The sequence below is a fragment of the Rhizobium sp. UFLA01-1127 genome, from assembly GCF_059803845.1.
The window spans coordinates 1-54,283 of record NZ_JAUQTZ010000017.1; the positions used below are offsets into that span (position 1 = coordinate 1).

Genomic DNA, 54,283 nt, shown 5'->3' on the forward strand with positions numbered 1-54,283 from the left:
TACCTATTCCGGCCATCCGGTCGCCTGTGCCGCCGGCCTTGCGACCATGGAAATCTACGAGGAAGAAGGCTTGCTGACACGCGCAAGCGAGCTTGCCGAGGACTGGCAGAGTGCGCTGCATTCGCTGAAGGGCCCGCCGCATGTGGTCGATATCCGCAATCTCGGCCTCGTCGGCGCGATCGAGCTTGCGCCGCGCGATGGTGCTCCCGGCACGCGCGCCTACGACGTCTTTGTCGATTGCTTCCAGAAGGGGCTGCTGATCCGCGTCACCGGCGATATTATCGCGCTCTCTCCGCCGCTCATTATCGAGCGTGCTGAGATCGAGACGATCGTCTCCATGCTTGGCGATGCGCTGAAGCGAGCCGCCTGATAGTCTTCGAGCCTAGCCGGTGCGGATGGCATCGGCCAGTTTCGCTCCTCCGCATCGGTGGCGGATCAATGTCTCGATTGATGCTGCCGCACAAGCGCGCCAGGCGCCGAGATGCACGATGTCGGCGACATCGTCAATGCCAGGATCCTGTCGCCGGAGGATGGGCACAAGGTCATGAGAGTTTCGATCAAAGTGCGGCAACGACATTCATGCTTGATCCGTACGGCGCGTTGCTGAAGCAGCATAAGGGAGCCGAAGCCTACTGGAGCATATGCCATATCGGGACGAATACAGACCGGCAGCGGGGGTTACATATCTCCGCTGCCGCTCCCGTTGCGACAAACAGACGGCAGTTTGCCGGACAACAATGTAACGGCAAGGACTCGTATGGCCGATCAATCTCCCATTGAGCATACGGTAGCAGCGGCCATATCAGGTGAGTATCCAGCACAGGTACCGGTCTGCCGAAATGTCAGGTCTTCATCCGAAACAGCAAATCCTTGTCGTTCCTGAAGCAATGCGGCCGCTTCTTCCGATCTGCAAAATCACTCATTTTTCGTTAGCTCAGCTTTGAGAAGCAGCAATCGTGCGGCTGTGAAGGCTAATTAGCGACAATAACAGCGGATGATGTTGCCATTATACATCTATCCTTTACATTTATGCGCGCATTCCTATGGAGGAGTTCCGTCGTCGCTTCTTAGGCAATGACGGCTTGGAAAGAAACGCTAACCTGAAAAGAAGAGAGCAATGGCAAACTTTCTTGATAAATGGTCTTCGAAGAAAGCCGATAAGCCGAAGGCTGGTGCGCGGAACGTTGTCGATACCTTTCGTGCAAGAGTAGCAGAGCAGAAGGCATATCTGGAGGAGTACGAGCGCGATACTGCCGGCTTCAAGAAGTGGCGCTCCACCTGGTTTCAGCGCGTCCCCGGCGGCTTTGGCGTGACTGTTGGCCGCGACTCCATCAATGCCGGCCATGGGTTGAGCTATGTTGTCGTTGAAGCCGTCCAGGACGTAGCGGAGTTTCTCGACGATCTCGCCCATCATGCAGAACACGATACCGGCTTCCAGCAGGCACTCGAGCAGAATCGTCGTCGTCGCGTTGCGCTTCTGAATGCCGCAAAGACAGGGGGAGTTACAGCCACCTCGAAGGGCAAGGCAAAAGCAAAGCCTGCAGCGGCAAAAACTGCTGCCGCCAAGCCGGCTGCCGCTAAAGCTGCTGCAAGCAAGTCTGCACCGAAGGCCACTCGGGCGAAGGCGGCCCCCGCCGCCGCTGCGGCGCCAGCCGCTGCAGAAGTGACAAAGGCGCGGCGCACGCGCAAGCCGAAAGCCGCAGGCGCTGCCGAATAAGACGATAAAGCCCGCTTCGAGCGGGCTTTATTTTCACAGCTGTTGATCGTTTATCGAATAAGAAGGCGATCGATGTTCAAATCATGAGTGGCGGTCATTCAAAAGCCACAAAACTGACGAGGCTTGGCAGAGCAAGATGGATCGGCATGATCCAGCAGCCGCTGCCTGATATGTCTGTGAGGCACTACCTATGCGTCACTGCATATCCTGATTGGCTTCATCCTTAAGGACCTGAATGAGAAGGTTCGCCGCGACCAAAGCAGATCTGCGAGGTTCAATGCGATGTATTCCATCCAAGACCATGTTCCCGTTTCCATCGTTATTGCGAACTATAACTACGCTCATTTTTTAAGGCGCAGCATCGATAGTGCGCTGGAACAGGATTATGATGCCGAAGTCATCGTTGTCGACGATGCATCGACGGATGCGACTGCCGATGTCGTTGCCTCTTATGGCTCTCGCATCAAGACATGCCTGCGAGAGGTGAACGGCGGACATGCCGCGGCCTTCAATACCGGTTTTGCATCCAGTCGCGGCGAGATCGTGCTGTTTCTCGATGCGGATGACTATCTCTATCCGAATGCGGTTTCGGAGGTTGTCGAAGCATGGGAAGAAAAGACTGCGCAGGTACAGTTCAGGCTGCATATTGTTGACGAACAGATGCATGTAAAGGATGTATTTCCACCTGTTGAATTGCCTTTCGATTCCGGTGATGTCACTCCCGAGTTGCTGCGAAAAGGCCGCTATCAGACGACGGTCACAAGTGGTCTGGCGTTCAAGCGCTCGGTGCTGGACAGGATCATGCCGGTTCCCGAACCGGAGTTTCGCCAGGGAGCCGACGGATATCTTGCGACGGTTGCACCTCTCCACGGCGAAGTGACATCGATCGAAGATTGCCTCGGTGCCTACCGCATTCATGGCGCCAACCATTCCGTGTTCGCCGAAAAGCTCGGCCAGCGGGCGCGCTGGCGCGTCGAACATGATTTTCGCCGGCTGGAAGCCTTGTCCAATCAGGCAACGGAGATCGGACTGGATGTACCTGACGATCCCGGTCTGCGCGACCCCGTCCATCTGGAAGAGCGTCTAGCCTCGCTTTGCATCGACAGGGATCGGCATCCTGTTGCGGAAGATTCCAGGCTCTCGCTCGCCGCTGCGGGCGCTGTCGCCAGCCTCAAGATGAATGCGTCCCGAAAACGCCGCCTGATGCTGGCCGGATGGTTTCTCTCCATCGGCATCCTGCCCCGGAAGATAGCAAAGACCATTCTATCCTGGAAGCTCGTCGCCTCATCCAGGCCTCGGTTCCTTTTGCGTCTTTCGAAGACTATCAGGCATGCGATGGGATAGGTGAACTCGGGGAGACATGGAGTGTCTCGCACCAATGGATCGACAGTGATCCTATTCGGCCGTGCCTGACTTACGCGATGGCCCCATCAAAGCGTCGACCACATCTTGATGGTGGATATTTCTGTCATAGCGGCTGTCTGTCGCAAGCTGCATCAGCCCGGCAAAGGCGCTTTTGGCGGAAGGCCTCTTGCCCTCGCCGCGAAGATAGGCGGTCAGGCGGCGGTAATCCGAGTTCGCCTTGATCTCCAGCGGGTTGCCGGCACCCATCTTCTTCAGCGGCCACCACGACCAGCCGATACCGTTCTTCTCCTGCAGGTCTACGGAACGCGCATACCAGTCATTGTTGTTCTCGCCGGATTCGCCGTTCCATAGCGGCATGTCATATTGTTCGCGCAGCTTCAGAAAGGGTTCGATCGATTCCTGCGTCGTCGGCGTCCAGTATTTGTGAAAGCTGAGCGCAGTATTGCGATCGTCGATCGGCAGCACGCCGGCATAGTTGTTGCCCCAGCAATTGCCTTCGATGATCAGCATGTGGTTGGCATCGATCGCGCGGATGGCACGGATGGTGCGCTGATAGATGTCGCGCAGCGGCCGGTTCTCGGTTTCGCGGCATCCGCCCTTGTCGTTCTCGTCCTGAAAACCCCAATTCGGCTCGTTGAGCAGATCGTAACCGGCAATCGTCGTCTCGTCCTTGTAGCGGCGCGCGATCTCGCTCCAGAGCGCAATCGTCATTTCCTGGTTATCGCTGCTATGCCAGAGCGGTGGCCTGTTCGGATTGCGGTCAGAAATGGCGATATCGTGACCCTGGCCACCGGGTGCCGCATGCAGATCGAGGATCAGATACATGTGGTTGGCTTTCAGCCAGCCGATCAGGGCATCGACCCGCCGGAAGCCTTCCTCGTTCCAGACCATGTTCCCGGAAGCGCCCTTGCCGCGCCGATCCTTGATGAACAGGTTCCAGTGCATCGGCAGGCGCACGCTGTTGAAACCCCATCCGGCCATCGCGTCGATATCGGCTTTTGTTACACCGTTATCGCGCCAGGACCGATAGAACTGCTCGGTCCTTTTCTCGCCGATGATTTCGGAAATGCGGTGGCGAATGATGTGCTGGGCCTTGAGATTGGCAAGGCCCATCATATAGCCTTCCTGCACCATCCATCCTCCGATGCCGAGACCGCGCAGGATGAGCGGATCGCCCTTGCCATCGACGATTTGCCTGTGATCGGTGCGGACGAAGCCCTCTGCATGCGCCGGCGGCGCAAATGGCCCCAGGCAGGCGACGGACAGGCTGGCGAGCAAGAGCAGAAAATGCCTCATGAAGATTCAACTGCCGTGAAACTTGGGCGCCATGTGGGCAAGGTATCGGGCGAAGGGCCAAAATCTCATGACAATATCCGGATCGGCCGATCCCTCGGCCTTTCAGTGTCATGCCGGCGCGGCGGATCGGGATTCTCTGGATGATGCGTACGACTGCGGGCATGTTGCCGGCCAAGACAGGCATTATTTCACTTCGGCAGGTTCCGGCCGGCGCCAAACCTGCTACAAGCTCTTCGCCCGGACTTCGGGTGATTTGCCAGACCCTCGACACGATGACCCGTCTCCTTCCCGACGTCTTTCGCGACCCGACCATCCGGGTAAGCATGCTCGCCATCTTCGCCTTCGGTTTCGCCGGCGCTGCGACATCGCCCTATCAGTCGGTCGTCGGTATCCGCGAACTCGGTCTCAGCAACGGGCTCTATTCGACGCTGATCTTCTGCGCGGCAGCGGTGAATGTCGTCGTCAGCATACTCCTTGGAAATCTGGCGGACCGGCTCGGCCAATATCGGGCGATGATGCTGACAGTCGCCATTTTCGGCGTGCTGGGTTATGGCGCAGTATATGCTCTGCCGGCACAGGCGACTTTCGTCCTCAGTGCCCTGCTTTTCCTGCCGGTCTACGGCTCGCTCAATTCGCTTCTCTTTGCCAATGTCCGCATTGCTACGAAGGGGATGGAACGCAACGACGTCGCCACGGTCAATTCCGGCGTGCGCGCGATGATCTCCCTTTCCTGGGTGCTGGTGCCCGGCATCACCGGCGCGCTGCTTGCAAATTCGGCAAGCATGCTGCCCGCCTATCTGTTCGCCGGTTTTGCCTGCGTCGTCTGCTTCGGGTTGATCGCCGTTTTCCTCCCCCGTCAGGATGGCACCGACAAGACGGCAGCGCGTCATCTTTCTTATCTGGCAGCCTTGGGCGAGGTCATTTCGCCACCCGTCTTCCTGCGCCTGACCGCCGTCGCGCTGATCAGCAGCATGCTGCATGTCAACGGTGCCATCCTGCCGCTCATCGTCACCGGTGCGGCGCACGGAACCGTGGCAGACATCGGCATCCTCGTCGGGATCGTCGCCCTTCTCGAAATCGTTTTCATCATCGCCTGGGGGCGCGCGCAACGGATCATGAGCCATGTCATGGCACTGGCGATCGGCACGGTGATCTATCTCGTCTACCTGGTCCTGCTCGGATTGGCGTCCGCGCCCTGGCATGTCTATGCGCTGACCCTCATCAGCGGGATCGGTGCGGCGGCGCTCATCAGTATTCCCATCACCTATCTGCAGGATCTGATTGCCGAGCGCCCGGGGTTGGGCAGCGCGCTGATCTCGGTCAATATCTTCCTGAGTGCCGGCTTGAGCGCTCTTCTCTTCGCGCTCGGCACGGCAATCAGCAATTATTCGGGAACGGCGTTGATCGGGGCTGCGGCCGGTCTGGTGGGGCTCTTTTTGCTGCTCTCCTTCGAAAGGGCGAGGCGGCATAGCTAGGCGATCATTCGTCTTGCTGAAAATATGATTGACGGACGATCTTTGATTGCCTAATTGATAAAATCATCTGATGACTTGACGAAATTCAACCATGCGCGCTCTGACAAAAACCACGCTCGCGGATACGGCCGTCGAGGCAATTCGCAGCGAAATTATAGGCAGACGCTGGCTCGTCGGCGAAAAGCTGCCCAATGAGGCCTCTCTTTCATCCATGCTGTCCGTCAGCCGCGGCACGATCCGCGAGGCGGTAAGGGTACTGGCGTCCCAAGGCTATCTCGAGACACGGCAGGGGTCCGGCACTTATGTCCGCTCGAATACGGATATCAGTCTCCCTTTGGATATGGCGCGCCGCGCCGGATTGAGGGACCAGTTCGAAGCCCGCCTTGCTTTGGAGGTCGAGGCCGCCCGGCTTGCCGCTCTTCGCCATTCCCCGGAAGTCGTTTCGCAATTGCGTATCTTGCTGGTTGCCCGCGGCAACTATGCCGGCGGCGACAAGGCCGCGTTCATCGAGCGTGATCTCGCCTTCCACAAGGCCGTCGTCGCGGCTTCGCGGAACAGGGCGATGATCGAAATCTACGAATTCTTTTCGCTCTCGATCGCCGAGACGATCGAAGCGACGCTCGGCGAGGATATTCCCGAACCGGATATGCAGGCGCATATCGCCATCGTTGATGCCATCGAAGCCGGCAATCCCGAAGCCGCGGATATTGCTGTACGCCGTTTCATGGCCCCCATCGTCGCTACTCTTGACCGGTTGCTCATGTCATGACCATACCCCTGCAGGATCCCGCCTCCGTCGAATTGATCGATGCCGAAGCCGATGAAGTTCCGGCACCGCTGCCGCATGGTGGAAAATCACCGATCGGCAGGTTTCTTCTGGGGGTGAGCCTTGTGCTCATCGCTTTCAATTTGAGGCCGGTCTTCTCGAGCGCATCGGCACTTCTGCCGGAAATTCGGACCGGACTTGGCCTTTCTGCCTTCGGCACCAGCATGCTTACGACCTTGCCCGTCGTCTGTATGGGGCTTTTTTCGCCGCTCGCGCCAAGGCTTGCGCAGCGCGTGGGAACGGAGCGTGTCCTGCTTGGCGTGATTTTCCTGCTTGGACTGGGCACGGCGCTGCGAGGCTTTTCCTCCATTCCCCTGCTGTTCCTGGGGACAGCATTGGCGGGTGCCACGATCGCCATCGGCAATGTGCTGCTGCCGGGAGTGGTCAAGCGCGATTTCCCTGAGAAAGCAGCGCTGATGACAGGTTGCTACACGATGGCGCTATGTGCCGGAGCGGCAAGCGCGGCCGGATCCACGCTTCCGATCGAGCATGCCCTGGGTGACTCGCTCGGCGGTGCGCTTGCTGCCTGGTCTCTGCCTGCCATGGTCGTAGGATGTCTTTGGCTGCCGCAGGTGATCGGCATGCATAGTCAGGCGCGCCGTAGCGGCTTTCGCGTCGCCGGCCTTTGGAGGGATCGCATTGCCTGGCAGGTAACGCTTTTCATGGGGCTGCAATCGGCGCTTGCCTATTGCGTCTTCGGCTGGCTCGTACCCATTCTGCGCGAGCGTGGCCTTGACGGTGTGACGGCAGGTGTCATCGTATCGGCCTCGGTTATGGTGCAGGCTGTTGCCTGCCTAGTGGCGCCTCATATTGCGGTCAAGGGCAAGGATCAGCGCGCCATCAATGTCATCTTGTGCCTGGTTGCCGTCGTCGCCTTGCTGGGCCTGCTTTTTGCGCCGCTCTGGACGGTTTGGTTCTGGGCCGTGCTGCAGGGCATCGGGCAGGGCGGATTGATCGCAGTGGCGCTGACCGTCATCGTATTGCGTTCGCCCGACGCGCATGTGGCTGCGCATCTTTCCGGGATGGCACAATTCGTCGGCTACCTGCTCGCAGCCATCGGCCCGCTTGTCGTCGGCATGATTCATGGCTGGACGGGCAGCTTTGCTTGGTGCGCCGTGTTGTTCGTGCTGCTCGGTCTTGGCGCCGCGATCAATGGCTGGTTTGCCGGCCGTGCCATCGCCGTTAGCGCCAGAACGATCGAAACTCCCTGACCGCTGCACCTCCGGCCGAATACCGGTCGGAGGCGGCGCATGACGTGCCGTCTATTCCATCTCGTGGTGGGTCGGCGATCCAGGTCTGGCGGTGATCGAGGCTCGGATCAGCTGGCCTTTCGCTGCCGCCGCGGCGGCTCATCGGCAGGCGTGATGTCCGTCGCATTTTTCGTGTGGCCGAGGAGCGCCTTCTTTGCCAGCGTCGATCTGGTGGCGGCATAGGTCGCCGAAACCATCGGATAGTCTGCGGGCAAACCCCACTTCTTCCGATAGTCCTCAGGCGAAAGGCCGTATTTGGTGTTCAGGTGCCGCTTCAGCGACTTATATTTCCCACCGTCTTCGAGGCAGATCAGATATTCGTCCGTCACGGATTTCCTGATCGGTACCGCCGGCTTCGGCAATTTTTCCGATGCCGATGACGCAGACTCCAGGGAGCCCGTCAATGCCGAATGCGTTTCCATAATGAGCCTGGGCAAATCTTCCGGTGCGGTCACGTTGCGCAGGACGTAGGCGGAGACGATCTTGCTCGTAAGCTCAATAAACTTTTTGTGGCTGGTAGTATTTTCCTTTTTCATCTCCGCCCTCATGTAGTGTTTCTTATTTATGTAGCTAATGTTATTTTCACTTTCAATGAAAATCGCAGCGACTTCAGTTATTCTATGTCACATAGCCATATTTAATAGTGATTATGTTGTGGTCGAAGTGAAAAATCGATTGATTTTCATTTCGCTGCTACATCAGAAAGCGTTTCTCAACCTCAGAATGCCGAGTCGAAAGCGAATATTCATCTACAGCGGGCGTGTGCTGAACTCCGATCAATTCTGTGGGTAATTCCACCTATTTTGCTTCCGTCCAGCATCGTATCGGGCACAAAACCTCATTCTTGGACGTGAACGTTCATTTGTTTGACGTCGCGGACCGGGCGTCCCTTTCAAATTGGGAGCTTTCCGTTGCTGATTTCGAAACTGACGGTATCTTGCATAAGCAGATAGCTTGTTATATTCATTCTATAAAGCAGAGGCGTTCATGACTGACTCGATCCAAGTTCAATTGCGCAAGGGCGTGCTCGATCTATGCGTCCTTGCCGTGCTGTCGCGCGGCGAAAGCTACGGTTACGAAATTGCGAGCACGCTGGTTGCTGCGGTCGGAATGGGGGAGGGAACGATCTATCCGCTGATGCGCAGGATGCAGAATGACGGTCTGGTCGCGACTCGTATCGTCGAGTCGAGTAACGGGCCGCCGCGCAAATATTACCGGCTCACGCCACTGGGCCGGTCGATTTTCGAAGCCCATCGCCGCGACTGGCGCTCGCTTGCAGGCGCTGTCGACAAGCTACTTGAGGATTTGCCGTGACCAGGGACGCCTTTTTGCGCATGCTGAGATTGGGGCTGGCGGGCCTGCCTCCGCACGAGGTCGATGATATCGTTGCCGATTACGCTGCACATTTTGCCGAGTCCGAGGCTTCAGGCCGAAGCGAGGAGGAGGTTTCTGCGGCATTAGGCGACCCTGCCAGGATCGCGAGGGAGCTGCGTGCGGATGTCGGGCTGCGCCGCTTCGAGGCGCATTGGAGCGTGTCGAATCTCATGGCCGCCATGGTGGCGCTGGCCGGCCTTGCCATCGTCGACGTCTTCTTTTTGCTGCCTCTGTTGTTCGCGGCGATGTTCGTCACGCTCGGGCTGGCGATCGCATTGGTGGCGATCGGTGTCGTCGGTCTCAAGATCGTCTTTACGACCGTGCTGTTCCATATCGGCCTGCCGTCCGTCGGCATGCTGGCCCGCCTGCTGATCGGCGCGGGATTGGTGAGCTGCTTTGTGGGCGGCGGCGCCTTGCTATTGATGGGGTTGAGTTTGGGCATCCGCATGCTCGGGCGATATGCCCGTCTGCATTTCCGCTTGGCGCAGCTAGACGAAGGTCGCGCTTGAGCGCCGGACTTCACATCGTTGGAGGAAATGGACGATGAACGGGAAATTGGCGACTGTCGCGACGACCGGACTGATTTGTGCATTCGTCTTTCTTGCGCTCGGCATCGGACTTTCCGGACCGGATTGGGCCAGTGCAGGGCATTGGTGGGATGGCATGCGATCCGGTTGCGGCTCTGCGGCATCCGGTAGGCAGCAGATCACCCTGCCTTTCAGCTCCAACGGCAGTCTGGCGATCGATATACCGGCTTTCGTTCAATATCAGCCGGGAGGAAAAGCCGAAGCCGTCATCAGCGGCGATCCTGCTCTTCTTGATCATGTGCGGCTGGAAGGCGGCAGACTGCGCCTGGATTGCAATCCCGGCTGGTCCAGCTCCAAATTCGAGGTCAGCCTGTCGGGGCCGCTCGTCACCGATTGGAAAGTGCACGGCAGCGGCGATCTTGCCTTGTCCGAGCTTGACCAGGCGGAGCTGCGCTTGAACATATCGGGAAGCGGCAGCGTCACCGCTACAGGTAGCGCGCGGACGGTCGATCTGGATGTTTCCGGTTCAGGCGCAGCCCGCCTCAAGGATCTGGCCGCTCAATCCGTAAAGATCAGAATTCGCGGCAGCGGCGACGCGCAAGTGGCCCCTGCCCAGGATGCGGACATCTCGATCAGCGGCAGCGGCAATATCGAGTTATATGGTCACCCGGTCCTGCGCCGTTCCGAGATCAGAGGCAGCGGCCGCCTCGTTCAGGTGCCGTAAATCCGTCGCGATAAGGCGCGCTGGGATATCGCGGCCCTTGCCATCGCGGTGGAAACAAAAAAGGAGAGAGACAAGGGCGTCGAATAGCGCGAAGCCGTCACGCCGATGCCACAGTCCAAGCCACCGCTTATTGGGGACCGCCTTTCTTTGGCGGTCGGGCTTCGGCACGGCCACGAAACGTTCACGAGGTATCGAAATCCCGCCCGAAATACCTGTCTTCAGGCCCTTTTGAACCGCGCGCGGAATTCGCGCGGCGTGCAGTTTTCACGCTCGTGGAACAGGCGTGAAAAATAGAAGGCATCTTCGAAGCCGATCTTCGACGCGATGATTTCGATCTTGTCTTCTGTTGTCGTCAGAAGCTCCTTGGCGTGGTCTATCCGCACACGAAGCTGGAAGCCTTTTGGTGGCAGGCCGACTTCCATCGCGACTTTTCGCCGGAGTGTCGCAGGTGACATTCCGTATTCGGCGGCAAAAGCCACTATATCGAGGGGTTGCGTCGCTCTGTGGCGGAGCGCTTCGACGATTTCCGTTACATTCGGTCCCGCCTGTCGCGAGGGCATGGCCTGGCTCGCCTGCTGCGCCGCCAGGATAACGATCCGGTGAAGCGAGGCGGCGGCCGAGGCCCTTGCAAGGTTCGTATCCTCGATAAGATCGGCGTGAATGCTGGCGAAAAGGCGCTGGGTGCCATCGAGGCTGCGCAGATTGATGACCGGATCCTGCTCGCTGATGAGACGCAGACGCAGAAAGTCTCGCACGAGCGAGCCCTCGAAAAGCGCCCACCTCTCGCTCCAGCCTTCGGCATCCGGACCGTACGAGTGCTGGCGGTTCGAAAAGAGCCAGAAAAGCGCCGGACCCTTCACGCTTTTGCGGCCACTGGCGTCCGTTTCGAGAAAGCCTTGGCCATTTTCGACGAGAACCACCGCATGGCTCGGCAGCTTCCGTGCTTTGACGGCATGCATGGCATGCTGCCTGCCGCTGCCGGTGACGGCCAGTCCGCCGGCGGCCGCAAGTGGTGATCGGTAGATGGCGTCCGCCGGTCTCGTCATGAGCGAAAAGTCCAGTATGATTTTCGTCCATGTAGTGAAACATCGCTGGCTGCTAGATTCAACGGGCAATCAACCCAAACTTCAGGTGAGTGAAATGGTGGTTCCCATGCAGGCTGTGCAATCCGATTGCAGCAAGCTCAACCTTGTCGCCAACGGAAAGGTCCTTTCCACCGCGCCCAATCGGCTCGGCTTCCTGATCCCGACCGATCCTGGCATCGGCGCCGGGGCGATCCGCCGCCTTTACGCGGAGAACGGCTATGTGTGGCTCAAGGGCTTCCTGCCGCGCAACGACGTCATCGACTTTCGTGGCTGGGTCTTCGGCCATATGGCGCGCACAGGGCTGATTGCGAAGGGAACGGATCCCAGGGACGGGATCGCGTCTTCCGCGGCGCCGGAAGGCAGGGACGTGGATCGTTGCCTGATGTCCCTCGTGCGGTCCGTTGCCTATGAGGGCTTCTGTGCGCAACCCCGCATGTCCAGCTTCATGGACGAATTCCTGTCGGGCATTTCCTATCTGCACAAGCGCAAGATCATGCGCCATGTGCGGCCGGGAACGACCACGGCAACGCCGGCGCATTACGATCTTGTCTATCTTCGCGGCGGCACCAGCCGCATCGTGACGGCATGGATACCGATCGGCGATATCCCCGTGGAGATGGGAGGGCTTACCTATTTGGAAGGATCGCATGCCATCGGCGCAAGAATGGAGCGCGAATTCAGCCAACGGAACAAGGATCTAAGTCCTGAGGAGCGTGTGAGCGCCTACAATCGCAACATGGCGGCAGGCGGCTGGGTTTCCAAGGATCTGCCCGACATGGCGGAGCGATTCGACACGCGATGGCTGATCGCCGACTACGAGGCAGGCGACGTCATGCTGCATTCGCCGTTCATGATTCACGCCTCGACCACCAACCAGGACAGGCAGCACCGCATGCGCCTGTCCACCGACATCCGGTATCAGAATGTCGAGGACGAGATCGATATCAGGTGGAACAACCACTGGGCGCTGGGCGACATGCTGTGATCATGCCGCCGGCGAGCCGCCGACTCCTGTCAAAGTCGAAGGTCACCTAAACCGGAGGACGCAGCAGACCTCAGCCGCGGCCGCTCAGGATGCGTTCGATTTCGTCGATGCGATCGCGGCGGCGTCTCAGGCGCTTGCCGATGCGGCCGAACCAGCGCTTGCGTTTGGTCGCCTCGCGGCTCGCCTGGAGCTGCTCGATGAAGACTTCGCGGACAGGCTCGTTCTCCATGCGATCGAAGATCCAGCAGAAGGATACCGGCAATTTGAGCACGCGGAACTGCGGATCGGCACTTTCCGCGTCTTCGGCAACGATATGTTCGAGAACGAGCTGATCCCACATATCCGGGTTGGCAATGCATCCTTCCCGCCAGCGTTCGATGAGCTGGGCTGCGCCTGGCGTATCGTTGATGAGAAGCGTTGCGCTGATGAGACGGCCATTCGCCTCATAGTAGGCGGCGATGTCGCAATCGAGCCTGCGAAGTTCCGGCCAGGGATTGCGATGGAAGACCGCGTCGACATCAACGTAAAGCATCGGTCCACGCAGCCTGGCTCTTTCTTTTTGCAGGAAGCCGGGTTTGAGCCCGGCATTCAGCACCCAGCTGCCGGCGCTGGGCAGAGCCGTCGCCTGAACACTCAATCCGATGCGTTCGGCCGAGTGGACCATGCGGTCCTTCTCCTGCTCATAAAAACTGCCTTGAGTGAAGAATGCGACGATCGGTCCGTCGTTGGTCGTGGCCTTGGATCTGCGCTCTGCCAGATCCTCTTCTGCCGGAAAGGGAACAATCAATGCGCGCCGCTGTGCAGTCCAGGGGCGAACTTTATTCATAATATTCAAGAATACACCTTCGGAGTTCGTGTCCCAATCGGATATTTGCCACCGCGGCCCCAATCCGTCGCGGGCGAGATTGAGAATTCGGATGGATTGAATACTTGGTCTGGCCAATTGCGGAAACGTCACTCCCCGACGACGATACCGGATTGGCAAACCGTTTGATCTTCGCTAATCGATTGTCATGTCTGATAATGTCATCAAGTTTGAACGTCGTCCCAAGCCCAAGCCGCCGAGGCAAACCCCTCCTTGGCTCAAGCGTCTCTTGGCGATCTTGGCCATCATTATATTTTTCCTAGCAACCTTTGCTTACTTCACGCTGAAAGGCGGCGCGGCCGGCCCGACATTCTGATCAGTCCAAGCGGCTCGCGACTATCGCGATCTTGAGCCGATGTTTCCTGCTGATCCCAGTTTCCGTGCTGTTCGGGTTTTGATTTCCCCGTTTTTGCGGCCGCATTATGGCGAACGGTCTGAACGCCTATCCTCAGTGTGCTGCCTCTTTACCATTGCTGTGAAAAGCCGTCGCCGCAGTGCAAAGGCAAGGCTACTATTCCGATCGCCGTGAACCAAATTCTCCGGAGCTGCGCGCCATGCGGTGGACCATGCAGCTTCGACGCCTTTTACGCGATATCGGTAGATTTTCCTTCTAGTCAGAATCCGAATTTATATTATTTGTTTCAATGGTTTAATTGATCATCGCGGCATATCCGCCGCACCGCCGCCGGTGGAAGTTCGTCGTCAATTTTCTATATTAGAGGGTGTTTATGGTCTGACCAGCAGCAAGAGGAGCAGGACATGACATTGACCTCGCAAGACGTCACCTCCGTACTCGGCCCTGTAGACGAAACATTGATTGCCGAGATCGTTGCGACAGGTGCAACGCCGACGGAACTATCCGAGGCCTGGGCCTGGGTAAATAGCGATGAGGCGCTGATCGGCGAAGGCCGCCACCTGCCTGCCGGGACTGTTGCCACGCTGGTAGATCTGCTCTCGGCCGACGATGAGGAGTGGGAAGAATAGTGGACAGGTCGGCTGCGATGCGGATTGTTTGACGCCGGCATCTTCGTCTTGAGACGCGCTCCGGTGCGGGGGACGAGCCTGCCCGTCGCGATCGTCTGGGTTTGCCGGGCAGCTCCGCAAAGATCGAGGCCGCCTTTCCGGTCCGCAGCCGCGGTCGTTTTTAAAGTCGCTTGGGAGCTGGACCCGCAAGATCTTGAACCTGAATTTCCGTCTTCTTACGTCAGTAGTAGCCGAGGCTTTATGAGCTCGGTTGCAATCACGTCTATCAGGAGTGAGTGATCAAAATGGAAGACAGAACCAAAATTGCAGAAGATCTCAGCGTGGAAGAACGCGAGGAAATCCTCATCGATATTGCAAGGACGCTGGAAGGGACCGCGCGCGAAGCCTTTGTCGAAGGCAATCAGCAGTTTGCCGCACTTTCCGCCAATATGGCGGAAGCGATCCGCATCAACGCCGACGAACTTGTCCGTGACGATCCCGAGCAGGCGGAGAAATTGCTGCAGCAGGCTGTCGCAATGATCTCGCAGTTCAATGCTACTCATCCTTACCGGTTGATCAGCACGGCTGTTCACTGATCGGCCCGACGCTCTACCTCTCGTCCCTGCAACACGATCCGGAGGATTCCGATGTCAGAACTTATTGTGCTTGGTTTCGATAATGCCGACAAAGCGGACGCTGTCCTTAATCGTCTCGTCCAGCTCGAGAAGGAATATCTGATCGACCTCGAAGATGCCGTCATCGCCGTTCGTGACGAGTCCGGCAAGGTCCGTCTCAAGCAGAGCGTCAATCTGACGGCTGCCGGTGCCGCAAGCGGCGGACTTTCGGGTGCATTGTGGGGCTCGCTCGTCGGCCTGCTGTTCCTCAATCCGCTTGCCGGCATGGTGGTCGGCGGTGCGATCGGTGCGGGTTCGGGCGCTTTGGCCGGATCGATGGCGGATTACGGCATCGATGACGGTCTCATCGAGAAGCTTGCCGAAACCATTCCTGCGCATAGTTCCGCGCTCTTCCTGCTGATCCGCAAGGTCCAGCCGGAGAAGGTGCTTGCCGAATTCAAGGGTGAGCATGCGAGGCTGCTGCGAACTTCGCTTTCACCCGATCAGGAAGAGCGTCTGCGGCGGACTCTCGTTGAGGAGACCGCGCCGACATCCGCAGCTTCCGCCACGGTTTGAACGTAACGTTCGATCCGCCGCTATCGGCGACGGGCCGTGCTTCCGAATAGGAGGCACGGCATAAGATGGCGCAATCAACCGATTGCCGTTTCGCGCCCGCCTTCCATATTGTGCGGAATGCTGCCATTGTAAGCGCCGCGCTCATCCCGCAGTCGGCGGCATTGCGGCCGGAGGCAAGACCCGATCGGCGCCCGAACGGCAGTTGTCAGCATACTTTCCGGACGAAAAATTGCGTGATGACCGAGCCCGTATCTCGCCAGAGCCAACCCCCGCCAAAATCCACAGCATCCCTGATCCAGACCAAGCGCGCGGCGGTGCAGGCGCTGCGAGTCATGATCGCGTGCACCATCACCTATGCCGTTTCCCAGCTTTTGCACCTTCAGCAAGGCTATTGGGCGGTCTTTACCGTGCTGATCGTCATGCAGGCATCCGTCGGCGCTACCGCTGGGGCTGCTGTCGACCGATTGGTTGCGACGGTCGCGGGCGCCGTACTCGGCGGCATCGCGATATTCATCACCCCGCAGGAGCCGCTGGCCATCGGCATCGCCTTGATCTGTGTCGTCGGCCTCTCCAGTTTCGCGGCGGCTCGCGTGCCTCGGCTGCGCAATGCCGGGCTGACGGCCGCGATCGTCATGCTGACCCATTCCACGGCGGTTCCCGTCGAGATCTTCGTGATCGACCGTATCGCCGAGATCACGCTGGGCGGTGTCATCGGCGTGCTCGCCAGCCTCTTCATCCTGCCGACCCGCTCGCGCACCATGGTGCTCGACCGCTTCGGATCTGCGCTCAACGTGATGGCGCAGATATTGCGCACTCTGGCAAACGCAGTCGAAAAGGGCGAACCCGTCTCGGCCACCGAGGCCAATATTGCGCTGCGTCAGTCGCTGATGGCGACGGAAGCGCTCCTGACCGACGCCCATCGCGAGCGCGCCTTCTGGCTGACGAGACAGGGTATCTCCGAGGCTATACCGCGCTCGCTCTGGCGCATTCGCAACGACATGACCTATGTCAGTCATATCGTCGAGACGCCATTTCCGGCCACAATCGTCGAAGCGATCGGGCTGCAGGCGGCGGGAGCGCTCAAGGCGCAAGCCCGTTTTGCCGAAGCATGCGGCCTGGCGCTTCGCACCGGCGCAGAGATCGATTCCGAGATGCTCTTTGCGGGAGACAAGGCTTTCGAAGCGGCATTCAGCGCTCTTCAGACTTCCGCGGAGGCGCAATCGATGGGCTTTGCCGAAACCGGACGCCTGTTCGGCCTTGACTTCACCTTGCGCCGGATGCGGCAGAACTTTCTCGATCTTGCCGATCGCATCCGCGAAAGCAATGTCCATTGACGGCTGAACGATCCGTCTGACGGCTCCGTGAATGCAACTTTCTAGTGTCTCGTCGCACCCGTCCGGCCTTTAGTTCCCGCACTACAATGCCAACAAGGCGCTGATGAACCTCGGCTACGAAGTGCTCTTTCCCGCAGAGGCCTGCAAGGTCAACCCAGCCATCCTTTCGGCGCTTTCGAGGCGCTGAAGACCTACCTCAAGAGCCGCTAGCCTCGCGATCGCGCAATTGCGTTCGCTTTCGGCATGAAAGCATTGAATGGCCGGCCCTAGCGGATAGAGCCGGCTATGGAACCTATCGGGCAGTCGACGGCCCGCGGTGGCGATTACTTGTTGAGAGCGTCCTTCAGCGCCTTGGCCGGCGTGAAGGCAAGCTTCTTCGATGCGGCGACCTTGATGGTTGCGCCCGTTCCCGGGTTGCGTGCTTCGCGCTCCGGCGTATCCTTGACTTTGAACTTGCCGAAGCCCGGAATAGAGGTCTCGGCGCCGGAGACCGCTGCTCCGGTGATTGCGGCAAAGACGGCTTCGACGATCGTCTTGCCCTGAGCCTTAGTCAGCTTGTATTCGGCGGCGATCTTGTCTGCGATTTCATTCGTTGTGGTCATGAGGCTTCCCCCGTATTGGTGACAGCGGAATCCTTTCCACCGAAGATGCTCATTGTCACCATGAGTCCTGCCTGGAAAGGTCGAGAAGGCCTGTATTTCCACAATTTCCGACGTTTCGCCGCCATATGCGTGTTTTCTGCCGGCGATTCCGTGGCTTGCGACTGGGCGTGCCTGTCATTGGGAAGCGGGCCGCACCTTTCGCCGACTCTCGCCGGATCCAGCCTCAAGGACCGCGAAAGCCTCTTCGTCAAGCTTTGTCTGGCGGATGGACAGGCGATGCGATGACGCAAAAGAAGCCTGGCCTTTCGCCGCTTGGGCGTATAGAGGCCGGATCACGACGATTGACGGGAGCAAGCAATGTACGATGCAATCAGCATAGACAATCGCGGTGATTTCGGCCTCTGGGCCATCGAGGTTGCAAAGCAGATCATCAGCGAGCAGGGCTTCGAGCTGGCGAGGGCAGCGCGCGACGGTGGGGACGACGATGTCCGCGCGGCCGGCAATGCGCTTGGGCAAGCAATCACCAACGCATTGATCGAGGTTTATGACGGCCTGATCGAAAAGGTCGATGAACGCTAGGAGCGCCTTCGGTCGATCGGGTACGAAGAGGCAGCTGCGATGTTGAACGGGGAATTCCCACTCGATCCGGCAATCGCCTGCTTGGAATTGAAATTTATAGGAATATCAACTCAAGATCGTAGCCTTACAATCGCGGACCGGCATTCCCATATAGGGCGGTAAGTGATTTCTGCCCAATGACAGGAGAGCCAATGTTCCGCGCCGTACCGCGTTTTGCCAAGATCGCAACCATCGTCGTCCTTGCCGCCGCTTCATCTTTAGCGACCTTCGACGCTGCCGATGCGCGTCGGGCTGGATCCAGCGGGTTCGGAAGCCGTGGGACGCGCACTTTCGATGCGCCAGCCGTAACGAGGACGGCTCCGACGCAGGCCGCCCCGATCGATCGGTCGATGACGCCGCGTCCGCAGCAGCAAACCGCGACCCAGCCGCCGCTCGGCGCGCCGCAGCGTCCGGGCCTCTTCGGTGGTTTCGGCGGATCGATGATTGGCGGTCTGATCGCCGGCGGTCTTCTCGGCATGTTGCTTGGCCATGGTTTTGGCGGCGGCTTCGGCTTCCTCGGCATGCTGTTGCAGATCGGCCTGATCGTGCTGCTGATCAGCTTTGCCATGCGCTTCTTCGCAAACCGTCAGCGCACGCAATATGCCGCACCCGGATCAGATCGGTCGTACAATATGAACGCCATGAACAATGGTGCCGCGTCGCCGCGCCCGTCTTTTTCCATTCCGCCCATCGGCGGCGAGGCTGCCGCGCAGAAGGCACGGCAGGCCAATGACGAGATCGGGCTGCAGCAGGCCGATCTTGACCGCTTCGAGCGCCTGCTTACCGAAGTTCAGTCAGCTTACGGGAAGGAGGACTATGCAACGCTGCGTCGTCTGACCACACCGGAAGCCATGTCCTATCTTGCCGAGGAGCTGGGCGAGAACGCCACCCATGGCGTGCGCAACAGCGTTTCCGACGTTCGCCTGCTGCAGGGCGATATTGCTGAAGCCTGGCGCGAGAGCGACAGCGAATACGCAACGCTTGCCATGCGCTATTCGAGCATCGATGCGATGCTCGATCGTACGACCGGAAAACTTGTCGATGGCGACGATCGCAACCCTTCGGAGGCGACCGAACTCTGGACCTTCGTGCGCAAGCCGGGTTCGGACTGGCAGCTTTCCGCTATCCAGGGAACGGGAACTCATTAGGCTAGCGCTTTCTCATGGAAGCGCTCTCGCGATGCTTCGGGTGCGATTGGCCATAATCAAAAATTGATAGCTCCCTGCTCTTCACCGCCAGAACGGCAGAGCAAATATGGAAACGATGCTATATTCGGCCTCGAGATGGCCGTTGCCGGCGGGGCTGCCGATGTCGTCACCGAACTGGCGTCGCTCGGTTTTGCTGGAAAGCTTGCTGCGGCCGGCTGTATCGGCGCGGATATCGACGGAGAGATCGTCAAGACGCGTCAGGTGCAAGGAATGGCACCGACAAATCGAACGTTATGCTTGGAGGAGGCGAGGGCGAATGAGGGCAGTCCGTTTGGAATCGATCGGATCCATGGCGATGCACATGGTCGAGAAGCCGAGCGCCGGGGCCGGAGAGATCATCGTCCGGGTACTTGCTGCAGGCATCTGCGGATCCGACCGGCATATGTACAAGGGCGAGTATCCAACGGCTATCCCGGTGACGCTCGGTCATGAATTCTGCGGCCTCGTGGAAGAGGTGGGCGAGGGCGTTTCATCATTCGTCGGCGGAGAGCTTGTTACGGTGGACCCGAATATTGCCTGCGGCACCTGTCCCGCCTGCCGGCGAGGGCGGCCGAACCTGTGTGCCAATCTAAAGGCGATCGGGGTGACGCGGGACGGCGGCTTTGCCGACTATGTTGCGGTTCCCAGCGGTCAGGCGTTTCTGCTGCCTTCTGATCTCGATCCCGTCCACGGTGCTTTTTGCGAGCCGCTTGCCTGTTGCATCCATGCCATCGACAAGGCGAAGATCCGTCCGGGCGATAGCGTTGCCATATTGGGCGGCGGCGTCATTGGCTTGCTTATGGTGCAGTTGGCGCGTCTGGCAGGCGCAGGCCAAGTTATTCTCATCACAAGACAATTGTCGCGGCGTGAGGCGGCGTTGCGGCTCGGCGCGACGCAGGCGCTTGATCCTACCTCCACCGATGCCGTTACCGCCATCCGGGATTCGACCGCTGGCGGCGCGGATGTCGTCATAGAATGCGCGGGCGTTCCCGAAACGCTCCAGACCGGCGTGCATATGGTGCGGCGTGGCGGCGCCTTCGTGTTGTTCGGGGTAACGCCGGCGGGTTTGCAAGTTCCCCTCCTGCCGTTCGATCTCCTTGTCAACGAAGTCGAGATCAGGCCGGCCTATCTCAATCCGTTCACCCATTCCCGGGCGGCGGCCATGGTGGCAGGCGGGGTTCTCGAACTGGACTCGCTTGTCACGAAGACGATCGGCCTCGAGCAGGTTGCAGGCGTGGTTGGCAGCGCGCCATTGGCCGGCGAGATCAAGGTCATCGTCCGGCCGTGAGTTTCGCCTCCGGGCCGGCATCGGGTTGACAGACAGGTATGTTCGCAGACCGTCCTCACCCGCATCGGCATTTATAAGATTTTTATATCTTCCGCTTTTCTGCCGTCTCGAACCTTAACGCGGTTCAGTCGCATATTGCGCGTGGAAGATACACCTCAGGTGATCTTCCTTCTCGGCAGGAAGAAGAGAAGCGCTCCGAGCAAGGGCGCTCTCCGTCGTTTCTGCAGTCAACAATAACAATCAAGGAATCGCGATCGATGGTGGACATGTTTCTTGTCGGGATCGGCGTCTTATTCTTCCTCCTTTGCGTCGCCTATACCAAGGCCTGCGACAGCCTCTAGTCGGAGAGACGGCAATGCTTCTCGATTACATTCTCGGTGGCGGCGTGACGATCTTTCTCACCGTCTACCTGGTCTACGCTCTCATTCGCCCCGAGCGCTTCTGACAGCGCTTCATAGGGAAAGTTATCTCCATGACCTTCAACGGATGGCTTCAGATCCTCATTTACATCGGGATCCTTCTCCTGCTCGTCAAACCGCTCGGCGGTTACATGACACGCGTCTTTACCGGCGAGCGTACCTTCCTCTCCTTTGTCCTCCGTCCCGTGGAGCGGGGGCTTTATCGTTTGGCCGGCACGAACGACCGCGAGGAGCAGCATTGGACGACCTATTCAGTCTCCATGCTGCTTTTCAGTCTAGCCGGTTTCATCGTTCTTTACGCGCTGCAGCGGCTGCAGGGCAGCCTGCCGTATAATCCGGCCGGCATGACGTCGCTCGACCCGTACTTGTCCTTCAACACGTCGACCAGCTTCGTCACCAATACCAACTGGCAGAACTATGGCGGCGAAAGCACGATGTCCTATCTCGTGCAGATGGCCGGCCTGACTGTGCAGAACTTTGTTTCGGCCGCAACAGGTATCGCGATCGCGATCGCGTTGATCCGTGCCTTCGCGCGCGCCTCGGGCAAGGCGATCGGCAATTTCTGGGTCGATCTTACCCGCGCGACGCTCTATGTCCTGCTGCCGATCTGTGTCGTCCTGACGATCGCTTTCGTCTATCTCGGTGTGCCGCAGACGCTCGGCCCCTACGTCAATGCCACCACGCTCGAGGGCGCGCAGCAGACGATCGCCGTCGGTCCCGTCGCTTCGCAGCTTGCCATCAAGATGCTCGGCACGAACGGCGGTGGCTTCTTCAATGCCAACTCGGCACATCCCTTCGAAAATCCGAGTGCAGTCTCCAACCTTTTGCAGATGCTGGCGATCTTCGCCATCGGCGCGGCACTGACCAACGTCTTCGGCCGCATGGTCGGCAGCCAGCGTCAGGGCTGGGCGATCCTGGCCGCCATGGGTACGCTCTTCGTCGCCGGGGTCATCGTCACCTACTGGGCCGAGGCCGCGGGCAACCCGCTGATCCACGCTCTCGGTGTCCAGGGCGGCAACATGGAAGGCAAGGAGGTCCGCTTCGGGCTTGCGGCATCCTCGCTGTTCGCCGTCATTACGACCGCGGCATCCTGCGGTGCAGTCAATGGCATGTTGGGCAGTTTCACCGCGCTTGGAGGCATGATCCCGCTCATCAACCTGCAGCTCGGCGAAGTCATCGTTGGTGGCGTCGGCGCCGGCTTCTACGGCATCCTGATGTTCGTCATCATTGCGATCTTCGTTGCCGGCCTGATGGTTGGGCGCACGCCGGAATATCTCGGGAAGAAGATCGAGGCCAAGGAAGTGAAGATGGCGATGCTTGCCGTGCTATGCCTCCCCTTCGGGATGCTGATCTTTACCGCGATATCCGCAGTGTTGCCATCAGCAGTCGCCGCTATCGGCAATTCCGGCCCGCATGGCTTCTCCGAAATCCTCTATGCCTACAGCTCCGCAGCAGCGAATAACGGCTCTGCCTTTGCCGGCCTCTCCGCCAATACCCCCTGGTACAACACCACGCTCGGCGTCGTCATGCTGATCGGCCGTTTCCTGGTCATCGTACCGGCGCTTGCCATTGCTGGCTCACTGATCGGCAAGAAGACGGTTCCAGCCTCGGCCGGCACCTTTCCGACGGACGGCCCGCTCTTCGTCGGCCTGCTCGTCGGCACGATCCTGATCGTCGGTGGCCTGACCTTCTTCCCGGCGTTGGCGCTCGGTCCGATCGTCGAACATCTGTCGATGATCGCAGGCCAGACCTTTTAAGGAATGAAGGCCATGAGCCAAGCGCCTGTCAGCAAGCTTAGAAAAGTCATCGATCCACGCTCCTTCGACAGGGGGCGTGGCCCGGCCGGAATAACCTGCGCGTCCGATGCCATTTTGCTGGCGATGGTTGCCTTGTTCCTTGGCCTTGTCGTCTTCGGATTCTTAATCGGCTGATCGGCAGCGTTCCGATCTGACGTTTTCCTCTTCACGCTGGAGCCTCTTATGAGCCAGTTAAAATCAGCGAGTATTCTGGATTCTCGCATCCTCGTTCCGGCGATCGGCGCTTCGTTCAAGAAACTGAACCCGCGCACGCTCGCCAAGAACCCCGTCATGTTCGTGGTCGCCGTCGTTTCGATGCTGACGACCGTCCTTTTCCTCCGCGACCTCATTACGGGCGGCGGCAATCTCGGCTTTTCGCTGCAGATCAACATCTGGCTGTGGTTCACGGTACTGTTTGCAAACTTCGCCGAAGCCGTTGCCGAAGGCCGCGGCAAGGCGCAGGCGGATTCGCTGCGCAAGTCGCGCACCGAAACCCAGGCGAAGCTGCTCGTCGGCAACAGCCGTACCGATTACAAGATGGTGCCCGGCACCAGCCTCAAGGTCGGTGATGTCGTTCTGGTGGAAGCCGGCGATATCATTCCGTCCGATGGCGAAGTCATCGAAGGCGTGGCATCCGTCAATGAGGCCGCCATCACCGGTGAATCCGCACCTGTCATCCGTGAATCGGGCGGCGACCGCTCGGCCGTGACAGGCGGTACGCAGGTTTTGTCGGATGAGATCCGGGTGCGCATCACGGCGGCAGCCGGCTCGACTTTCATCGACCGCATGATCGCGCTGGTCGAAGGTGCCGAACGGCAGAAGACGCCGAACGAAATCGCGCTCAACATCCTGCTTGCCGGCATGACGCTGATCTTCGTGCTCGCGACCGTCACCATCCCGAGCTTTGCCGCCTATGCCGGCGGTTCGATCCAGACGGTCGTGCTCGTTGCGCTCTTCGTTACCTTGATCCCGACCACGATCGGCGCATTGCTGTCGGCCATCGGCATCGCCGGCATGGACCGACTTGTGCGCTTCAACGTGCTTGCCATGTCCGGCCGCGCCGTCGAGGCCGCCGGCGACGTCGATACGCTGCTCCTCGACAAGACGGGCACGATCACGCTCGGCAACCGTCAGGCGACCGCGTTCCGTCCGGTTCGGGGCGTCAGCGAACAGGATCTCGCCGATGCCGCACAGCTTGCCTCGCTTGCCGACGAGACGCCTGAGGGACGCTCGATCGTCGTGCTCGCCAAGGAGAAATATGCAATCCGCGGCCGTGACATGACGAGCCTGAAGGCAACCTTCGTTCCCTTTACCGCACAGACGCGAATGAGCGGCGTCGATCTCGAAGGCTCCTCGATCCGCAAGGGCGCCGTCGATGCAGTGGTCGCCTATGTCGAAGGCGCAGCCAATGGCAGCCACGAAGGCACGGCCGTCATGTCCCGCACATCGAGCGAAATGCTGCGCGAACTGCAGGTGATCGCCGACGAGATCGCCAAGGCCGGCGGCACGCCGCTTGCCGTTGCCCGTGATGGCCGCTTGCTTGGCGTCATCCATCTGAAAGACATCGTCAAGGGCGGCATTCGCGAGCGCTTTGCGGAACTGCGCCGTATGGGTATCCGCACCGTGATGATCACCGGCGACAATCCGTTGACGGCAGCGGCCATTGCCGCCGAGGCCGGCGTCGACGACTTCCTCGCCCAGGCGACGCCGGAGATGAAACTGGCCCTGATGCGCCAGGAGCAGGCGCAGGGAAAGCTGGTCGCCATGTGCGGCGACGGCACCAACGACGCGCCGGCACTTGCGCAAGCCGATGTCGGCGTCGCCATGAACACCGGTACGGTCGCTGCCCGCGAGGCCGGCAACATGGTCGACCTCGACAGCGATCCGACGAAGCTCATCGAGATCGTCGAAATCGGCAAGCAGCTGCTGATGACGCGCGGCGCGCTGACGACCTTCTCGATTGCCAACGACATCGCGAAGTACTTCGCCATCATCCCGGCCATGTTCATCGCCTTCTACCCGCAGCTGAAGATGCTGAACGTCATGGGCCTTGCGACGCCGCAAAGCGCCATTCTCTCGGCGATCATCTTCAACGCGCTCATCATCGTCGCGCTGATCCCGCTGTCGCTGAAGGGTGTTCGCTATCGCCCGATCGGCGCCGGCGCGCTGCTCAGTCGCAATCTTTTGATCTACGGCCTCGGCGGCATCATCGTTCCCTTCATCGGCATCAAGGCCATCGATATGGCGATCACCGCGATTGGCCTCGCCTAAGGAGTTTCTCTCATGCTGAAGCAAATCAGACCCGCCATCGTCATGATCGTCGCCACGACCGTCCTGACCGGCCTTGCCTACCCGCTTGCCATGACGGGCGTCGCCCAGGCGCTCTTCCCCCATCAGGCCAATGGCAGCCTGGTGGAAAAGGACGGCAAGGTGATCGGTTCCAGCCTCATCGGTCAGAACTTCACCAGCGACCGGTATTTCCATGGCCGCCCGTCGGCGACGACCACGACGGACCCGAACGACCCGACCAAATCGATTGCCGCACCTTATAATGCGGCCAATTCCGGCGCCTCCAATCTCGGCCCGACCAGTTCGGCCCTGATGACCCGCATCAAGGGCGACACTGCTACGCTGCAGGCGCAGAACCCCAATAGCCCGGTTCCGATCGATATGGTCACGACATCGGGCAGTGGTCTCGATCCGCACATCTCGCCTGAGGATGCCTATTTCCAGGCGCCGCGTGTTGCCAAGGCCCGCAATATGGATGAGGCGAAGGTCAAGTCGCTCGTCGCGGCAGCCATAGAGCCGCGCAAGCTCGGCATTCTCGGTGAACCCGTCATCAATGTGCTGGCATTGAACCAGGCACTCGATGCTTCTATGACTCAATAAGTTGAAGAGCTTGAGACGGTTAGCGCCGTCTCAGGCTTATCAGGAAAGACGACCCGGAATGGCAGATGACAGCCGCGACATGCTGAGCAGGCCTTCGCCCGATGCGCTTCTCGAAAAGGCGCGGGCCGAGACACGCGGACGGCTGAAGGTCTTTCTGGGCGCTGCACCGGGTGTCGGCAAGACCTACGAGATGCTGATGTCGGGCAGAGCGAAGTTCGCCGACGGCGTCGATGTCGTGGTCGGCGTCGTCGAAACCCACGGCCGTCGCGAGACGCAGGCCCTGCTCGAAGGATTCGAGATCGTTCCGCGCGTCAAGGTTGACTATAAGGGCAGGGCACTCGAGGAAATGGATCTCGATGCTATCCTGAAACGGCGGCCCGAACTGGTGCTTGTCGATGAACTTGCCCATACCAATGCGCATGGCAGCCGGCATCCAAAGCGCTATCTCGATGTCAAGGAGCTTCTCGAACGCGGCATCGACGTCTATACGACGCTGAATATCCAGCATGTCGAAAGCCTGAACGACGTGGTCTCGCAGATCACCCGCATTCGCGTGCGCGAGACCGTGCCGGACTCCATTATCGACATGGCCGATGATGTCGAGATCATCGACTTGACGCCGGACGACCTCATCAAGCGGCTGCATGACGGCAAGGTTTATGTGTCGAAGACGGCCGAGCGGGCGCTGACAAACTATTTCACGCCCGGCAACCTGACGGCACTGCGCGAGCTGGCGCTGAGACGTACGGCCCAGCGCGTTGACGACCAGCTCCTGACCCATATGCAGGCCCATGCGATTCAGGGGCCATGGGCAGCCGGAGAGCGCGTGCTCGTCTCCATCGATCATCATCCGCGTTCGGCTTCGCTTGTGCGCTATGCCGCGCGCATGGCATCGCGCCTGCGCGCACCTTGGGCCGCCGTCTATGTCGAAACCAATCGCTCGATCAGCCTGACGGAGGCGCAGCGAGATACGGTCGCCGCAACGCTCAGACTTGCCGAACAGCTTGGCGGCGAAGCCATTACCCTCCCGGGCCGCGAGGTGGCGGAGGAACTGCTTCGCCATTCGGCCAGCAACAATGTGACCCATATCGTCATCGGTTCGCCGAAAATCGGCTCCTGGCGCGATTGGTCGCGCCGTTCGGTTTCCTATGATCTCATCCGCCGAGCCGGCGATATCAGCGTCCATGTCATTTCCGGCAGCGAAGCGGATGGCGACGCCGCCCGGCGCGGCGTCAAAATGGCGCCTTCGTCGCCACCCTTCCAGCTTCGCGGCTATATGCTGGCAACGCTTTATGTTGCCATTGCGCTCGGCTTTTGCGTCATTCTCGATCAGGTGCTGGATGTCCGCAACCTGGCGCTCGTCTTTCTGATGGCGGTGCTGGCGAGTGCGGTCACACAGGGGCTTCGCCCGGCACTCTATTCCTGTATCCTCGGTGCGCTTGCCTTCAATTTCTTCTTCCTGCCGCCGCGCTACACGCTGACGATCAGCGATCCGGAAAGCGTGCTCGCCTTCTTCTTCTTCCTCGGCGTCGCGATCATTGCGAGCAACCTGACAGCAACCGTCCAGCGGCAGGCCGCGGCGGCAAGGCAGCGTGCACGAACGACCGAGGACCTTTACCTGTTTTCGAAGAAGCTTGCCGGCACCGGCACACTCGACGATGTGCTGTGGGCAACGGCCTTTCAGCTGGCTTCGATGCTGAAGCTGCGCGTCGTGCTGCTTCTTCCCGAACATGGAACCATCGCCGTCAAGGCGGGCTATCCACCTGACGACACGCTCGACGATGCCGATATCGCGGCGGCGCGCTGGGCCTGGGAGCACAATCATGCCGCCGGCCGTGGCGCCGATACTCTGCCGGGCGCCAAGCGCCTCTATGTCCCGCTGCGCACCGGCCGCACCGCCGTCGGCGTCATCGGTCTCGACAGCGATCGCCGTGACGGTCCGCTTCTGACGCCGGAGCAGCAGCGGCTGCTGGATGCTCTTGCCGATCAGGCGGCCCTTGCCATCGAACGGGTGCAGCTGGTCGCCGATGTCGACCGCGCGAAACTGGCCGTCGAGGCCGATCGGCTGCGTTCCGCGCTGCTGACGTCCATTTCGCACGATTTGAAGACGCCGCTTGCGGCTATCCTTGGTGCTGCGGGAACGCTGCGCGATTATCTGGAATCGCTGCCGCACGAGGATCGCGTCGATCTCCTGTCGACCGTCATCGACGAATCCGAGCGCCTCAACCGTTTCATCGCCAACCTGCTCGACATGACCAAGATCGAATCCGGCGCAATGGAACCGAACTATGCCTTGCACTATGCCGGCGATATCGTCGGCAGCGCGTTGCGGCGGGCCGAAAAGATTCTGGCGCGTCACCGTGTCGATGTGCAGATGCCCGTCGATCTGCCGATGGTGAAAGTCGATCCGGTTCTGTTCGAGCAGGTGCTGTTCAACCTGCTCGACAATGCCGCAAAATATGCGCCGGAAGGCTCGGCCATCCGCCTGGAAGCCTGGGCCGACATCGACAATATCATCTTCAGGGTCATGGACGAGGGGCCTGGCATTCCGCCCTCCGACCTGGAGCGCGTCTTCGATACGTTCTACCGCGTGCGAAAGGGGGATCAGGTGCGTGCCGGCACCGGCCTTGGCCTTTCCATCTGTCGCGGCTTCATCGAGGCGATGGGTGGCGCGATTGCTGCCGGCAACAGAACGGATCGGCAGGGAGGGGTCTTCACCATTCGCCTGCCGAAGCCAACGGATGTCCCGAAGCTGGATGAACTGAAATGAACACCACTGCCGTCAAGATTCTCGTCGTCGATGATGAGCCGCCGATCCGCAAGCTGCTGCGTGTCGGCCTCGGCGCCCAGGGCTATGTCGTCAATGAGGCGCAAAATGCCGCGTCAGCTCAGGCATCGGTGGACGAGGATCAACCGGATCTGATCGTGCTCGATCTCGGTCTGCCGGACAAATCGGGCCAGGATCTGCTGTTGGAATGGCGCGAGGATGGGGTGCATATCCCGGTCGTCATCCTGTCCAGTCGCACGGATGAGGCCGGCATCGTCAAGGCGCTCGAAAGCGGTGCGGACGATTACGTCACCAAACCTTTCGGCGTCAACGAACTTGCCGCCCGCATCCGCGTGGCGCTGCGCCATCGCCTGCAGCAGCAGGGCGAGAAGGCGATCTTTCAGACAGGCGGCCTCTCCATCGACCTGGTCAAGCGCATCGTCAAGGTCGAGGGCAAGGAGATCAAGCTGTCGCCGAAGGAATACGATATCCTGCGGGTGCTCGCCCAGCATGCCGGCAAGGTGCTGACGCACCAGTTTCTGCTGAAGCAGATCTGGGGGCCGGCTGCCGATGTTCAGTATCTGCGTGTCTATGTCCGCCAGCTCCGGCAGAAGATCGAGGAGGTTCCCGATCGGCCGCAATATATCACCACCGAGACGGGCGTGGGCTACAGGCTGCGCGAACCGGATTGAGACCGCCGGGATTTCGAACCGTGGGATCGGGATGATACCGGCTCGGCCCATGGTGATGAGCAACATTTCAGAACAAACAACTACTCGGCCCTGAGCGCAATCATGGATCTTTCCGCCATCATCCTTCCCGAACATGTTTTTGTCGGCGTCTCGGCTCCGACCAAATGGCGGGCGCTGCAGATGCTGTCATCGAAGGCTGCCGCTTGTTTCGGCCTGGATGAGGGAACGGTTCTGCGGGCGCTGGAGACACGCGAAAGACTGGGCACGACCGGAATCGGCAACGGCGTTGCCGTTCCGCACGCCGCTGTCGCCGACATGACGCGGCCGCGAGGATTGATGGTGCATTTTGCGCATGCGGTCGATTTCGAGGCCATCGACGATGTGCCGACGGAATGGGCATTCGTCCTGCTCTTCGGGGAGGGCGGCCGGAGCGATTATCTGAATGTACTTGCCGCGATCGCGCGGCGCTTGCGCGCAGACGGCGTTCTCACGGCGATGCGGCAGTCAAAAAGCGCCGACGAACTCTACTCCGTGTTCATGTCCGGCGCTATTGACTGACGCGTCGCCATCGCGCGCTGATTGTCTTTCCGGAATGTGATTCCATTTTTCCCGATTCTATGGGATGCTGTTCTCCGGAGTTCCCTAAAACGGGAACTGTCTTCGTTACTTTATACGACCAAGTTGATAGGGTTTAGGGACAAACGAAGGGGGTGCATCCATGCAGACGATAAAGCTTTCCCGGCTTCTCGCCACCGCGGTTCTGATCGGCAGTTTTTCGATCGCAGCCGTCGCGCCGACCTGGGCGGCGGACAAGACGCTTCTCAATGTTTCCTATGATCCGACGCGCGAACTCTACAAGGATTTCAACACGGCTTTTGCCGCCAAGTGGAAGAAGGACACGGGTGAAACCATCAATATCAAGGCGTCGCATGGCGGCTCCGGCGCGCAGGCCCGCTCGGTCATCGATGGTCTCGACGCCGATGTCGTGACGCTGGCGCTCGAAGGCGATATCGATGCGATCGCCAAGGCGACGCACAAGATCCCGGCTGATTGGAAGACCAAGTTCCCGAACAATTCCGTTCCCTATACCTCGACTATCGTGTTCCTCGTGCGCAAGGGCAATCCGAAAGGCATCAAGGATTGGCCCGACCTGATCAAGGACGGCGTCGAGGTCGTCACGCCGAACCCGAAGACCTCGGGCGGCGCCCGCTGGAACATTCTCGCAGCCTGGGCCTGGGCCAAGCAGGCCAATGGCGGCGACGATGCCAAGGCGCAGGACTATGTGGCGCAGCTTCTGAAGCATGTGCCGGTGCTCGATGCCGGTGCGCGCGGTGCGACGACGACTTTCGTGCAGCGTGGTCTCGGCGATGTTCTCCTTGCCTGGGAAAACGAAGCCTACCTTTCGCTCGATGAGCTCGGTCCCGACAAATTCGAGATCGTGACGCCTTCGGTTTCCGTCCGCGCCGATCCTCCGGTTGCCGTCGTCGATGGCAATGTCGATGCCAAAGGCACGCGCAAGGTTGCGGAAGCCTATCTGAATTATCTCTACTCGGATGAAGGCCAGAAGATCGCCGCCAGGCACTACTACCGGCCGATCAAGCCGGAAGCGGCGGATCCCAAGGATGTCGCCCGCTTCCCATCCCTGAAGCTGGCAACCATCGACGATTTCGGCGGATGGTCCCAGGCTCAGCCGAAATTCTTCGGCGATGGCGGCATTTTCGATCAGATCTACAAGCCGGGACAATAAGACTGAATGCATTCTATAACCCGCAAACGGTGGCGGTTACGGCAGCCGAGCGTCATTCCGGGCTTCGGATTGGCGCTCTGCGTTACCTTGGCTTGGCTCATCTTCATCGTTCTCATTCCGCTGTCGGGATTGCTGTGGAAGAGCAGCGCTCTCGGCTGGGAGAAATTCTGGACCCTGACGCTTGACGTGCGCACGCTTTTTGCGCTGCGCATGAGTTTCGGCGGGGCTTTCATCGCCGCGCTCGTCAACGCCGTGCTTGGGCTTATCCTCGCCTGGGTGCTCGTGCGCTATCGCTTTCCAGGCAAGCGCATTGTCGATGCGATGGTCGATCTGCCGTTCGCGCTGCCGACGGCAGTCGCGGGCATTGCGCTGACCACGCTCTATGCGCCGAACGGCTGGATCGGCCAGTTCCTGACGCCGCTCGGCATCAAGATCGCCTTTACTCCGGTCGGCATCGTCATTGCGCTGATTTTCGTCGGCTTGCCGTTCGTGGTGCGCACTGCGCAGCCCGTCATGGAGGAAATCGACCGTGAGGTCGAGGAGGCGGCCGCGACGCTTGGGGCATCGCGGTTTCAGACGATAACCCGCGTGCTGCTGCCGGGATTGGCGCCTGCCGCGCTGACCGGTTTCGCGCTGGCATTTGCGCGTGCGGCCGGTGAATACGGATCGGTCATCTTCATTGCCGGCAACAAGCCTTACGTCTCGGAAATCGCGCCGCTGCTCATCGTCATTCGACTGGAGGAATATAATTATGCCGCGGCAACGGCGATCGCGACGGTGATGCTGTTCATTTCCTTCACCATGCTTTTGATCATCAACCTTATCCAGTCGTGGAGCAGAAGGAGATATGGCGATGGCGCATGATCTTTCTGCATCGGCCGAAACAGGCCACTCGGTTATCACGGAAAGCCGGGCAGCGCGTATCATTTTCATATTGATCTCGCTAACCTTTCTGACGCTGATGGTGCTTTTGCCTCTGGCTGCCGTTTTCGTCGAGGCTTTCCGCAAAGGGATCGAGACTTTCTTCGAAGCCCTGATCGACGAGGAAACCTTTGCGGCGATCCGGTTGACCCTGATCGTTGCCGGCATCAGCGTGCCGTTGAATCTTGTCTGCGGCGTTGCCGCCGCCTGGGCGATCGCCAAGTTCGAATTCAAGGGCAAGGCTCTCCTGACAACCCTGATAGATCTGCCGTTCTCGGTGTCGCCGGTCATATCGGGCCTGGTCTTTGTGCTGTTGTTCAATTCCAACAGTACGCTTGGCCCCTGGCTGCAGAGCCACGGCATACAGATGCTGTTTGCGGTTCCGGGCCTGGTATTGGCGACGATGTTCGTCACCTTTCCCTTCGTCGCGCGCGAACTGATCCCGCTGATGCAGGAGCAGGGCAACGCGGACGAAGAGGCAGCACTCTCCCTCGGGGCGAATGGCTGGCAGACCTTCTGGCATGTCACGTTGCCGAACATCAAATGGGGGCTGCTTTACGGCGTATTGCTCTGCAATGCCCGCGCCATGGGCGAGTTCGGCGCCGTTTCGGTCGTCTCGGGCCACATCCGCGGCGAAACCAACACCATGCCGTTGCAGGTCGAGATCCTTTATAACGATTACAAGTACGCCGGGGCCTTTGCCGTCGCCACGTTGCTTGCCCTGCTTGCCCTTGTCACATTGATACTGAAGACGCTGCTGGAAATGCGCTACAGCGAAGAGATTGCAGCCAGCCGGCGTCATTGAAGGAATTCTTGATGGAAGTTCGCGTTCAAAACCTGCGCAAGGAATTCGGTCGATTCCCCGCTCTGCACGATGTCTCCCTGGACATCCGCTCGAGTGAACTGATTGCGCTTCTCGGCCCGTCCGGCTCCGGCAAGACGACGCTGCTGCGCCTGATCGCCGGCCTGGAAACGCCGACGGAAGGCAGGATTTTTTTCGGCGAGGATGATGCTTCGCTGAAGACCGTGCAGCAGCGCAATATCGGCTTCGTGTTTCAGCATTACGCGCTGTTCCGGCACATGACGGTGCTCGACAATATCTCCTTCGGCCTGAAAGTCCGCTCGGCGTCGCGTCGTCCGCCGCGCGGCGAAATTCGCCGGCGTGCGCTGGAACTTTTGGAGCTTGTGCAGTTGAACGGGTTGGAAAAACGTTATCCGGCTCAGCTTTCCGGCGGTCAGCGACAGCGTGTGGCGCTGGCGCGCGCCATGGCGGTCGAGCCGAATGTCCTGCTTCTCGATGAGCCTTTCGGCGCGCTCGACGCGCAGGTGCGCAAGGATTTGCGCAAGTGGCTGCGCGAGATCCATGACCGCACCGGCCACACCACGGTTTTCGTCACCCATGATCAGGAAGAGGCGCTTGAACTTGCCGACCGCGTCGTCGTGCTCAACAAGGGGGCGATCGAGCAGGTCGGCACGCCGGACGAGATCTACGACACGCCGAACTCACCTTTCGTCTATGGCTTCATCGGCCAGTCCAACCGCGTCAAAGTGCGCATTGCCAGCGGCGAGATCTGGTTCGACGACAAGCCTTTGGGCCTCAGCACGCCGCACGAGCCGGATGGCGAGGCATATCTTTATTTCCGGCCGCATGACATCGAGCTTCGCGACGGCGATGCCGGCTCTATCGCCGGCCTGCTGGTCGCCAGCCGCCGCGTCGCGGGCACCCGCCATCTCGAGATCAATATTGGCGCCGGACACGAAGGCATCGAGATCGAATTGCCGCCGAACAAGGCCGACGCGCTCGACCGCAACCGTATCGCCTTCAGGCCGACACGCTGGACGCTGTTCCGCAACGGAGCCTGACGATCAATCCTCCGGATGGGCTGCCGAGGCGAAGCCGCCACCCTGGTAGATGACCGTCGGATCGTTCGGATCCTCCGGAGGCGTTCTCGACAGGATCTCCGCCCGCCAGCGAGCGGCGTTATCCTGCGGTTTCCAGCCGAGAAAGGCGGCGTTGCCATTATCCCACCATTGCTCGTCATTGTCGGAGGCACCATAGACGATGGTGTGGCCGAGCCTTGGTGCGTCGAAAGCGCAGCCGCAAAGGGAGAGGAAATCCCTGACGCTGAACCAGGTAGCGAGCATGCGTGTGTTGCGCGGCTCGGGAAAGCAAGAGCCGATGCGCACCGAAAGCGTTTCCTGGCCGAACTTGTCGAAGTAGAGGCTGGCAACTGCTTCGCCGAACACTTTCGATACGCCGTAGAGCGAATCCGGCCGTGTCGGCACCTTGTTGTCGATCCGCTCATCCCGGCGATAGAAGCCGATCGTGTGGTTGGAGCTTGCAAAGACGATGCGCGGCTTGCCGACGGCTCGCGCCGCTTCATAAAGATTGTAGAGGCCGACGATATTGCCTTGCAGGATCAGATCGAATGGCTTCTCCACCGAGATGCCGCCGAGGTGGATGATGCCGTCGACACCCTTGACCATCGCCTCGACGCCGCCGCGGTCGGCGAGATCGCAGGCCACGAAACGCTCGTTCGGACGCAGATCGCTGATCGGCGCAAGATCGGACAGTACGACGTTTTCGGCGATTTGCGACAGAAGCGGCCTGAGCGCCTGGCCGACGCCGCCGGCGGCGCCGGTCAGCAGCAGAGTTTTCAGCATGGATTGTCTCCCGGATCAGTCATTTCGGCCGGCAGACTATAAGATGGTTTTCCGGCAGTCATCATATATATCAGCGGGATCGGCATGAACCGCGTCGATAAGGCTTATGCAGTCTGCGAATGCACCCTGATATCGGCGTCGAGCGCTTCGAGACTGACCACGGCCTTGATAGGCAAATGATCGGAAGCGACCCGCGCGAGCGGCGAATCATGCACTTCGACTACGGAAATCATGCCGCGCCGGTTTGCCATGATGCGATCGAGCGCCAGAAGCGGCAGCGTCGACGGAAAGCTGGGGACGGCGGGAGGCAAGGGTCCAAAAGCGTTCTGGAAAGTATTGAGAGACGAGCGGTCACCCAGGCGCCATTCGTTGAGATCGCCAAGGAGGATCGTCGGCGTCTCGCCGCCGTCGTTCATGAGATCGACGATCAGGCGAGTCTGCTGGGCGCGCGAGCGGTGCAGCAGACCAAGATGTGCGGCAATGATCCTGAGGCTTCCGCCGCGAGCCAGCTCCAGTTCTGCGATCAAGGCGCCGCGCGGCTCGAGCCCGGGCAGATTGATCTGATGGACGTCGCGGACCGTACCCTGCTTGAAAAGAACGACATTTCCATGCCAGCCATGCGCCTTGGTGACGCCGGTGATCGGCACCGGGATAAGCCCGGTTTCGCGTTCGAGCCGGCGCAGGTCGAGGATGCCCGTGCGCTCCCCGAAGCGGGTGTCGGCTTCCTGCAGACCGATGACATCGGCATCGATTTCATGAATGACGCGGCTGGTCCGTTCCGGATCGAAGCGGCGGTCGGCACCGACGCATTTGTGGACATTGTAGGAGGCGATCAAAGTGCCTTCGGGCCGATCCGACTTGCCGGCCGCCTGCCTGGCTCGCGACTTGTTTCGGTTCTTCAGACTTTCCAGAATGCTCGCACGGAGACTTTCTTTCTTCTTTCGCATCTATCCGTCGACCGTTCCTTGATCAGACCATGTCGGGTGCACGCATAAGAGTATAAGAAGCGATCGTCGGCTTTGTCATGTAAAAAGGCTGCGACAACGGCAGATAATCTCTCGCCGCGGCCGTCAGAGATAGGGCGAACCAAGCCAGAGCACCTTCTCGATAAGTCGCACGACAAAGGGCCGCGCTCTAAGTTTTTCAAGATCGACAGGATGCGCCGTTTCCAGGATCGAGCCGATATGGGCGTCGATCATGCCGGCAAAGCCGCGGTCGAGAACCTCGAGATCCACTTCGAAATTGAGCCGCAGCGAGCGTGGATCGAGATTGGAAGAGCCGACATAGGCCCAGATGCCGTCGATGGCCAAAAGCTTCGAATGGTTGAATGCGCCTTCGGAGCGCCAGATGCGGCAATAATTCTTCAGCATCTGGTCGAATTGCGCCGTCATCGCCCGGTCGACGAGCACGAGATTGTTGGCAGTCGGCACGACGATATCGACCTCGACGCCGCGCCGGGCGGCGGTCACAAGCGCGCTGATCAGCTCCCGATCCGGCAGGAAGTAGGGCGACATGATGCGGATGGATTTATGCGCCACCGAAAGCGCCCCGATCAGCATCTTGTGATTGGTCTCGACGCTGCGGTCCGGGCCGGAGGCGACGACCCGCATGAAGACGGGCGCTCCGGGGTCGTTGGCGGGAGCGGCAATCCGCCATTCCTCGCCGCTCAGCACTTCGCCCGTGGTAAATTGCCAATCCTCGGCTGCCGTATTGAAGAGATCGGCAACCGCCGGTCCCGTCACGCAAAAATGCATATCGCGGGCGCTATGCTCATGCGCGAACTCGCGGGTGAAGCCCTGGCGTATGTTCATGCCGCCGGTAAAGGCCACCCGCCCGTCGATGCTGAGGATCTTGCGGTGCGTGCGCAGATTGGCATAGGGCAATCTGAGGCCGATGATGACGTTGCCGTTGAACACGTCGACCTGCACGCCGCCTTCGCTCAGATAGCCCATGATGCTCGGCACGGAATAACGCGCGCCGACGGCATCGATCAGCACGCGCACGCTGACACCGCGTTTGGCGGCGGCAATCAGACAATCGGCGATGCGAAGGCCGATCGGGTCGCGATCGAAGATATAGGTCTCCATCAGGATGCTGCGCTCGGCGCCGTCGATAGCGGCTTTCATCGCGGCATAGGCGACATCGCCGTTCGTCAGCATCTCGATGGTATTGCCGGTGCTCATCGTGTAGCGGACCACACGGTCTCCGAGCGTCTTCATCGAACCGAAGCGATCGCCGAAAAGCCGCCGCACCTCACCGTCGTCGGCATCGAAACCGGCGAGCTCACCATTCGCATCCTTGCGGAAGAGCGCGTCGCGCTGTGAGGTGAGGGAGGCCCGGCGGATACGATTGATACCGGCGACGGCATAGAGCAAGGCCCCGATGATGGGCGACAGGACGATGACACCGACCCAGCCGATCGCTGCGCGGACGTCCTCCTTGGTCATGGCTGCATGGATTGCAGCAGCGGCCCCCATCGCGATGGACAGGACGGCGAGAATTTGGCCCCAATGGGCGGCCCCGAGGTCGATCATGACGCAAGTATATCCTTGCCCGCAAAAGCTGCAATGAGCCGGCTCGCGATCACCGGGATGCCATGAATAGCGGTGCGAAAACTCATTACTTTAGATATTTTTAATTGAACCCTGTTCGTGCCCGCTTCATACTTAGGGTGCTTCGGCTGCTTCGCTACCGTTTCCCCACGGTAACTTGTCTTTTGTTTGAAGCGCCACTGCGGTTCGAGAGCCGAGATCGAGGAAACGAGCCTGGCATCTAAAGTCATGGCGTCTTGGTAGCTCGGGGGAGGCGTGAAAGCCCGCATTTCAAGAACGGGCATTGCTCATCAAACATTGTTCAACGATGCGAACGGAGGACGGCAGATGTTGGAATCTCGAGACGAATGGATCAAGAAGCGCGCATACGCCATATGGGAGGAGGAGGGATATCCCACAGGACGCGATGTCGAGCACTGGGCGCGGGCGAGCGGCGAACGCATCGCGCTTGAGGAAAGCGTCGCAAACGGTGGCGGGGTCGACATCAAGCCCAAGGCGAAGCGCAAAGTGGCGGTCGCTGCAGCGCCTGTTGTCGACAAGACGGTAACCAAACCCGTTAGGAAAGCGTCGAAGAAGACCACAGCCGCAAAGACGTAGGGCAGTCGGTTCCAGGAGTGCGGCGGAGACGAGGGCGGCTCGATGGCAACATCGGGCCGCCTTTTTTTCACGACAGGCGCCGGAGAAATATTCGCAATCATTTCGGTAATTTGGCTCTCATCCGCGAAATAGTTGTCACACATCGATGCTACGGATTGCCAAGGGAGTTCAGCAATGTGTCGCAGTGATACCGATGATCTGGAAATGACTGTTGCGACGATCGTCGCATCGTGCTGCTTCCCTTGTTTCGCCCGCGGCCTGGATGCGATGCGATGATATCTCTTCTCGTTCTTGCTGCGCTCTATCTTCTGGCGGCCCTGGTCCTCATCCTGATCATCGACCGTTCGGTCGGCGTCTTTTTCCCGGCTTCGGCCAAGCAAGGTGCCGCCGAGCCGCATGACCGCCGTCTCCGGGTTCTTCCAATCAATCGCAATGCTCCCGCTCGCATATCGGAACCTTTTCCGTGATGACGTGTTGGTCTTTCTCCCCAGCCAAGGAGAAAGATCATGTCTCGAGGAGACAAGTCCGCCTATACGGACAAGCAGAAGCGCAAGGCCGAGCATATTGAGGAAGGCTATGAGGACCGCGGCGTTTCTGGTGACGAGGCGGAGCGGCGCGCTTGGGCGACCGTGAATAAGGAAAGCGGCGGCGGCAAGAAATCCGGCTCGGGCCGCGGCCATGCCGAGACTCATGAAGCCTCTAAAAAAGGGGGCAGGATCGGCGGACGTGCTTCCGCGGATCGGCCCGCCTCCGAGCGTTCCGCATCCGCGAAGAAGGCGGCCGCAACCCGCAAACGCCACGAGCGTAATGCACATTCCCAGCCGTGACAGGAATGGGATGTCCTCCCATCCCAATACAACCATGGGATCTTTCGCGGCGATGGCGATCGAGCTGATATAGTTTCCGGCGCGTCGGCCCGTAATCGCCGATTGCCCCCTTATTTTCCGCGATGCCGACGCTAAATTGTAGGCTCGATCTGCGATGGCGGTCGGCTTTGAAAGCGATGAGAAGGTACCGCGTCAGGCGTCAGGTCGATCGCTGCGGCTGGCCGTTCTCAATTCTCGGGAGGGAAAATCGAATGGCCTATGAGCTCTATTATTGGGATAGCATCCAGGGGCGCGGCGAATTTGTCCGGCTGGCGCTGGAGGAGGCTGGTGCCGACTACGTCGATGTCTGCCGTGGCCCTGCCAGCAAGGGGGCCAGCAAGGGGCAAGGGATACCCGCCATGTTCGCCATCATGGATGGCAATTCCCGGTTCGATCTACCCTTTGCTCCGCCGTTTCTGAAAGATGGCGATCTGATCATTCCGCATGTGGCGAATATCCTGATGTATCTCGGGCCGGCACTCGGGCTGGCACCCCAAGACGAAGGACAGCGCCATGTGCTGAACGGTCTGCAATTGACGATTACCGATCTTGTCGCAGAGGTACACGATACGCACCACCCCATTGCCACGTCGAAATACTACGCGGATCAGAAACAAGAGGCCAAAGCCCGCGCCGCCGAATTCATCGAAAACCGCATCCCGAAGTTTCTCGGCTATTTCGAAAGCGTCATGGAGCGGAACCCACTGGGGCCATCGCATGTCTTCGGTGGTGGAATGACCTATGTCGATCTTTCTCTTTTCCAGGTCTATGAGGGGCTGCGCTATGCATTTCCGCGCGCGACCGCCCATCTGGACCGCCGCTACCCACATCTTGCCGCATTGCACGCCGCTGTCATGAAACGGCCCAACATTGCTCGCTATCTTCAATCCGATCGCCGCATTCCCTTCAACGAGAACGGCATTTTCCGGCACTATCCGGAACTGGATAAGGATGTGGCGTAAGCGATGCTCCTCTATCAATTCATTCCTGCATGCTGGATCGTCTGGTTGCTGATCTGGCTTTTCGCTTCGTTCGGCGTCAAGAAGAGCGTGCGGCAGGAAGATCCGCTGTCGCGGCTCGGCAATACCGCGCCGATCTGGATCGGCGCCTTCCTGCTTGTGGTCAATCCATCCTGGCTGGGACCTTTGCGGTTTCGCATCATCCCGCAGGACCTCACCTCCTATCTGATCGGTGCGGTCCTGACCTTTATCGGCCTCCTGTTCGCGGTCTGGGCTCGCTATCACATCGGACGCAACTGGAGTGGGGTGATTACCCTCAAGGAGGACCATGCGCTCGTCCGCTCCGGCCCCTATGCGCTCGTCCGGCACCCGATCTATTCCGGCCTGATGCTCGCCATTATCGGCTCGGCAATCGCGCGCGGCGATATCGCGGCCTTCCTTGCGATCGTCGCCGTCCTTTATGCCGTGCTGCGTCGGGTATCCATAGAAGAGAGTTGGATGAGCGAAACCTTCGGTTCGGCCTATGCCGACTATAGGGCGAGCACGCCGGCATTGGTGCCGTTTCTGGTTTAGAATGTTGCCGAAAAGTGTCCGGGGATTTCGGACGAGATCGTTAGGCTTTGAGCGGCGCTGCTGCCTTGAAGAAATCGGCCCAGGGATCGGAGCTGGATTGGTCGAGGCGTGAGGCGGCATTCTTGAGCGTGAAGGAGGCAGGCCCGATCCCGTCATCCAGCTCCTTCCAACTGATCGGCATCGAAACCGCAGCCCCCTTTCTCGCGCGGGCCGAATAAGGCGCCACGGCGGTATTGCCGCGACCGTTGCGCAGATAATCGACGAAGATATGGCCCGCCCGCTTCACCTTGCTTGCAACCGACAAAAATGTCTGCGGACTGTCGGCGCTCATGGCATGGGCAATCGCCTCGGCGGCGTCCTTGATGTGCGGCCAGGTCGCCAGTGGCTCGACGGATGCGACGACATGCAGGCCCTTGCCGCCGGATGTCTTGACGAAGGAGGTCAATCCCAGAGCGGAGAAACGTTCGCCAATCTCTTTCGCTGCGGTCACGACCTTGCCCCAGGCGACGTCCTCGCCGGGATCGAGGTCCATGATGATCATGTCGGGTTTTTCCCAATGATCTGTCGTCGTGCCCCAGGGATGAATTTCGAGTGCCGCCGACTGGACGAGAGCGGCCAGACCATCGAAATCCTCGATCTTCAGCAGCTTGGCGGCATCCTTGTCTTCAGGATCGGCAATTTCCACGATGTGCCGATCGATCCCCTTCCAGGCATGTTTCTGGAAAAACCGCGGCCCGCCGATACCGTCGGGGCAGCGCAGGAGCGCCAGGGGACGGTTGGCGACGAAGGGTGCCATGCGCCGCCAGGCCAAGTCGTAGTAATCGAGAAGGTCCTGCTTGGTTATCCCGTCATCGGGCCAATAGATCCGCTCGGGATGGGTCAACTCCACTGACGTCTTGATGCCGTCCTGAATGGGCGTCTTTGCCATCCGCATGCGCTCCATTTTCTGCGGCGTGAGGGGTCTTCGTGTCGGGAAAGACTAGCATTGCCCGGCACATAAAGCGACAAACAACCGTATTCTCACGGCATGAGCTGGCCGCCATTGACCTCGATGATCTGGCCTGTAATGTAGCCCGATAGTGTCGGAGAAGCGAGAAACAGATAGGCACCGACGCAATCTTCCGGCGTGCCGACGAAGCCCATGGGGATCGTCTTGCGCTGCAGTTCCATCTGTTCATCATTGGTATAGCGTTCGTGGAACGGCGTTGCGATGACCCCGGGCGCTACCGCATTGACGCGGATCTTGTCGTTGACGAATTCCTTGGCGTGGCCATGGGTAATCGTCGAGACGAAGCCCTTGGAAGCCGCATAGAGGATCGCGCCATTGCCGCCGCCATTGCGTGCGGCGATCGAGGTGGTGTTGATGACGAAACCGCCCTGCTTCTTGAGATGAGGATGAGCGGCACGGGTCGCGGCAAGCACGGAGCGGGCGTTGAGGTTCATCACCCGCTCGTAATGCTCATCCGTCATTTCGGCGGTTGGAAGCCGGCCCAGCATGCCGCCGGCATTGTTGACCAGGCCGTCGAGGCCACCCAAGGCGTCAGCGGCGTCCTTGACGACGCGTTCGGTCTCGCCATCCTGCGAGACGTCGCCCTGTATAAGATGGACTGCCCCGCCACCGGCCTTGATTTCGGTCGCCAGCCGTTCCGCCGGCTCGCGGCTCGCATTGAAGTGCAGGCCGATCTTCATGCTTTGCGCGGCAAAGGCGCGTGCGACGGCCGCACCGATGCCGGTCGAAGCGCCTGTTATCAGCACCCTTTTGCCGGCAAGGTCGGGAATGCGAATGGACGCAAGCGATTGCGCGAGTTCTGCCATGACGACTCCTCCTGAACGTCAGCCAATCATATGACGAAATATGCCCCGTCTTATCAGGCTCGGGGCCGGAAAGGCAATCACGATAAGGCCGACAAGAGGACGCTCAGTGCCGATCCCGTGAACAAATGAGGTGAAACGATCTGGCGCGGTGGCTTTGTCGCAGCTAATGAAGGTGCCAGAGGAGTCGGGCGCCTGGCTTCGTCACGATGAAGCGATGGCGACCGCAGCTTTCCACAACAAAGAGAGACCGAATCTATCATGAGCAAGAACAAGCTGATCCGTTTCGATGTCGCCGATGATCAGGCCGGCGGCCAGCGCCGTCCTTTCGCGAAAGCCGTGAGGGCCGGAGATTTCGTCTATGTCTCGGGCCAGGTACCGACCATCGGCGGCGAAATCGTGACCGGCAATATCGTCGCGCAGACCGAGCAGGTCATCGCCAACATCAGGGATGTTCTTGCCCTTGCCGATTGCACGCTTGAGCATGTGGTGAAGGTCAATGTCTGGCTTGATGATGCGCGCGATTTTTCGAGCTTCAACGCCGTGTTCGAGAAGCATTTCATCGATCACCCGCCGGCGCGCTCGACCGTTCAATCGCCGATGATGGTGGATGTGAAGATCGAGATGGACGTCGTCGCCTATAAGCCGCTCGACTGAGCGCCTCGCGGTAAGTCTGCTCGAGTTGAGCGACGCTGCCTTCACAGGGGATATTTCTGCTTCCCCGGCGATCGAGGAAGCCTTTACTGTGGCAGACGTTCGGTTAGACTCCGGTTACCTCGGCATTTTGCCGCGGTTTGTCCTGGAGGATTTCGATGATCAGACTGCTCGGACTTGCGATTTTTTCAACCTGCCTCGCCACCGGTGCGATGGCGGCCGAGGCCACATGCAAGGCACAGGCTGCCGACAAGAAGCTGGCGGGAGCTGCATTGACCAGTTTTAGCAACAAGTGCGCAAAGGATGCGGCAAGTTCATGCGACGCTCAGGCCGCCGCAAAGAAGCTCGCAGGTGCCGCCAAGACAAGCTTCGTCAAGAAGTGCACCGCCGATGCCGTCGGCGGCTGATCGCTGAATTCCAGCTTTGAGCAAACGCCCCGGTGCCGCTGGCCGCCGGGGTACTTTGTTCCGGCCATGGCCAGGAGCTGGCCATATCCGGTTCGCGCTGATGGCGGTTGCCATGCTTTCGTTCCCCGTTCGGGAGCGGAACTATATCATTGCCGACGGTAGGTGCCTTGCAGGGTCACACCATCGGCGAGATTGCACATGCCCGCCTGCGATACACGCCAGGTCTTTGCGCTGAGGCGATCGAGGCCGATCTTGCACGCGTCTCTGGAAAGCTCGGCATGTTCCTTCGTCAGTGGAACGACACCGTCGATGCCATCGGCATTGACATCGCCGGCTTCGGCCCCACGCGGGCCGACAAAGGTCGAGGAGAGCGAAACTGCGAGAAGACCGTCGACTGGACCGAAGATCGCAAGGTGACCCTCATTGCCGTCCGCGCTGTTCGACTGGAAATCCGTCGATGCGCTTCGTCCGCCCTTGGTCATCATGAGAGCGCCGATCCGGTCATCATAAGCCTGCCGGATGCATGCCGTATCGCTGCAGGACTGCACTGTCGTCATCCAGCGCCGTTGCCGTTCCCGGATCTTGTTCGCGTCGTCGCGCTTCAGCGCGGCAGCATAAAGATCGCTCACCATCGCGTCTCGAGCGAGCAGCGATTTGTCCTGGCAAATCATATGGTCGCCTGTCGAGCCAGGCTTCGCGCAATCGATCCCCGCAGCATCGACGGGCACGGCAAAAAGGCTGACGATAACCATCGCCGAGGCGGATCTCGAAATTCTCATGGGAACCCTCCAGTCTCCAACATCCGAGCTAATTATCGCCGGTCGCCGCTTCGTAAAGGCCATGTCGGCTGTGCGGCCAAATTATTCAGCCTTCCGCTTCCGGGGCAGGGAGCTCGAGCGGCTGCGGCAGCAGGACAAGAGCTGATTTCATCGCCGCAAGGCAGGTTATCTGCGCGCGTTCGGTTGGCTCTTGAACTCGATAGTGTGACATCTCATTTGAATAGTCACACTTCAACCTGTCGAACCGACAGCCTCCTGCTTCCCAACAGTTGCTGCCGTTCCTCTATGCGACGCGTCCGCGTCGGGGGAGTTTTCATGGGCTTCATTGATCGTGACATCCAGCCGTCATCCGATGCCGGGCTGCTGGATGCCTATTCGCAATCGGTATCGAGTGCCGTCGATCTCGTCGGGCCTGCCGTCAGCCGCATCGAGCGGTTGGGCGGTCGGGCCGGACACGGTTCGGGCTTTGCCATTTCGCCCGACGGCCTGGTCGTCACCAACAATCACGTCGTCGATGACGCCAGGGCCGTGCGCATCAAGACCCCGGAAGGGGCAACCGTCGAGGGCAGGGTACTGGGGCGCGATCCGGATACCGACCTTGCGCTCATCCGTGCCAACGACTGGCCGGGCAATTGGGCCAGACTTGGAGATTCCAAATCGCTGAAGCGGGGCCATATCGCGATTGCCATCGGCAATCCCCTTGGCTTCGAATGGACCGTCACCGCCGGCATCGTCTCGGCGCTGGGCCGCTCCATGCGCGCGGCGAGCGGGCGGCTGATGGAGGACATCATCCAGACCGATGCCGCCCTCAATCCCGGCAATTCCGGCGGTCCGCTGGTCTCTTCGGCCGGCGAAGTGATCGGCGTCAATACCGCCGTCATCCAGGGCGCGCAGAGCATCGCGTTTTCGGTCGCTTCCAACACCGCCAAGCATGTGGTGTCCGAAATCCTGCGTTTCGGCCATGTGCGGCGCGCCTATATCGGCATCGCCGCCGATACGGTCGAGCTGCATCGGCGCATCGCGCTCGAAGCTGGCGTCACACATTCGACGGCCGTGCGTCTGCGTCGTGTCGAGAAGGATAGTCCAGCCGAAAAAGGCGGCCTGCAGGAGGGGGACTATCTGCTTGCTATCGATGGACAAGCCGTATCCGGCATAGACGATGTGGTCCGGCTACTGGACGGCGACAAGATCGGCACCGAAATCGAGGTGTTGATCTTCAGCGTCGGCGGCCTGATCGAACGAAGGCAGGTCAAGCCTTCGGCGCGGCCCGCAATCTAACGAATAGTCCAGACCATAAAGACGGCGGCATCGCACTCGCGGCGCTGCCGTTCTTCTTTATCCTCTGCCGACAAGCGGCATCTTCGTCGCCATGACGGTCATGGAAAGAACGTTGGCGTCGAGCGGCAGGGTTGCCATGTAGACGACAGCGCGGGCGACGTGTTCTGCCGAGATCGTCGGCTCGGCTGCGGTCTCGCCGTTTGCCTGCAATATACCGCCACTCATCCTTGCCGTCATGTCGGTGGCGGCATTGCCGATATCGATCTGGCCGCAGGCGATATCGAAGGGACGGCCATCAAGCGCCGTCGATTTAGTCAGGCCGGTGATCGCGTGTTTTGTGGCCGTATAGGGTGCGGAATGCGGGCGCGGCGTTGTTGCGGAGATCGAGCCGTTGTTGATGATGCGACCGCCTTGCGGCACCTGTGCTTTCATCAGACGGAAGGCCTGCTGCGTGCACAGGAAGGCACCGGTCAGGTTCGCGCCGAGAATGGCGTTCCATTGCTCGAAGCTCAGCTCTTCCATCGGTACGGCTGGTAGGCCCATGCCGGCATTGTTGACCAAAAGGTCGAGGCGACCATAGCGACTATCAATGGCATCGAAAAGGCTTCGGACCGATGTGGGGTCGCTGACATCGGCTGCAATCGCAAGAAATTCCGCGCCGGTCTCCTCCGAAAGCTCGCGAGTCGCCTTTTCGAGAATGTCCGCCCTGCGTCCCGAGATGACGACCTTGAAGCCTTCCGAACCGAGCGCCTTGGCAATCGCTCGGCCGATGCCCGTGCCGCCGCCGGTCACCAGCGCGATTGCGTTCTCTATGTTGAATGACGCCTCCGTCATGCGACCCTCCCGCCCAGCTCGTCTTCAATATGCGCTTGCAGGATTTCGTCAAAGCTCTGTTCTGCCTTGAAGCCGAGATCGCTCGCGCGCTTGGCGTCGAACTGTGTCGCCCAGCCGGAAACGATGCGTTCGATGACCGGATCCGGCTCGCGGCGGATGAGGGCAACGGCTTTGTCGCCGCCGACACGGCGCAAGGCATCGATCTCATCGGAAACGAGCGCCGAAAGCCCGGGCATGGTGAGATTGCGCCGTGGCCCGACCTTCGCCGTATCAAGCGTTGCGGCGTGCACAAAGAACCCGACCGCTGCGCGCGGGCTTGCAAACCAGTGCCGCACGGTGTCGCTGACTGGCAGAATGGCTTGCCTGCCGACAAGCGGCTCGCGCAGGATGTTGGAGAAGAAACCGGAAGCGGCTTTGTTCGGAGCACCAGGCCGGACGCAGATGGTTGGCAGCCGGATGCCGATGCCATCGAAAATACCGCGACGCGAGTAATCGGCGAGCAGGAGTTCGGCAATTGCCTTTTGGGTGCCGTAGCTCGTCAGCGGCGCGGTCAGGAATTCGTCGCCGATGACCTCGGGGAAGGGGGTGCCGAACACGGCGATGGAAGAAGCGAAGATGACGCGCGGAGCGTAGGCGGATTTCAGGCCCTGCTGGCGAATGGCTTCGAAGAGCGCTCGCGTGCCATCGAGATTGACGGAGTAACCCTTGTCGAAATCGGCCTCTGCTTCGCCGGAGACGATGGCGGCGAGATGGAAGATCATATCCGGGCGATCTTCGATGAGCTTCTCCGCAACACCAGGGCTCGCAAGATCCATCGTTAGAGCTTTTGATACGGATTGAAGCGCTTCCGGCACCGGCGGCTGGAAGGCATCGACCAGCGTCAGGCGATCGATCGCCTTGCCGAGTACCTTCGGCTGGGCGGCAATGCGGTTGACGAGCTTGCGGCCAACCATGCCGGCAGCGCCCAGGATCAAAACATGCATATCGGATTTCCCTCCCAATAGGCTGACATCAGTGTTCGGGAGATTTCCCGAGTGAATCTCTTTAAAGGCCGCCCGACATCCTGGATGCCGGCCGTTCTCTCATTTGAATGCTTGCAGCCAGGCTAGCTCGGCTTCCGTCGTGGTGGCCGGCCGGTATTCCGCGCCGATCGGCCGGTCATATCCAAGCTTTTCCAGAAGCTGCAGAATGTGGCGGTAATCGATCTCCCCGTGGTCCGGTTCGCGTCGGTCCGGAACGGCGGCAATCTGAATATGGCCGATTTTCGCCATATGATCCTGCAGCCTGCGCGTCAGGTCGCCCTGCATGATCTGGATGTGATAGCAGTCGAACATCAGCTTGAGATTATCGGCACCGACCACAGCCATGATGTCGAGCGCCTGATCAGCCGTCTGCAGGAAGTAGCCTGGCGCATCGCGATAGTTGAGCGGCTCGATCAAGATGGTCGCCCCCACCTTGTCGGCGCGTTCGCAGGCATAACGCAGATTGGCGATGAAGGTGGCCTGGGCCCCGTCGCCTGTCGCCTTGCCGGCCATCACATGCACATTTTGCGCGCCGATGATGGCCGCGTAATCGATCGCCTGATCGATGAGGCCACGCGCTTCGTCCTCACGGCCCGGAATGGCGGCAAGCCCGTTGTCGCCTGCCGCGACATTGCCGCGAGCGGTATTGAGGCCGAGTATGGGAAGGCCAGTTTCCTCCAGCGCCTGGCGTACGGCTTCGGCGGGTGTGTCATAGGGGTAGTGGCACTCCACCGCATCGAAGCCGGCGGCTTTGGCAGCGCGGATGGCGTCGGGAAGGGAAAGCTCCTGCCACAGGAATCCCAGATTGGCGGAAAAGCGCGTCATCTTCAGTCCCACTCCACGTCATATGTGCGAACGAGATCGGCGATCTGCGCATCCGTCAGCAGCGAAGGGTTGGTCCCACGGGTCAAGATGGCAAGCTTTGCCGTTTCTTCCAATTCCTCTATCGCATAGACCGCCGCCTCGAGATCCTTGGCTGAAACGACGGGGCCGTGTGCCGCCAGCATCACGGCACTGCGCTTGCCGGCAAGGCCGCGAATGGCATCGCCCATGGCCGGATCGCCCGGCATGAAATAAGGCAGCAGCTTCACCTTGCCGAGCTTCATGATCGAATAGGCCGTCAAGGGCGGCAGCATGTTGTCGGCATCGATGCCGGGCAGGATCGAGAGCGCAACCGAATGGCTGGAGTGGAGATGGACGACGGCGCCGGTCTTTTTCGGTCGCGTCTCATAGAAAGCGGCATGCAGCGGCATTTCCTTGGTCGGCTTGTCGCCGCCGATCAAGCGTCCTTTGTCATCGAAGAGAGAGAGGCGAGTGGGGTCGAGGCGCCCGAAGGAGCTGCCGGTCGGTGTCACCAACAGCCGCCCGTCGCCGAGGCGTGCGGAAATATTGCCGGAGGAGCCGGCGGTCAGGCCGCGATCGTAGAGCGATTTCGCCATTATGCATATGTGTTCGCGCAGGTCTGCTTCTTCGCTCATGCCGTCTCCAATCGATCAAAGGCTTCGGAGAAGAAGGTTTCGCTACCGAAGTTGCCCGATTTCAAGGCAAGCGCAATCGTCTCCCCACCGATGGTCGCGAAGGTCCAGGGGACGCCTGGCGCTATTTCCCGCCCGATGGCCAGATGGGTAACGCCGAGCGCCTGCGTGATCGCTCCGGATGTCTCTCCGCCGGCGACAACGAAGCGACGCGTGCCGTGACGGAAGGCCTCGCGGGCGATCTCGGAAAGGGCCGCTTCGACCACCTGGCCGGCCTTCTCGCGGCCTAACTTTTCCTGAGCTTGTCGCACGTCATCGGGCTCGGCGGTGGCATATATGAGCTTCGGCGCATCTGGAGACTGTTGCCGCAGCCATTCCAGCGCAGCCCCGGCGCCGTCCTGTGCAAGCGCGATCGGATCGAGCCGCAGGCTGGCGACCTTACCGGCATAGTTGGCGACCTGCCGGCGCGTCATGGCGGAGCAGCTGCCGGAGAGCACGATCGAACCGCCAGTGACCTTTGGCAGCGCCTGCCGATGTTCGGAAAGGCTGGCAAGACCCTGCTGGATGTAGAATTGCGGAAGCTGGCCGGCAATCGCACTGCCGCCCGTCAGCAGCGGCATGTCGAAGGATGCCGCGGCGATCGTACGGAGATCATCGTCGCAAACGGCATCGATAATCACATGCCGGATGCCGTCGCTGCTCAGTTGCGCCAATTTTGCTCTGAGTGCCGTCGGGCCTTTCGAGACGATATTGCGGTTGGCAAGGCCGACTGCACCGGCCACTTGCGGCGTCAGAAGCCGCATAAGGCCCGAATCGCGCATCGGTGTCAGCGGATGGTCCTTCATCGGGCTTTCCGACAAGAGCTGCTCGCCGACGAAGAGATGGCCCATGAAGACGCTGCGGCCATTTTCCGGAAAGGCCGGGCAGTAGATCGTCTGGGCTGTGTTCATCTCCGTTATCAGCATGTCCGCGACCGGGCCGATATTGCCTTCGGCTGTGCTGTCGAATGTCGAGCAATATTTCCAGAAGAAACGGCTCGCTCCGGCGGCCTTCAGCCAGTCGAACGCTTGCCGGGCTTGTTCCACGGCGATATCGACCGGCGACGTCCGGCATTTGAGGGCTATGACCTCGAAAGCGGCTGTCTCGTTCGGATCGCGCTTTTCCTGCGGAATGCCGATCCGCAAGGCGACAGGCAATCCGCTGCGTGCCAGCAGCGCGGCAAGATCGGTCGCCCCGGTAAAATCATCCGCGATGCAGCCAAGCAGAAGCGTCATGGCCTAGTCCTTCGCGCCGGGCAGGCTGGCGCCGCTCTTGGCGGCCAGGATCTTCGCAACCGCGGCATCGTCTTCAAGGCCGAGACCCGCTTCCGATGCCTCGACGAAGAGGTTAAGAGCCGCCGCGGCGAGCGGCGTCACGGCCCCGGCTTTGCCGGCCTCCGATGTGACGATGCCGAGGTCCTTGACGAAGATATTGACCGCCGAGCGTGGCGTATAGTCGCCCGATACGATGTGTTCGCCGCGGTTTTCGAACATCCAGGACGAGCCGGCGGACACGCAGATTACGTCATAGAGCGTCTTCAGATCGATACCGGCCTTGGCGGCAAGCGTCATGGCTTCGGCTGTCGCGGCAATGTGCACGCCGGCCAGCAATTGATTGATCATCTTGACCTGTGAACCGGCGCCGGCACTCTCGCCGAGCCGGAAAACCTTGGCGGAGATGGCGTCGAGCACCGTGGAGGCTCGTTCAAACGCTTCTGGAGAGCCGGACGCCATGACGGTGATCTCACCCGAAAGCGCGCGGACATGACCGCCGGAGACGGGAGCGTCGATGACGAGCATGCCCGATGCTTCGAGCCTTTCGGCGATGGCCGTCGTGGCACTCGGAGCCATGGTGGTGCAGAGCAGAAATACGCTCGGGGCCCGCGCGGTTTCCAAAGCGCCGTCCTGCCCGAAAAGCACGTCTTCGACCTGCTTGCTGTTGACGACATAGATGAGGATCACGTCCGCCTCTTTTGCCGCGGCCGCCGGCGTCGTGCAGGGCGTGCCGCCGTTTTCGGCAAAGCGGGTGAGAACCTCGCTGCGGACATCGCAGCCCCTGACGGCAAAGCCTGCCTTGAGAAGGGATAGGGCAGCGCCCCAACCCATGGACCCCAGGCCGATAACGGCCGCCTTCTTCGTCTGCTGCATGGCGTTACCCTGTGGCCTCAATTATGTTACCGATACCGGTACCGATAACAAGCCTCAATTTGCCGCCGGTTGTCAATAGGTGGCCGTTTGCCTTTTCCAGGAAACATTCTATGAAGAAGAGCGGCAATGTGCCAGCCGCCATGGTTCATCGAGGGTTGCTTCGGGATGCGCAAACCCACTCTGGAAGAAGTCGCGATCAAAGCGGGCGTCAGCAAGATGACGGCTTCGCGCGCCCTGCGTGGCGTCGCCGACGTCTCCAGTGAGACGCGCGACAGGGTGATCGAAGCGGCAACGCGGATGAATTACGTCGGCAACAGGCTTGCGCTTTCGTTGTCCTCGCAGCGCACCAACTTGGTCGCGGTCGTCGTCCCCAGCATGTCGAACATCGTTTTTCCGGAGGTGCTTGCCGGCATTTCCGCCGGGCTGGACGGTTCGGGCATGCAGGCCGTGTTCGGCATATCCGACTATGACGTGGCCAAGGAGCGCGAGATCATCCGCGACATGCTTTCCTGGCAGCCTTGCGCGATGATCGTCACCGGGCTCGATCAGCCGGAGGAGACGGTGGAGCTGCTCCGCCATGCCGATATTCCGGTCATCCAGCTCATGGATCTCGATGGCACGCCGATTGATTTCAACGTCGGCCTGTCGCATGGCGCGGCGGGAGAGGATATGGCCGAAGCGCTGATCGCGGCCGGGCGAAGGCGGTTCGGCTATGTCGGCAGTGCTTTGGCAAGGGACCTGCGCGCTGGCAAGCGCAAGGCAGGCTTTGAACGCGTGCTTCGCACGCATGGTCTGCGCTTTGCCGAGCAGCGGATCGATGATGCCTTCTCGTCGATTGCGCTTGGGAAACAGCTGACGGCTGCGATGCTTGCGACCGTGCCGGATCTCGATTGCATCTACTACTCCAACGACGATATGGCGAGCGGCGGATTGTTCGCCTGCATGGAGCTGGGCATTGCAGTTCCCCAGAAGATCCTGATTGCCGGCTTCAACGGTTTGGATCTGGTCGCCTCCTTGCCGGCACCGATCGCGACGTCCCGTTCGCCTAGGCGCGCTATCGGCGAGGCTGCGGCGCGATTGGTGCGCCAAGCGGTCGTGCCAGACCGGGATGCGACGCAAAAAACGATAGTCTTCAAGCCGACAATCGTGGGAATCGATGGTTGTGAAGCTGCTGGCCCCGTTTCTTAATTCTTCGGCGGTGTTCAGGCAGCGTTCAGACGGCTCGACATATCTGTGCCCATCCAAAAGGCAGGAAATGGGGGTAAGGAAATGTTCGAACGTTTGCTACGAGTGTCGCATGTCGCCGTTGTCGGGCTGACCGCGCTGCAGTTGATGGCCTCGGCTGCTTCGGCGCAATATTATGGTGGCGACGACGGCTACGCACCGCCACCTTGGCAGCGCGACCAGGGTCGGGACTGGAGAGGGCCGCAGCGAGGCTGGGAACGCGACCGTGAGCGGGATTGGGGTCGCGACCGGGGTTGCGATCGGCGCGAACTCATGCGGGCAGCTCGTGCGGAGGGCTTCCGCCGTATCGATTCGATTGACAGCAACGGGCGTCGCATCGTCGTTCGTGGCTGGAACGATGGCGGCCCCGACCGCATGGTTTTTGCCAACCGGCGCGGTTGCCCGGTTATCGATTGAGGCAATGGGCATCAAGCATGCCGCGCGAGATTGTGCCGCGGTTTGCTATCGCGATTTATGAAAGATCGCGGCACGGAAGCCGAATGCGAAACGGCTTCCGTGCCGCTTGCGCAATGCGCATCGGTGTGCCTGGCTGAGAAGACGCGACGGCGCCGCTGCTGGCTTTGCCGCAGCCCCGCCCTTGTATTCAGGCGACGACGCGTTTCGTTTTCGCAGGGGCTATGCCGTGCGGATGGGGTGCGGCATGAATGAAACATCCCATGGCCAAAACCGTGCCGCCGGCGGTTCGCTTTCTATCGAGCGTTTCCGTCGGCGGCATGCTGAAGAGTTGCTGCTAACCGTCCGTGCTCACCCCTGCGGAGCACGGACGGACACGCAACACTATTTTTCGGCAACTCTTCCAGCGAGCGCCATGACATAGTCATCGGCGATATCGGCCAAGGTCAAAGCAACTTCCGGTTCGTTCCAGCCAGCCGTCAGTGCCATCTGCACGAAATTGCGAAAGGCAACTTCGAGGACTTCTTCGCGCTGGACTGCCCGGAACGCATCATCGGCGGGATGGTGAGGCCTGCTGATCTCTATTGTCTGGCGTGTAGATACCATTGCTGTGTTCCCTAAGACTTGCCCCGGTGGACGCAGGGTACATTTGCTAAACACCAGGGCTCTGGTGCAAAAATCACTATTCCCCTTCATTTTTAATGAGTTACACGCCATATGTCGTTAGCCGTGCATCCGGAAACTTGCAGCAGCGTCCATTTTCGCACTTGCTGAAGTGCGGTCTTGCGTCTTGTGCGCGGATTGGCGGCAGGGCAGGCATCGTGGTCCTGCCGTAAGCAGTGGCGCCAGCGCTTGGCCGCGCCGGAGCAAATTTCGCCGTCTCTAATTATAATAGCCGAGCGTCTTCAGCCATTCATCGAAGGAATGGGCGTTGTCGGACGAGGCCGGCGACACGATCTGTCCGAGGTAGCGTGGAATGGTGAGGTTCCTTGCCTCGCGAGGACTGTAGCCAAATTCCTTGCTGAATGCGCGGCTGAAATGTGCCGCCGACGAAAATCCGACAGCATAGGCGATATCGACGATCTGCTCCCGGTTGGCGGGATCACTGAGCGCGGCATGAGCAGACAGGAGGCGGCGCCGCTGAATATAATGATGCACGCCGCCATACTGTTCGAAGATCTGGTAGAGGCGGGTACGGGATACGCCGAGCTCGCGGCATATCCGCTCTACCGTCAGATCGCCTGAAATGAGATTGCCTTCGACGAAGCGCCGCACGCGTTCGGTCAAAGCAAGGGCGCTGTGCTGGTCCACGCCGGTCGACTGTGCCGCCGATGTCGAAACCGAAGCCACGATCATGTTGCGCACCGTTTGAACGACATACGGCAGATCCGTGGCTGCAAGGCGCGGGAGATTGGCCTCCACGTTATCGAGATACTCGATCAGCATCCGGGTGAAGACCCCGGAAAGGGCGCTATTGTTTTCGATCTCGGCCGCAGCGGGGACATCGAGCAGCAATGCGCGCGGAAGAAAGAGCGAGAGAGACTTCGCCTCGGTCGAGCGTCCTCGGAAAGGATACCCCAGAGATCGCAGTTCCACCTTGCCCGGCTCCCCGTCCAGGACATGTCCATCGACCTCAGTCCACGTGCGGCCGCTGCGCAGCACCGAAATGTGCCAGTGATCGATATGATTGCCTTTTACTTTCGCTTGCGAGCGCATGTAGCTATGCGGTGGAGCGTCCTGGCGAACGATCAGCATGCCACCGAGATTCCAGGCGACATGGTCGGCCGGAAATCCGGCTTCCTGCGGGATATTGTCCGGCAGCCGGACGTCGGCCAAAGGGGCGACATAGGATTGCCATGCGGCAAATTGCGCCGCCGGTTCAAGGTCGCGCGTGGAAAATTGCAGCGGCTGCAGAGCCGGTGGCGGCAGCGGTTCGTCGGCCGCAGCTCTTTCGGGCCGCGGAAAACGTCGCCGCTCCGCCCAAGAGGGCTTCCGTTCCTTGCGCCATGGCTGGTCGTTCGCCTCGACCGACGCAGATTCGGCGTGTTCTTCGCGTCGCAAATCAGACAATCCGGCCTCCTCGAA

Annotated in this window: 59 protein-coding genes and 2 pseudogenes; 41 read left to right on the forward strand and 20 right to left on the reverse strand. The window is 60.1% G+C overall.

The annotated features are described in order from the left end of the window. From Q4Q11_RS06300 to Q4Q11_RS06310, 3 genes are all read left to right on the forward strand, one after another. Positions 1-370 (forward strand): aminotransferase class III-fold pyridoxal phosphate-dependent enzyme (locus tag Q4Q11_RS06300; protein ID WP_498568950.1); only part of this gene is annotated, 370 nt, incomplete at its 5' end. A 747-nt stretch (positions 371-1,117) separates the two neighbouring features. Further along, entirely contained in the window at positions 1,118-1,717 is a 600-nt protein-coding gene (locus tag Q4Q11_RS06305) for a hypothetical protein (RefSeq protein WP_498568951.1), read from the forward strand. Between the two features lie 282 nt (positions 1,718-1,999). Then, on the forward strand, positions 2,000-3,061 hold the full coding sequence (locus Q4Q11_RS06310) for a glycosyltransferase family 2 protein (protein WP_498568952.1): 1,062 nt from the start codon (positions 2,000-2,002) through the stop codon (positions 3,059-3,061). A 51-nt stretch (positions 3,062-3,112) separates the two neighbouring features. On the opposite strand, the gene Q4Q11_RS06315 is transcribed toward Q4Q11_RS06310, so the two are convergent. Beyond that, positions 3,113-4,378, reverse strand: coding sequence for a glycoside hydrolase family 5 protein (locus Q4Q11_RS06315; RefSeq protein ID WP_498568953.1), 1,266 nt, complete (start codon positions 4,376-4,378; stop codon positions 3,113-3,115). Positions 4,379-4,650: 272 nt separating this feature from the next. Between Q4Q11_RS06315 and Q4Q11_RS06320 the strand changes: the two genes are divergently transcribed. The 3 genes from Q4Q11_RS06320 (at position 4,651) to Q4Q11_RS06330 (ending at position 7,890) form a co-directional block, all read left to right on the forward strand. Then, on the forward strand, positions 4,651-5,853 hold the full coding sequence (locus Q4Q11_RS06320) for an MFS transporter (RefSeq protein ID WP_498568988.1): 1,203 nt from the start codon (positions 4,651-4,653) through the stop codon (positions 5,851-5,853). 91 nt (positions 5,854-5,944) lie between these two features. Further along, on the forward strand, positions 5,945-6,622 hold the full coding sequence (locus Q4Q11_RS06325) for a FadR/GntR family transcriptional regulator (protein ID WP_112512744.1): 678 nt from the start codon (positions 5,945-5,947) through the stop codon (positions 6,620-6,622). After that, positions 6,619-7,890: a CynX/NimT family MFS transporter gene (locus tag Q4Q11_RS06330; RefSeq protein ID WP_498568954.1), complete on the forward strand. Its 1,272-nt coding sequence runs from the start codon at positions 6,619-6,621 to the stop codon at positions 7,888-7,890. The genes Q4Q11_RS06325 and Q4Q11_RS06330 overlap by 4 nt, the downstream gene beginning before the upstream one ends. Before the next feature lie 107 nt (positions 7,891-7,997). On the opposite strand, the gene Q4Q11_RS06335 is transcribed toward Q4Q11_RS06330, so the two are convergent. Then, on the reverse strand, positions 7,998-8,465 hold the full coding sequence (locus Q4Q11_RS06335; RefSeq protein WP_112512742.1) for a Ros/MucR family transcriptional regulator: 468 nt from the start codon (positions 8,463-8,465) through the stop codon (positions 7,998-8,000). A 451-nt stretch (positions 8,466-8,916) separates the two neighbouring features. Here Q4Q11_RS06335 and Q4Q11_RS06340 point away from each other — a divergent pair, with 451 nt between their 5' ends. From Q4Q11_RS06340 to Q4Q11_RS06350, 3 genes are read left to right on the forward strand one after another with little or no spacing between them, the layout of a single operon-like run. Beyond that, entirely contained in the window at positions 8,917-9,243 is a 327-nt protein-coding gene (locus Q4Q11_RS06340) for a PadR family transcriptional regulator (RefSeq protein ID WP_047630064.1), read from the forward strand. Further along, positions 9,240-9,812 carry a DUF1700 domain-containing protein gene (locus Q4Q11_RS06345; RefSeq protein ID WP_498568955.1) on the forward strand — a complete coding sequence of 191 codons (573 nt, stop codon included), beginning with the start codon at positions 9,240-9,242 and terminating at the stop codon, positions 9,810-9,812. Before Q4Q11_RS06340 ends, Q4Q11_RS06345 begins: the two co-directional genes overlap by 4 nt. Positions 9,813-9,846: 34 nt before the next feature. Then, positions 9,847-10,554 carry a GIN domain-containing protein gene (locus tag Q4Q11_RS06350; RefSeq protein WP_498568956.1) on the forward strand — a complete coding sequence of 236 codons (708 nt, stop codon included), beginning with the start codon at positions 9,847-9,849 and terminating at the stop codon, positions 10,552-10,554. A gap of 218 nt (positions 10,555-10,772) precedes the next feature. Here the strand turns inward: Q4Q11_RS06350 and Q4Q11_RS06355 are convergent, their stop codons facing one another. After that, on the reverse strand, positions 10,773-11,600 hold the full coding sequence (locus Q4Q11_RS06355) for a helix-turn-helix domain-containing protein (RefSeq protein WP_498568957.1): 828 nt from the start codon (positions 11,598-11,600) through the stop codon (positions 10,773-10,775). A 94-nt stretch (positions 11,601-11,694) separates the two neighbouring features. Here Q4Q11_RS06355 and Q4Q11_RS06360 point away from each other — a divergent pair, with 94 nt between their 5' ends. Beyond that, entirely contained in the window at positions 11,695-12,624 is a 930-nt protein-coding gene (locus tag Q4Q11_RS06360) for a phytanoyl-CoA dioxygenase family protein (protein ID WP_498568958.1), read from the forward strand. A gap of 70 nt (positions 12,625-12,694) precedes the next feature. Here Q4Q11_RS06360 and Q4Q11_RS06365 read toward each other — a convergent pair whose 3' ends face one another. Continuing rightward, positions 12,695-13,450: a putative nucleotide-diphospho-sugar transferase gene (locus tag Q4Q11_RS06365; RefSeq protein WP_498568989.1), complete on the reverse strand. Its 756-nt coding sequence runs from the start codon at positions 13,448-13,450 to the stop codon at positions 12,695-12,697. 798 nt (positions 13,451-14,248) lie between these two features. Here Q4Q11_RS06365 and Q4Q11_RS06370 point away from each other — a divergent pair. From Q4Q11_RS06370 to Q4Q11_RS06390, 5 genes and pseudogenes are all read left to right on the forward strand, one after another. Next, positions 14,249-14,473, forward strand: a complete 225-nt coding sequence (locus tag Q4Q11_RS06370) for a hypothetical protein (RefSeq protein WP_092708705.1) — start codon at positions 14,249-14,251, stop codon at positions 14,471-14,473. A gap of 284 nt (positions 14,474-14,757) precedes the next feature. Further along, the gene (locus Q4Q11_RS06375) at positions 14,758-15,048 is read left to right on the forward strand and encodes a hypothetical protein (RefSeq protein ID WP_112512738.1); all 291 of its coding nucleotides are present in this window, start codon (positions 14,758-14,760) and stop codon (positions 15,046-15,048) included. Between the two features lie 51 nt (positions 15,049-15,099). Continuing rightward, positions 15,100-15,642: a DUF1269 domain-containing protein gene (locus Q4Q11_RS06380; protein ID WP_112512737.1), complete on the forward strand. Its 543-nt coding sequence runs from the start codon at positions 15,100-15,102 to the stop codon at positions 15,640-15,642. 236 nt (positions 15,643-15,878) lie between these two features. Next, positions 15,879-16,976: an FUSC family protein gene (locus Q4Q11_RS06385; RefSeq protein ID WP_162701522.1), complete on the forward strand. Its 1,098-nt coding sequence runs from the start codon at positions 15,879-15,881 to the stop codon at positions 16,974-16,976. 73 nt (positions 16,977-17,049) lie between these two features. Beyond that, a pseudogene (locus tag Q4Q11_RS06390) lies at positions 17,050-17,154 on the forward strand (class 1b ribonucleoside-diphosphate reductase subunit beta); the annotation flags it as partial. Positions 17,155-17,299: 145 nt separating this feature from the next. On the opposite strand, the gene Q4Q11_RS06395 reads toward Q4Q11_RS06390, so the two are convergent. Beyond that, a complete protein-coding gene (locus Q4Q11_RS06395; protein WP_112512735.1) occupies positions 17,300-17,578 on the reverse strand; it encodes an HU family DNA-binding protein in 279 nt (92 codons plus the stop codon). Positions 17,579-17,935: 357 nt separating this feature from the next. Between Q4Q11_RS06395 and Q4Q11_RS06400 the strand changes: the two genes are divergently transcribed. The 16 genes and pseudogenes from Q4Q11_RS06400 to Q4Q11_RS06475 all read left to right on the forward strand — a co-directional run bounded on the left by Q4Q11_RS06400 (position 17,936) and on the right by Q4Q11_RS06475 (position 33,765). After that, positions 17,936-18,157 carry a hypothetical protein gene (locus Q4Q11_RS06400; protein ID WP_498568959.1) on the forward strand — a complete coding sequence of 74 codons (222 nt, stop codon included), beginning with the start codon at positions 17,936-17,938 and terminating at the stop codon, positions 18,155-18,157. A 191-nt stretch (positions 18,158-18,348) separates the two neighbouring features. Next, a complete protein-coding gene (locus Q4Q11_RS06405) occupies positions 18,349-19,344 on the forward strand; it encodes a Tim44 domain-containing protein (protein ID WP_498568960.1) in 996 nt (331 codons plus the stop codon). Between the two features lie 132 nt (positions 19,345-19,476). Next, a pseudogene (locus Q4Q11_RS06410) lies at positions 19,477-19,602 on the forward strand (carbohydrate kinase family protein); the annotation flags it as partial. Between the two features lie 58 nt (positions 19,603-19,660). Continuing rightward, entirely contained in the window at positions 19,661-20,671 is a 1,011-nt protein-coding gene (locus tag Q4Q11_RS06415; protein ID WP_498568961.1) for a zinc-dependent alcohol dehydrogenase family protein, read from the forward strand. 355 nt (positions 20,672-21,026) lie between these two features. Continuing rightward, complete coding sequence (gene kdpF / locus Q4Q11_RS06420) at positions 21,027-21,116, forward strand: K(+)-transporting ATPase subunit F (RefSeq protein ID WP_041678183.1); 90 nt, start codon at positions 21,027-21,029, stop codon at positions 21,114-21,116. A 27-nt stretch (positions 21,117-21,143) separates the two neighbouring features. Continuing rightward, entirely contained in the window at positions 21,144-22,847 is a 1,704-nt protein-coding gene (gene kdpA / locus Q4Q11_RS06425; RefSeq protein WP_498568962.1) for a potassium-transporting ATPase subunit KdpA, read from the forward strand. 12 nt (positions 22,848-22,859) lie between these two features. Beyond that, positions 22,860-23,021, forward strand: coding sequence for a hypothetical protein (locus Q4Q11_RS06430; protein WP_498568963.1), 162 nt, complete (start codon positions 22,860-22,862; stop codon positions 23,019-23,021). A 48-nt stretch (positions 23,022-23,069) separates the two neighbouring features. After that, a complete protein-coding gene (gene kdpB, locus Q4Q11_RS06435; protein ID WP_112512729.1) occupies positions 23,070-25,157 on the forward strand; it encodes a potassium-transporting ATPase subunit KdpB in 2,088 nt (695 codons plus the stop codon). 12 nt (positions 25,158-25,169) lie between these two features. Then, positions 25,170-25,775, forward strand: coding sequence for a K(+)-transporting ATPase subunit C (locus tag Q4Q11_RS06440; protein WP_112512728.1), 606 nt, complete (start codon positions 25,170-25,172; stop codon positions 25,773-25,775). A 58-nt stretch (positions 25,776-25,833) separates the two neighbouring features. After that, positions 25,834-28,545, forward strand: a complete 2,712-nt coding sequence (locus Q4Q11_RS06445; protein WP_498568964.1) for a DUF4118 domain-containing protein — start codon at positions 25,834-25,836, stop codon at positions 28,543-28,545. Continuing rightward, complete coding sequence (locus tag Q4Q11_RS06450) at positions 28,542-29,234, forward strand: response regulator transcription factor (protein ID WP_112512726.1); 693 nt, start codon at positions 28,542-28,544, stop codon at positions 29,232-29,234. Before Q4Q11_RS06445 ends, Q4Q11_RS06450 begins: the two co-directional genes overlap by 4 nt. Positions 29,235-29,336: 102 nt before the next feature. After that, positions 29,337-29,792, forward strand: a complete 456-nt coding sequence (locus Q4Q11_RS06455) for a PTS sugar transporter subunit IIA (protein ID WP_498568965.1) — start codon at positions 29,337-29,339, stop codon at positions 29,790-29,792. A 160-nt stretch (positions 29,793-29,952) separates the two neighbouring features. After that, the gene (locus Q4Q11_RS06460; RefSeq protein ID WP_112512724.1) at positions 29,953-30,981 is read left to right on the forward strand and encodes a sulfate ABC transporter substrate-binding protein; all 1,029 of its coding nucleotides are present in this window, start codon (positions 29,953-29,955) and stop codon (positions 30,979-30,981) included. A 6-nt stretch (positions 30,982-30,987) separates the two neighbouring features. Next, positions 30,988-31,845, forward strand: a complete 858-nt coding sequence (cysT, locus tag Q4Q11_RS06465; protein ID WP_498568966.1) for a sulfate ABC transporter permease subunit CysT — start codon at positions 30,988-30,990, stop codon at positions 31,843-31,845. Then, entirely contained in the window at positions 31,835-32,707 is an 873-nt protein-coding gene (gene cysW / locus Q4Q11_RS06470) for a sulfate ABC transporter permease subunit CysW (RefSeq protein WP_112512722.1), read from the forward strand. Before cysT ends, cysW begins: the two co-directional genes overlap by 11 nt. Positions 32,708-32,718: 11 nt before the next feature. Then, positions 32,719-33,765, forward strand: a complete 1,047-nt coding sequence (locus Q4Q11_RS06475) for a sulfate/molybdate ABC transporter ATP-binding protein (RefSeq protein WP_112512721.1) — start codon at positions 32,719-32,721, stop codon at positions 33,763-33,765. Between the two features lie 3 nt (positions 33,766-33,768). Here Q4Q11_RS06475 and Q4Q11_RS06480 read toward each other — a convergent pair whose 3' ends face one another. The 4 genes from Q4Q11_RS06480 to Q4Q11_RS06495 all read right to left on the reverse strand — a co-directional run bounded on the left by Q4Q11_RS06480 (position 33,769) and on the right by Q4Q11_RS06495 (position 37,402). Further along, positions 33,769-34,566, reverse strand: a complete 798-nt coding sequence (locus tag Q4Q11_RS06480; RefSeq protein ID WP_498568967.1) for an NAD-dependent epimerase/dehydratase family protein — start codon at positions 34,564-34,566, stop codon at positions 33,769-33,771. A 104-nt stretch (positions 34,567-34,670) separates the two neighbouring features. Further along, a complete protein-coding gene (locus tag Q4Q11_RS06485) occupies positions 34,671-35,513 on the reverse strand; it encodes an endonuclease/exonuclease/phosphatase family protein (protein WP_498568968.1) in 843 nt (280 codons plus the stop codon). A 123-nt stretch (positions 35,514-35,636) separates the two neighbouring features. Further along, positions 35,637-37,100, reverse strand: coding sequence for a phospholipase D-like domain-containing protein (locus tag Q4Q11_RS06490; protein WP_498568969.1), 1,464 nt, complete (start codon positions 37,098-37,100; stop codon positions 35,637-35,639). Continuing rightward, on the reverse strand, positions 37,097-37,402 hold the full coding sequence (locus Q4Q11_RS06495; protein WP_498568970.1) for a hypothetical protein: 306 nt from the start codon (positions 37,400-37,402) through the stop codon (positions 37,097-37,099). The genes Q4Q11_RS06490 and Q4Q11_RS06495 overlap by 4 nt, the downstream gene beginning before the upstream one ends. 43 nt (positions 37,403-37,445) lie before the next feature. Between Q4Q11_RS06495 and Q4Q11_RS06500 the strand changes: the two genes are divergently transcribed. The 5 genes from Q4Q11_RS06500 to Q4Q11_RS06520 all read left to right on the forward strand — a co-directional run bounded on the left by Q4Q11_RS06500 (position 37,446) and on the right by Q4Q11_RS06520 (position 40,113). Beyond that, positions 37,446-37,715: a DUF2934 domain-containing protein gene (locus Q4Q11_RS06500; RefSeq protein ID WP_112512716.1), complete on the forward strand. Its 270-nt coding sequence runs from the start codon at positions 37,446-37,448 to the stop codon at positions 37,713-37,715. Positions 37,716-37,987: 272 nt separating this feature from the next. After that, on the forward strand, positions 37,988-38,182 hold the full coding sequence (locus tag Q4Q11_RS06505; RefSeq protein WP_112512715.1) for a hypothetical protein: 195 nt from the start codon (positions 37,988-37,990) through the stop codon (positions 38,180-38,182). Between the two features lie 39 nt (positions 38,183-38,221). After that, positions 38,222-38,542 carry a plasmid stabilization protein gene (locus tag Q4Q11_RS06510; protein ID WP_112512714.1) on the forward strand — a complete coding sequence of 107 codons (321 nt, stop codon included), beginning with the start codon at positions 38,222-38,224 and terminating at the stop codon, positions 38,540-38,542. Between the two features lie 251 nt (positions 38,543-38,793). After that, positions 38,794-39,543: a glutathione S-transferase gene (locus Q4Q11_RS06515; protein ID WP_498568971.1), complete on the forward strand. Its 750-nt coding sequence runs from the start codon at positions 38,794-38,796 to the stop codon at positions 39,541-39,543. A gap of 3 nt (positions 39,544-39,546) precedes the next feature. Further along, entirely contained in the window at positions 39,547-40,113 is a 567-nt protein-coding gene (locus tag Q4Q11_RS06520; RefSeq protein ID WP_113214603.1) for a methyltransferase family protein, read from the forward strand. Positions 40,114-40,153: 40 nt separating this feature from the next. Here the strand turns inward: Q4Q11_RS06520 and ligD are convergent, their stop codons facing one another. Then, positions 40,154-41,041 carry a non-homologous end-joining DNA ligase gene (gene ligD, locus Q4Q11_RS06525; RefSeq protein ID WP_498568972.1) on the reverse strand — a complete coding sequence of 296 codons (888 nt, stop codon included), beginning with the start codon at positions 41,039-41,041 and terminating at the stop codon, positions 40,154-40,156. A 92-nt stretch (positions 41,042-41,133) separates the two neighbouring features. Continuing rightward, positions 41,134-41,928, reverse strand: a complete 795-nt coding sequence (locus Q4Q11_RS06530; protein ID WP_498568973.1) for an SDR family NAD(P)-dependent oxidoreductase — start codon at positions 41,926-41,928, stop codon at positions 41,134-41,136. A gap of 258 nt (positions 41,929-42,186) precedes the next feature. On the opposite strand from Q4Q11_RS06530, the gene Q4Q11_RS06535 reads away from it, so the two are divergent. Then, positions 42,187-42,582 carry a RidA family protein gene (locus Q4Q11_RS06535; protein WP_112512711.1) on the forward strand — a complete coding sequence of 132 codons (396 nt, stop codon included), beginning with the start codon at positions 42,187-42,189 and terminating at the stop codon, positions 42,580-42,582. Between the two features lie 155 nt (positions 42,583-42,737). After that, positions 42,738-42,986 (forward strand): hypothetical protein, encoded by a 249-nt coding sequence (locus tag Q4Q11_RS06540; protein ID WP_112512710.1) that lies wholly within the window; start codon positions 42,738-42,740, stop codon positions 42,984-42,986. Positions 42,987-43,132: 146 nt separating this feature from the next. Here the strand turns inward: Q4Q11_RS06540 and Q4Q11_RS06545 are convergent, their stop codons facing one another. Further along, positions 43,133-43,765: a lysozyme inhibitor LprI family protein gene (locus Q4Q11_RS06545; RefSeq protein WP_498568974.1), complete on the reverse strand. Its 633-nt coding sequence runs from the start codon at positions 43,763-43,765 to the stop codon at positions 43,133-43,135. Positions 43,766-44,080: 315 nt separating this feature from the next. On the opposite strand from Q4Q11_RS06545, the gene Q4Q11_RS06550 reads away from it, so the two are divergent. Then, the gene (locus tag Q4Q11_RS06550) at positions 44,081-45,043 is read left to right on the forward strand and encodes a trypsin-like peptidase domain-containing protein (RefSeq protein WP_113214606.1); all 963 of its coding nucleotides are present in this window, start codon (positions 44,081-44,083) and stop codon (positions 45,041-45,043) included. Positions 45,044-45,100: 57 nt separating this feature from the next. On the opposite strand, the gene Q4Q11_RS06555 is transcribed toward Q4Q11_RS06550, so the two are convergent. The 6 genes from Q4Q11_RS06555 to ltnD form a co-directional block, all read right to left on the reverse strand. Then, complete coding sequence (locus Q4Q11_RS06555) at positions 45,101-45,877, reverse strand: SDR family oxidoreductase (RefSeq protein ID WP_498568975.1); 777 nt, start codon at positions 45,875-45,877, stop codon at positions 45,101-45,103. Next, a complete protein-coding gene (denD, locus tag Q4Q11_RS06560; RefSeq protein WP_498568976.1) occupies positions 45,874-46,860 on the reverse strand; it encodes a D-erythronate dehydrogenase in 987 nt (328 codons plus the stop codon). Before denD ends, Q4Q11_RS06555 begins: the two co-directional genes overlap by 4 nt. A 99-nt stretch (positions 46,861-46,959) precedes the next feature. Continuing rightward, positions 46,960-47,724 carry a hydroxypyruvate isomerase family protein gene (locus Q4Q11_RS06565; RefSeq protein ID WP_498568977.1) on the reverse strand — a complete coding sequence of 255 codons (765 nt, stop codon included), beginning with the start codon at positions 47,722-47,724 and terminating at the stop codon, positions 46,960-46,962. A 2-nt stretch (positions 47,725-47,726) separates the two neighbouring features. Then, positions 47,727-48,377, reverse strand: a complete 651-nt coding sequence (gene otnC / locus Q4Q11_RS06570; protein ID WP_498568978.1) for a 3-oxo-tetronate 4-phosphate decarboxylase — start codon at positions 48,375-48,377, stop codon at positions 47,727-47,729. After that, positions 48,374-49,648 carry a 3-oxo-tetronate kinase gene (gene otnK / locus Q4Q11_RS06575; protein ID WP_498568979.1) on the reverse strand — a complete coding sequence of 425 codons (1,275 nt, stop codon included), beginning with the start codon at positions 49,646-49,648 and terminating at the stop codon, positions 48,374-48,376. The genes otnC and otnK overlap by 4 nt, the downstream gene beginning before the upstream one ends. 3 nt (positions 49,649-49,651) lie before the next feature. Beyond that, positions 49,652-50,560 (reverse strand): L-threonate dehydrogenase, encoded by a 909-nt coding sequence (ltnD, locus tag Q4Q11_RS06580; RefSeq protein WP_498568980.1) that lies wholly within the window; start codon positions 50,558-50,560, stop codon positions 49,652-49,654. A 165-nt stretch (positions 50,561-50,725) separates the two neighbouring features. Here ltnD and Q4Q11_RS06585 point away from each other — a divergent pair, with 165 nt between their 5' ends. After that, positions 50,726-51,748 (forward strand): LacI family DNA-binding transcriptional regulator, encoded by a 1,023-nt coding sequence (locus Q4Q11_RS06585; protein WP_112512769.1) that lies wholly within the window; start codon positions 50,726-50,728, stop codon positions 51,746-51,748. An 81-nt stretch (positions 51,749-51,829) separates the two neighbouring features. After that, complete coding sequence (locus Q4Q11_RS06590) at positions 51,830-52,201, forward strand: hypothetical protein (protein WP_112512701.1); 372 nt, start codon at positions 51,830-51,832, stop codon at positions 52,199-52,201. Between the two features lie 381 nt (positions 52,202-52,582). Here the strand turns inward: Q4Q11_RS06590 and Q4Q11_RS06595 are convergent, their stop codons facing one another. Together Q4Q11_RS06595 and Q4Q11_RS06600 are read right to left on the reverse strand one after the other, a co-directional pair. After that, positions 52,583-52,804, reverse strand: coding sequence for a hypothetical protein (locus Q4Q11_RS06595; RefSeq protein ID WP_113214613.1), 222 nt, complete (start codon positions 52,802-52,804; stop codon positions 52,583-52,585). A gap of 276 nt (positions 52,805-53,080) precedes the next feature. Then, positions 53,081-54,259 (reverse strand): helix-turn-helix domain-containing protein, encoded by a 1,179-nt coding sequence (locus Q4Q11_RS06600; protein ID WP_498568990.1) that lies wholly within the window; start codon positions 54,257-54,259, stop codon positions 53,081-53,083. Positions 54,260-54,283 lie beyond the last annotated feature (24 nt).

What these genes read in the sequence shown, in the direction of transcription:
- Q4Q11_RS06440 (WP_112512728.1), top strand. Translation starts at nt 25,170, where the DNA reads ATGCTGAAGCAAATCAGACCCGCCATCGTCATGATCGTCGCCACGACC.
- Q4Q11_RS06400 (WP_498568959.1), top strand. Translation starts at nt 17,936, where the DNA reads ATGTACGATGCAATCAGCATAGACAATCGCGGTGATTTCGGCCTCTGG.
- Q4Q11_RS06450 (WP_112512726.1), top strand. Translation starts at nt 28,542, where the DNA reads ATGAACACCACTGCCGTCAAGATTCTCGTCGTCGATGATGAGCCGCCG.
- Q4Q11_RS06355 (WP_498568957.1), bottom strand. Translation starts at nt 11,600, where the DNA reads ATGACGAGACCGGCGGACGCCATCTACCGATCACCACTTGCGGCCGCC.
- Q4Q11_RS06590 (WP_112512701.1), top strand. Translation starts at nt 51,830, where the DNA reads ATGTTCGAACGTTTGCTACGAGTGTCGCATGTCGCCGTTGTCGGGCTG.
- Q4Q11_RS06415 (WP_498568961.1), top strand. Translation starts at nt 19,661, where the DNA reads ATGAGGGCAGTCCGTTTGGAATCGATCGGATCCATGGCGATGCACATG.
- Q4Q11_RS06340 (WP_047630064.1), top strand. Translation starts at nt 8,917, where the DNA reads ATGACTGACTCGATCCAAGTTCAATTGCGCAAGGGCGTGCTCGATCTA.
- Q4Q11_RS06365 (WP_498568989.1), bottom strand. Translation starts at nt 13,450, where the DNA reads ATGAATAAAGTTCGCCCCTGGACTGCACAGCGGCGCGCATTGATTGTT.
- denD (WP_498568976.1), bottom strand. Translation starts at nt 46,860, where the DNA reads ATGCATGTTTTGATCCTGGGCGCTGCCGGCATGGTTGGCCGCAAGCTC.
- kdpB (WP_112512729.1), top strand. Translation starts at nt 23,070, where the DNA reads ATGAGCCAGTTAAAATCAGCGAGTATTCTGGATTCTCGCATCCTCGTT.
- Q4Q11_RS06455 (WP_498568965.1), top strand. Translation starts at nt 29,337, where the DNA reads ATGGATCTTTCCGCCATCATCCTTCCCGAACATGTTTTTGTCGGCGTC.
- Q4Q11_RS06310 (WP_498568952.1), top strand. Translation starts at nt 2,000, where the DNA reads ATGTATTCCATCCAAGACCATGTTCCCGTTTCCATCGTTATTGCGAAC.
- Q4Q11_RS06485 (WP_498568968.1), bottom strand. Translation starts at nt 35,513, where the DNA reads ATGCGAAAGAAGAAAGAAAGTCTCCGTGCGAGCATTCTGGAAAGTCTG.
- Q4Q11_RS06540 (WP_112512710.1), top strand. Translation starts at nt 42,738, where the DNA reads ATGATCAGACTGCTCGGACTTGCGATTTTTTCAACCTGCCTCGCCACC.
- Q4Q11_RS06530 (WP_498568973.1), bottom strand. Translation starts at nt 41,928, where the DNA reads ATGGCAGAACTCGCGCAATCGCTTGCGTCCATTCGCATTCCCGACCTT.
- Q4Q11_RS06380 (WP_112512737.1), top strand. Translation starts at nt 15,100, where the DNA reads ATGTCAGAACTTATTGTGCTTGGTTTCGATAATGCCGACAAAGCGGAC.
- Q4Q11_RS06535 (WP_112512711.1), top strand. Translation starts at nt 42,187, where the DNA reads ATGAGCAAGAACAAGCTGATCCGTTTCGATGTCGCCGATGATCAGGCC.
- Q4Q11_RS06515 (WP_498568971.1), top strand. Translation starts at nt 38,794, where the DNA reads ATGGCCTATGAGCTCTATTATTGGGATAGCATCCAGGGGCGCGGCGAA.
- Q4Q11_RS06510 (WP_112512714.1), top strand. Translation starts at nt 38,222, where the DNA reads ATGTCTCGAGGAGACAAGTCCGCCTATACGGACAAGCAGAAGCGCAAG.
- Q4Q11_RS06585 (WP_112512769.1), top strand. Translation starts at nt 50,726, where the DNA reads ATGCGCAAACCCACTCTGGAAGAAGTCGCGATCAAAGCGGGCGTCAGC.
- otnK (WP_498568979.1), bottom strand. Translation starts at nt 49,648, where the DNA reads ATGACGCTTCTGCTTGGCTGCATCGCGGATGATTTTACCGGGGCGACC.
- Q4Q11_RS06490 (WP_498568969.1), bottom strand. Translation starts at nt 37,100, where the DNA reads ATGATCGACCTCGGGGCCGCCCATTGGGGCCAAATTCTCGCCGTCCTG.
- cysT (WP_498568966.1), top strand. Translation starts at nt 30,988, where the DNA reads ATGCATTCTATAACCCGCAAACGGTGGCGGTTACGGCAGCCGAGCGTC.
- Q4Q11_RS06405 (WP_498568960.1), top strand. Translation starts at nt 18,349, where the DNA reads ATGTTCCGCGCCGTACCGCGTTTTGCCAAGATCGCAACCATCGTCGTC.
- Q4Q11_RS06315 (WP_498568953.1), bottom strand. Translation starts at nt 4,378, where the DNA reads ATGAGGCATTTTCTGCTCTTGCTCGCCAGCCTGTCCGTCGCCTGCCTG.
- Q4Q11_RS06500 (WP_112512716.1), top strand. Translation starts at nt 37,446, where the DNA reads ATGTTGGAATCTCGAGACGAATGGATCAAGAAGCGCGCATACGCCATA.
- Q4Q11_RS06545 (WP_498568974.1), bottom strand. Translation starts at nt 43,765, where the DNA reads ATGAGAATTTCGAGATCCGCCTCGGCGATGGTTATCGTCAGCCTTTTT.
- Q4Q11_RS06370 (WP_092708705.1), top strand. Translation starts at nt 14,249, where the DNA reads ATGACATTGACCTCGCAAGACGTCACCTCCGTACTCGGCCCTGTAGAC.
- Q4Q11_RS06520 (WP_113214603.1), top strand. Translation starts at nt 39,547, where the DNA reads ATGCTCCTCTATCAATTCATTCCTGCATGCTGGATCGTCTGGTTGCTG.
- Q4Q11_RS06350 (WP_498568956.1), top strand. Translation starts at nt 9,847, where the DNA reads ATGAACGGGAAATTGGCGACTGTCGCGACGACCGGACTGATTTGTGCA.
- ligD (WP_498568972.1), bottom strand. Translation starts at nt 41,041, where the DNA reads ATGGCAAAGACGCCCATTCAGGACGGCATCAAGACGTCAGTGGAGTTG.
- Q4Q11_RS06475 (WP_112512721.1), top strand. Translation starts at nt 32,719, where the DNA reads ATGGAAGTTCGCGTTCAAAACCTGCGCAAGGAATTCGGTCGATTCCCC.
- Q4Q11_RS06395 (WP_112512735.1), bottom strand. Translation starts at nt 17,578, where the DNA reads ATGACCACAACGAATGAAATCGCAGACAAGATCGCCGCCGAATACAAG.
- Q4Q11_RS06480 (WP_498568967.1), bottom strand. Translation starts at nt 34,566, where the DNA reads ATGCTGAAAACTCTGCTGCTGACCGGCGCCGCCGGCGGCGTCGGCCAG.
- Q4Q11_RS06595 (WP_113214613.1), bottom strand. Translation starts at nt 52,804, where the DNA reads ATGGTATCTACACGCCAGACAATAGAGATCAGCAGGCCTCACCATCCC.
- cysW (WP_112512722.1), top strand. Translation starts at nt 31,835, where the DNA reads ATGGCGCATGATCTTTCTGCATCGGCCGAAACAGGCCACTCGGTTATC.
- Q4Q11_RS06335 (WP_112512742.1), bottom strand. Translation starts at nt 8,465, where the DNA reads ATGAAAAAGGAAAATACTACCAGCCACAAAAAGTTTATTGAGCTTACG.
- Q4Q11_RS06445 (WP_498568964.1), top strand. Translation starts at nt 25,834, where the DNA reads ATGGCAGATGACAGCCGCGACATGCTGAGCAGGCCTTCGCCCGATGCG.
- Q4Q11_RS06325 (WP_112512744.1), top strand. Translation starts at nt 5,945, where the DNA reads ATGCGCGCTCTGACAAAAACCACGCTCGCGGATACGGCCGTCGAGGCA.
- ltnD (WP_498568980.1), bottom strand. Translation starts at nt 50,560, where the DNA reads ATGCAGCAGACGAAGAAGGCGGCCGTTATCGGCCTGGGGTCCATGGGT.
- kdpF (WP_041678183.1), top strand. Translation starts at nt 21,027, where the DNA reads ATGCTTCTCGATTACATTCTCGGTGGCGGCGTGACGATCTTTCTCACC.
- Q4Q11_RS06555 (WP_498568975.1), bottom strand. Translation starts at nt 45,877, where the DNA reads ATGACGGAGGCGTCATTCAACATAGAGAACGCAATCGCGCTGGTGACC.
- Q4Q11_RS06550 (WP_113214606.1), top strand. Translation starts at nt 44,081, where the DNA reads ATGGGCTTCATTGATCGTGACATCCAGCCGTCATCCGATGCCGGGCTG.
- Q4Q11_RS06505 (WP_112512715.1), top strand. Translation starts at nt 37,988, where the DNA reads ATGATATCTCTTCTCGTTCTTGCTGCGCTCTATCTTCTGGCGGCCCTG.
- Q4Q11_RS06460 (WP_112512724.1), top strand. Translation starts at nt 29,953, where the DNA reads ATGCAGACGATAAAGCTTTCCCGGCTTCTCGCCACCGCGGTTCTGATC.
- Q4Q11_RS06360 (WP_498568958.1), top strand. Translation starts at nt 11,695, where the DNA reads ATGGTGGTTCCCATGCAGGCTGTGCAATCCGATTGCAGCAAGCTCAAC.
- Q4Q11_RS06320 (WP_498568988.1), top strand. Translation starts at nt 4,651, where the DNA reads ATGACCCGTCTCCTTCCCGACGTCTTTCGCGACCCGACCATCCGGGTA.
- Q4Q11_RS06495 (WP_498568970.1), bottom strand. Translation starts at nt 37,402, where the DNA reads ATGCCCGTTCTTGAAATGCGGGCTTTCACGCCTCCCCCGAGCTACCAA.
- Q4Q11_RS06565 (WP_498568977.1), bottom strand. Translation starts at nt 47,724, where the DNA reads ATGACGCGCTTTTCCGCCAATCTGGGATTCCTGTGGCAGGAGCTTTCC.
- Q4Q11_RS06375 (WP_112512738.1), top strand. Translation starts at nt 14,758, where the DNA reads ATGGAAGACAGAACCAAAATTGCAGAAGATCTCAGCGTGGAAGAACGC.
- Q4Q11_RS06385 (WP_162701522.1), top strand. Translation starts at nt 15,879, where the DNA reads ATGACCGAGCCCGTATCTCGCCAGAGCCAACCCCCGCCAAAATCCACA.
- Q4Q11_RS06330 (WP_498568954.1), top strand. Translation starts at nt 6,619, where the DNA reads ATGACCATACCCCTGCAGGATCCCGCCTCCGTCGAATTGATCGATGCC.
- Q4Q11_RS06305 (WP_498568951.1), top strand. Translation starts at nt 1,118, where the DNA reads ATGGCAAACTTTCTTGATAAATGGTCTTCGAAGAAAGCCGATAAGCCG.
- kdpA (WP_498568962.1), top strand. Translation starts at nt 21,144, where the DNA reads ATGACCTTCAACGGATGGCTTCAGATCCTCATTTACATCGGGATCCTT.
- Q4Q11_RS06430 (WP_498568963.1), top strand. Translation starts at nt 22,860, where the DNA reads ATGAGCCAAGCGCCTGTCAGCAAGCTTAGAAAAGTCATCGATCCACGC.
- otnC (WP_498568978.1), bottom strand. Translation starts at nt 48,377, where the DNA reads ATGAGCGAAGAAGCAGACCTGCGCGAACACATATGCATAATGGCGAAA.